General features: G+C 68.3%; 54 protein-coding genes (1 of these 54 only partly in view). 23 read left to right on the top strand and 31 right to left on the bottom strand.

Features of this window, described 5'->3' with window-relative positions; translation table 11 throughout:
- The 6 genes in view from fmdA to urtA are tightly spaced (at most 45 nt apart) and all read right to left on the bottom strand, a layout consistent with a single transcriptional unit that may run on beyond the window.
- Positions 1–491 carry the beginning of a formamidase gene (gene fmdA, locus BN948_RS13935; protein WP_009515076.1) on the bottom strand. The gene continues 736 nt to the left of window position 1, outside the view, so 491 of the gene's 1,227 nt are visible here — the first part of the coding sequence; it begins with the start codon at positions 489–491; the stop codon falls past the left edge of the window.
- A gap of 45 nt (positions 492–536) precedes the next feature.
- Positions 537–1,226: an urea ABC transporter ATP-binding subunit UrtE gene (urtE, locus tag BN948_RS13930; protein ID WP_009515077.1), complete on the bottom strand. Its 690-nt coding sequence runs from the start codon at positions 1,224–1,226 to the stop codon at positions 537–539.
- Positions 1,227–1,239: 13 nt separating this feature from the next.
- Entirely contained in the window at positions 1,240–1,983 is a 744-nt protein-coding gene (urtD, locus tag BN948_RS13925; protein WP_009515079.1) for an urea ABC transporter ATP-binding protein UrtD, read from the bottom strand.
- Positions 1,984–1,996: 13 nt separating this feature from the next.
- Positions 1,997–3,202 carry an urea ABC transporter permease subunit UrtC gene (gene urtC / locus BN948_RS13920; RefSeq protein ID WP_009515080.1) on the bottom strand — a complete coding sequence of 402 codons (1,206 nt, stop codon included), beginning with the start codon at positions 3,200–3,202 and terminating at the stop codon, positions 1,997–1,999.
- 25 nt (positions 3,203–3,227) lie between these two features.
- Positions 3,228–4,142: an urea ABC transporter permease subunit UrtB gene (gene urtB / locus BN948_RS13915; RefSeq protein ID WP_009515081.1), complete on the bottom strand. Its 915-nt coding sequence runs from the start codon at positions 4,140–4,142 to the stop codon at positions 3,228–3,230.
- Between the two features lie 33 nt (positions 4,143–4,175).
- Positions 4,176–5,444: an urea ABC transporter substrate-binding protein gene (gene urtA / locus BN948_RS13910; protein WP_009515082.1), complete on the bottom strand. Its 1,269-nt coding sequence runs from the start codon at positions 5,442–5,444 to the stop codon at positions 4,176–4,178.
- A gap of 157 nt (positions 5,445–5,601) precedes the next feature.
- On the opposite strand from urtA, the gene BN948_RS13905 reads away from it, so the two are divergent.
- The 3 genes from BN948_RS13905 to BN948_RS13895 all read left to right on the top strand — a co-directional run bounded on the left by BN948_RS13905 (position 5,602) and on the right by BN948_RS13895 (position 10,905).
- Complete coding sequence (locus BN948_RS13905) at positions 5,602–9,030, top strand: hybrid sensor histidine kinase/response regulator (RefSeq protein WP_035622165.1); 3,429 nt, start codon at positions 5,602–5,604, stop codon at positions 9,028–9,030.
- Positions 9,014–9,928 carry a response regulator transcription factor gene (locus BN948_RS13900; protein WP_009515084.1) on the top strand — a complete coding sequence of 305 codons (915 nt, stop codon included), beginning with the start codon at positions 9,014–9,016 and terminating at the stop codon, positions 9,926–9,928. The genes BN948_RS13905 and BN948_RS13900 overlap by 17 nt, the downstream gene beginning before the upstream one ends.
- A gap of 107 nt (positions 9,929–10,035) precedes the next feature.
- Positions 10,036–10,905, top strand: a complete 870-nt coding sequence (locus BN948_RS13895; RefSeq protein WP_009515085.1) for a pirin family protein — start codon at positions 10,036–10,038, stop codon at positions 10,903–10,905.
- A 13-nt stretch (positions 10,906–10,918) separates the two neighbouring features.
- On the opposite strand, the gene BN948_RS13890 is transcribed toward BN948_RS13895, so the two are convergent.
- The 9 genes from BN948_RS13890 to BN948_RS13850 all read right to left on the bottom strand — a co-directional run bounded on the left by BN948_RS13890 (position 10,919) and on the right by BN948_RS13850 (position 19,156).
- Entirely contained in the window at positions 10,919–11,158 is a 240-nt protein-coding gene (locus BN948_RS13890) for a hypothetical protein (protein WP_009515086.1), read from the bottom strand.
- 56 nt (positions 11,159–11,214) lie between these two features.
- Positions 11,215–11,658: a cyanase gene (gene cynS, locus BN948_RS13885; RefSeq protein ID WP_009515091.1), complete on the bottom strand. Its 444-nt coding sequence runs from the start codon at positions 11,656–11,658 to the stop codon at positions 11,215–11,217.
- Between the two features lie 42 nt (positions 11,659–11,700).
- Complete coding sequence (locus BN948_RS13880; protein ID WP_009515092.1) at positions 11,701–12,570, bottom strand: ABC transporter ATP-binding protein; 870 nt, start codon at positions 12,568–12,570, stop codon at positions 11,701–11,703.
- A complete protein-coding gene (gene ntrB, locus BN948_RS13875) occupies positions 12,560–13,429 on the bottom strand; it encodes a nitrate ABC transporter permease (RefSeq protein WP_009515093.1) in 870 nt (289 codons plus the stop codon). Before ntrB ends, BN948_RS13880 begins: the two co-directional genes overlap by 11 nt.
- Position 13,430: 1 nt before the next feature.
- On the bottom strand, positions 13,431–14,852 hold the full coding sequence (locus BN948_RS13870; protein WP_009515094.1) for a CmpA/NrtA family ABC transporter substrate-binding protein: 1,422 nt from the start codon (positions 14,850–14,852) through the stop codon (positions 13,431–13,433).
- A gap of 144 nt (positions 14,853–14,996) precedes the next feature.
- Complete coding sequence (locus BN948_RS13865) at positions 14,997–15,689, bottom strand: response regulator (RefSeq protein WP_009515095.1); 693 nt, start codon at positions 15,687–15,689, stop codon at positions 14,997–14,999.
- Positions 15,686–16,897, bottom strand: coding sequence for a sensor histidine kinase (locus BN948_RS13860; protein WP_009515096.1), 1,212 nt, complete (start codon positions 16,895–16,897; stop codon positions 15,686–15,688). Before BN948_RS13860 ends, BN948_RS13865 begins: the two co-directional genes overlap by 4 nt.
- Positions 16,898–16,946: 49 nt before the next feature.
- Positions 16,947–17,897: a TerC family protein gene (locus BN948_RS13855; protein WP_009515097.1), complete on the bottom strand. Its 951-nt coding sequence runs from the start codon at positions 17,895–17,897 to the stop codon at positions 16,947–16,949.
- A 215-nt stretch (positions 17,898–18,112) separates the two neighbouring features.
- Positions 18,113–19,156: a homocysteine S-methyltransferase family protein gene (locus BN948_RS13850; RefSeq protein ID WP_009515098.1), complete on the bottom strand. Its 1,044-nt coding sequence runs from the start codon at positions 19,154–19,156 to the stop codon at positions 18,113–18,115.
- 70 nt (positions 19,157–19,226) lie between these two features.
- Between BN948_RS13850 and BN948_RS13845 the strand changes: the two genes are divergently transcribed.
- From BN948_RS13845 to BN948_RS13835, 3 genes are all read left to right on the top strand, one after another.
- Entirely contained in the window at positions 19,227–19,646 is a 420-nt protein-coding gene (locus BN948_RS13845) for a rhodanese-like domain-containing protein (protein WP_009515099.1), read from the top strand.
- A complete protein-coding gene (gene recQ / locus BN948_RS13840) occupies positions 19,631–21,535 on the top strand; it encodes a DNA helicase RecQ (protein WP_236953887.1) in 1,905 nt (634 codons plus the stop codon). The genes BN948_RS13845 and recQ overlap by 16 nt, the downstream gene beginning before the upstream one ends.
- A gap of 179 nt (positions 21,536–21,714) precedes the next feature.
- Positions 21,715–22,059 (top strand): hypothetical protein, encoded by a 345-nt coding sequence (locus BN948_RS13835; RefSeq protein WP_009515101.1) that lies wholly within the window; start codon positions 21,715–21,717, stop codon positions 22,057–22,059.
- 151 nt (positions 22,060–22,210) lie between these two features.
- Here the strand turns inward: BN948_RS13835 and BN948_RS13830 are convergent, their stop codons facing one another.
- Complete coding sequence (locus BN948_RS13830; protein ID WP_009515102.1) at positions 22,211–24,592, bottom strand: ATP-binding protein; 2,382 nt, start codon at positions 24,590–24,592, stop codon at positions 22,211–22,213.
- Between the two features lie 153 nt (positions 24,593–24,745).
- On the opposite strand from BN948_RS13830, the gene BN948_RS13825 reads away from it, so the two are divergent.
- The 4 genes from BN948_RS13825 (at position 24,746) to BN948_RS13815 (ending at position 28,813) form a co-directional block, all read left to right on the top strand.
- The gene (locus BN948_RS13825) at positions 24,746–25,945 is read left to right on the top strand and encodes a threonine ammonia-lyase (RefSeq protein WP_009515103.1); all 1,200 of its coding nucleotides are present in this window, start codon (positions 24,746–24,748) and stop codon (positions 25,943–25,945) included.
- Positions 25,946–25,992: 47 nt separating this feature from the next.
- Positions 25,993–26,397, top strand: coding sequence for a PaaI family thioesterase (locus BN948_RS13820; protein ID WP_009515104.1), 405 nt, complete (start codon positions 25,993–25,995; stop codon positions 26,395–26,397).
- A 72-nt stretch (positions 26,398–26,469) separates the two neighbouring features.
- Positions 26,470–26,610, top strand: a complete 141-nt coding sequence (locus BN948_RS27050) for a hypothetical protein (protein ID WP_009515105.1) — start codon at positions 26,470–26,472, stop codon at positions 26,608–26,610.
- A 346-nt stretch (positions 26,611–26,956) separates the two neighbouring features.
- Positions 26,957–28,813, top strand: a complete 1,857-nt coding sequence (locus BN948_RS13815) for a phosphoenolpyruvate carboxykinase (GTP) (RefSeq protein ID WP_009515106.1) — start codon at positions 26,957–26,959, stop codon at positions 28,811–28,813.
- A 76-nt stretch (positions 28,814–28,889) separates the two neighbouring features.
- Here the strand turns inward: BN948_RS13815 and BN948_RS25710 are convergent, their stop codons facing one another.
- Entirely contained in the window at positions 28,890–29,426 is a 537-nt protein-coding gene (locus BN948_RS25710; RefSeq protein WP_051756131.1) for a hypothetical protein, read from the bottom strand.
- A gap of 122 nt (positions 29,427–29,548) precedes the next feature.
- Here BN948_RS25710 and BN948_RS13805 point away from each other — a divergent pair, with 122 nt between their 5' ends.
- The 3 genes from BN948_RS13805 (at position 29,549) to BN948_RS13795 (ending at position 31,855) form a co-directional block, all read left to right on the top strand.
- Positions 29,549–30,538, top strand: coding sequence for a LysR family transcriptional regulator (locus BN948_RS13805; protein WP_009515108.1), 990 nt, complete (start codon positions 29,549–29,551; stop codon positions 30,536–30,538).
- Positions 30,538–31,353 carry a metallophosphoesterase gene (locus tag BN948_RS13800; RefSeq protein WP_035622189.1) on the top strand — a complete coding sequence of 272 codons (816 nt, stop codon included), beginning with the start codon at positions 30,538–30,540 and terminating at the stop codon, positions 31,351–31,353. The genes BN948_RS13805 and BN948_RS13800 overlap by 1 nt, the downstream gene beginning before the upstream one ends.
- 79 nt (positions 31,354–31,432) lie before the next feature.
- Positions 31,433–31,855, top strand: a complete 423-nt coding sequence (locus BN948_RS13795) for a universal stress protein (protein ID WP_009515110.1) — start codon at positions 31,433–31,435, stop codon at positions 31,853–31,855.
- Positions 31,856–31,911: 56 nt separating this feature from the next.
- On the opposite strand, the gene BN948_RS13790 is transcribed toward BN948_RS13795, so the two are convergent.
- A complete protein-coding gene (locus BN948_RS13790) occupies positions 31,912–32,829 on the bottom strand; it encodes a LysR family transcriptional regulator ArgP (protein WP_009515112.1) in 918 nt (305 codons plus the stop codon).
- A gap of 114 nt (positions 32,830–32,943) precedes the next feature.
- Here BN948_RS13790 and BN948_RS13785 point away from each other — a divergent pair, with 114 nt between their 5' ends.
- Positions 32,944–34,290: a D-amino acid dehydrogenase gene (locus BN948_RS13785; protein ID WP_009515113.1), complete on the top strand. Its 1,347-nt coding sequence runs from the start codon at positions 32,944–32,946 to the stop codon at positions 34,288–34,290.
- Here the strand turns inward: BN948_RS13785 and BN948_RS13780 are convergent.
- The 3 genes from BN948_RS13780 to BN948_RS13770 are packed head-to-tail and all read right to left on the bottom strand — an operon-like array spanning position 34,263 to position 37,416.
- The gene (locus tag BN948_RS13780) at positions 34,263–35,528 is read right to left on the bottom strand and encodes an acyl-CoA dehydrogenase family protein (protein ID WP_009515114.1); all 1,266 of its coding nucleotides are present in this window, start codon (positions 35,526–35,528) and stop codon (positions 34,263–34,265) included. The genes BN948_RS13785 and BN948_RS13780 overlap by 28 nt on opposite strands.
- A 23-nt stretch (positions 35,529–35,551) precedes the next feature.
- Entirely contained in the window at positions 35,552–36,367 is an 816-nt protein-coding gene (locus tag BN948_RS13775; RefSeq protein WP_009515115.1) for an alpha/beta fold hydrolase, read from the bottom strand.
- Positions 36,364–37,416: a 2,5-dihydroxypyridine 5,6-dioxygenase NicX family protein gene (locus tag BN948_RS13770; RefSeq protein WP_009515116.1), complete on the bottom strand. Its 1,053-nt coding sequence runs from the start codon at positions 37,414–37,416 to the stop codon at positions 36,364–36,366. Before BN948_RS13770 ends, BN948_RS13775 begins: the two co-directional genes overlap by 4 nt.
- A 70-nt stretch (positions 37,417–37,486) precedes the next feature.
- On the opposite strand from BN948_RS13770, the gene BN948_RS13765 reads away from it, so the two are divergent.
- The 3 genes from BN948_RS13765 to BN948_RS13755 are packed head-to-tail and all read left to right on the top strand — an operon-like array spanning position 37,487 to position 39,480.
- A complete protein-coding gene (locus tag BN948_RS13765; protein ID WP_009515117.1) occupies positions 37,487–38,008 on the top strand; it encodes a flavin reductase family protein in 522 nt (173 codons plus the stop codon).
- Entirely contained in the window at positions 38,005–38,517 is a 513-nt protein-coding gene (locus BN948_RS13760) for a MarR family winged helix-turn-helix transcriptional regulator (RefSeq protein ID WP_009515118.1), read from the top strand. Before BN948_RS13765 ends, BN948_RS13760 begins: the two co-directional genes overlap by 4 nt.
- A 54-nt stretch (positions 38,518–38,571) precedes the next feature.
- Complete coding sequence (locus tag BN948_RS13755) at positions 38,572–39,480, top strand: DMT family transporter (protein ID WP_009515119.1); 909 nt, start codon at positions 38,572–38,574, stop codon at positions 39,478–39,480.
- Between the two features lie 25 nt (positions 39,481–39,505).
- Here the strand turns inward: BN948_RS13755 and BN948_RS13750 are convergent, their stop codons facing one another.
- The gene (locus tag BN948_RS13750; RefSeq protein WP_009515120.1) at positions 39,506–40,420 is read right to left on the bottom strand and encodes a LysR family transcriptional regulator; all 915 of its coding nucleotides are present in this window, start codon (positions 40,418–40,420) and stop codon (positions 39,506–39,508) included.
- A 97-nt stretch (positions 40,421–40,517) separates the two neighbouring features.
- On the opposite strand from BN948_RS13750, the gene BN948_RS13745 reads away from it, so the two are divergent.
- Positions 40,518–41,162, top strand: coding sequence for an NAD(P)-dependent oxidoreductase (locus tag BN948_RS13745; RefSeq protein WP_009515121.1), 645 nt, complete (start codon positions 40,518–40,520; stop codon positions 41,160–41,162).
- Here BN948_RS13745 and BN948_RS13740 read toward each other — a convergent pair.
- Complete coding sequence (locus BN948_RS13740; protein WP_009515122.1) at positions 41,159–43,246, bottom strand: acetoacetate--CoA ligase; 2,088 nt, start codon at positions 43,244–43,246, stop codon at positions 41,159–41,161. The two genes, BN948_RS13745 and BN948_RS13740, sit on opposite strands and share 4 nt — an antisense overlap.
- Positions 43,247–43,352: 106 nt before the next feature.
- Between BN948_RS13740 and BN948_RS26675 the strand changes: the two genes are divergently transcribed.
- From BN948_RS26675 to BN948_RS13725, 3 genes are all read left to right on the top strand, one after another.
- Positions 43,353–44,057 carry a TetR/AcrR family transcriptional regulator gene (locus BN948_RS26675; RefSeq protein WP_009515123.1) on the top strand — a complete coding sequence of 235 codons (705 nt, stop codon included), beginning with the start codon at positions 43,353–43,355 and terminating at the stop codon, positions 44,055–44,057.
- Positions 44,058–44,149: 92 nt separating this feature from the next.
- Complete coding sequence (locus BN948_RS13730) at positions 44,150–45,508, top strand: solute carrier family 23 protein (protein WP_009515124.1); 1,359 nt, start codon at positions 44,150–44,152, stop codon at positions 45,506–45,508.
- A 2-nt stretch (positions 45,509–45,510) separates the two neighbouring features.
- The gene (locus tag BN948_RS13725) at positions 45,511–45,936 is read left to right on the top strand and encodes a hotdog fold thioesterase (RefSeq protein ID WP_009515125.1); all 426 of its coding nucleotides are present in this window, start codon (positions 45,511–45,513) and stop codon (positions 45,934–45,936) included.
- A 1-nt stretch (position 45,937) separates the two neighbouring features.
- Here BN948_RS13725 and BN948_RS13720 read toward each other — a convergent pair whose 3' ends face one another.
- Together BN948_RS13720 and BN948_RS13715 are read right to left on the bottom strand one after the other, a co-directional pair.
- The gene (locus tag BN948_RS13720; protein WP_009515126.1) at positions 45,938–46,273 is read right to left on the bottom strand and encodes a hypothetical protein; all 336 of its coding nucleotides are present in this window, start codon (positions 46,271–46,273) and stop codon (positions 45,938–45,940) included.
- Positions 46,270–46,836: a cob(I)yrinic acid a,c-diamide adenosyltransferase gene (locus BN948_RS13715; protein WP_009515127.1), complete on the bottom strand. Its 567-nt coding sequence runs from the start codon at positions 46,834–46,836 to the stop codon at positions 46,270–46,272. Before BN948_RS13715 ends, BN948_RS13720 begins: the two co-directional genes overlap by 4 nt.
- 184 nt (positions 46,837–47,020) lie before the next feature.
- On the opposite strand from BN948_RS13715, the gene BN948_RS13710 reads away from it, so the two are divergent.
- Together BN948_RS13710 and BN948_RS13705 are read left to right on the top strand one after the other, a co-directional pair.
- Positions 47,021–47,233, top strand: coding sequence for a hypothetical protein (locus BN948_RS13710; protein ID WP_009515128.1), 213 nt, complete (start codon positions 47,021–47,023; stop codon positions 47,231–47,233).
- Between the two features lie 52 nt (positions 47,234–47,285).
- Entirely contained in the window at positions 47,286–48,737 is a 1,452-nt protein-coding gene (locus BN948_RS13705; protein WP_009515129.1) for an FAD-binding oxidoreductase, read from the top strand.
- Between the two features lie 76 nt (positions 48,738–48,813).
- Here BN948_RS13705 and BN948_RS13700 read toward each other — a convergent pair whose 3' ends face one another.
- The 6 genes from BN948_RS13700 to mnmG all read right to left on the bottom strand — a co-directional run bounded on the left by BN948_RS13700 (position 48,814) and on the right by mnmG (position 54,757).
- A complete protein-coding gene (locus tag BN948_RS13700; RefSeq protein WP_009515130.1) occupies positions 48,814–49,734 on the bottom strand; it encodes a ParB/RepB/Spo0J family partition protein in 921 nt (306 codons plus the stop codon).
- Positions 49,734–50,288, bottom strand: a complete 555-nt coding sequence (locus BN948_RS13695) for an RBBP9/YdeN family alpha/beta hydrolase (protein WP_035622158.1) — start codon at positions 50,286–50,288, stop codon at positions 49,734–49,736. The genes BN948_RS13700 and BN948_RS13695 overlap by 1 nt, the downstream gene beginning before the upstream one ends.
- A gap of 13 nt (positions 50,289–50,301) precedes the next feature.
- Positions 50,302–51,072: a ParA family protein gene (locus BN948_RS13690; RefSeq protein ID WP_009515132.1), complete on the bottom strand. Its 771-nt coding sequence runs from the start codon at positions 51,070–51,072 to the stop codon at positions 50,302–50,304.
- Between the two features lie 9 nt (positions 51,073–51,081).
- The gene (locus BN948_RS13685; protein ID WP_009515133.1) at positions 51,082–51,696 is read right to left on the bottom strand and encodes a LysE family translocator; all 615 of its coding nucleotides are present in this window, start codon (positions 51,694–51,696) and stop codon (positions 51,082–51,084) included.
- 455 nt (positions 51,697–52,151) lie between these two features.
- Positions 52,152–52,814 carry a 16S rRNA (guanine(527)-N(7))-methyltransferase RsmG gene (rsmG, locus tag BN948_RS13680; protein ID WP_009515134.1) on the bottom strand — a complete coding sequence of 221 codons (663 nt, stop codon included), beginning with the start codon at positions 52,812–52,814 and terminating at the stop codon, positions 52,152–52,154.
- Positions 52,811–54,757: a tRNA uridine-5-carboxymethylaminomethyl(34) synthesis enzyme MnmG gene (gene mnmG, locus BN948_RS13675; RefSeq protein ID WP_009515135.1), complete on the bottom strand. Its 1,947-nt coding sequence runs from the start codon at positions 54,755–54,757 to the stop codon at positions 52,811–52,813. The genes rsmG and mnmG overlap by 4 nt, the downstream gene beginning before the upstream one ends.
- Between the last annotated feature and the right edge of the window lie 173 nt (positions 54,758–54,930).

The raw sequence follows: 54,930 nt of genomic DNA, 5'->3' as shown, positions 1-54,930 counted from the left end.
AGCATCTTCGGATCGGGCAGGCAGCCGATGAGGCCGGGGTGGATGAGGCCCGCGTACTTGACGCCGGGCACGTGGCGCGAGGTGGTGAACATGCCGTGGAAGTCCCAGATGGACTTCTGCGCCTGGGGGAAATGCTCGGTGAGGAAGCCGCCGCCGTTCTTCTTGCTGAAGAAGCCGTTGAAGCCCCAGAGGCTGTCGTCCTTGGCGCCGATGTCGAGCAGGTCCACCACCAGCAGGTCGCCGGGCTCGGCACCCTTCACGCCCACCGGGCCGCTGAGGTAGTGCACGGTGGTGAGGTCGATGTCGCGCACGTCGTCGGCGCTGTCGTTGTTCTGGATGAAGCCGCCCGTCCAGTCGTAGGTCTCGAGCACGAAGTCGTCGCCCGGGTTGACCCAGCAGGCCATGGGGATGTCGGGGTGCCAGCGGTTGTGCACCAGTTCGTTGGACGGCGCGGGTTGCGAGAGGTCGACCTTGATGAGGGTGTCGGGCATGGCTTGTGCTCCTGGGTGGAAGGGAATCGGTTGGGGGGAAGGCGCTCAGACCGACAGGTAGGCCTTGATGCGCTGCTGGTCGGTGTTGGCGCGCTCGGTCTCGTGCACCAGGCGCCCGCCTTCGATGACGAACAGGCGGTCGGCAACGTCCATGGCGAACGAGAGCACCTGCTCGGAGACCACGATGGTGATCTTTCGCATCTTGCGGATCTCGTTGAGCGCCTTGGCGATGTCCTTGATGATGGACGGCTGGATGCCTTCGGTGGGCTCGTCGAGCAGCAGCACCTTGGGGTTGGTGACGAGCGCGCGCGCGATCGCCAGCTGTTGCTGCTGACCGCCGGAGAGGTTGCCGCCCTTGCGGCGGCGCATGTCCCACAGCACGGGAAACAGCGCGTAGATCTCCTGCGGGATCGTCTTGTCCTTCGCGTTCTCCAGGCCGGTCTGGATGTTCTCTTCCACCGTCAGCGTGGGAAAGACCATGCGCCCTTGCGGCACGTAGGCCAGGCCCTTGGCCACGCGGCGAAAACTCTCGTCGCGCGTCACGTCCTGGCCCGCGACGCTGACGTGGCCGCTCTTGGTGGGCAGCACACCCATGAGGCTCTTGAACAGCGTGGTCTTGCCCATGCCGTTGCGGCCCATGATGGCCACCGCCTCGTTCTCGCGCGCCTCGAAGCTGATGCCGTGCAGCGCCTGGCTCTGGCCATAGGCGACGACGAGGTCCTTGACTTGCAGCATGTGCGTCGCTCCTTCAATGGCCGAGGTAAACGTCGATGACCTTGGGATCGGCCTGCACCTGCTCCATCGGACCCTCGGCGAGGATTTTTCCCTGGTGCATGACGGTGACCTTGTGCGCGATCTTCTTGACGAAGTCCATGTCGTGCTCGATCACGATCACGGCGCGGTTCTGGCAGATGCGGTGCAGCAGCTCGGCGGTGAGGTCGCGCTCCTTGGCGCTCATGCCGGCGATGGGCTCGTCGAGCATCAGCAGCTCGGGCTCCTGCATCAGCAGCATGCCGATCTCCAGCCACTGCTTCTGTCCGTGAGAAAGCAGGCCGGCCTCGGTGTCGAGCTTGTCGCTCAGGCCGATCTCGGCGGCCACGGCCTGCACGCGCGCGCTGATGTCGGGCGTGGCCTTGAAGGCCAGCGCGCCCCACACCGAACGGCCCGAGGGGTAGGACACCTCCAGGTTCTGCAGCACCGAGAGGTTCTCGTAGATGGAGGGTGTCTGGAACTTGCGGCCGATGCCCAGGCGCACGCGCTTGTGCTCCGGGATCTGCAGGATCTCCTCGTTCTTGAACTTGATGCTGCCGCCGCTGGCCTTGGTCTTGCCGCAGATCAGGTCCAGCAGCGTGGTCTTGCCGGCGCCGTTGGGGCCGATGATCACGCGCAGTTCGTTCTTGTCGACGTAGAGGGTGAGGTCGTCGATGGCCTTGAAGCCGTCGAAGGAGACCGTGAGGTCTTCCACGGCGAGGGCGAAGTCGGTGCTGCTCATGGTGTGCTCCTGATCAGACGCTCTGGCCGCTGGTGCCCTCGGGCAGCGTCACCTCGGCCGTGGAGGCCACGGGCTTGTGCGGCGCCTGCGGCGGTGGTGACGGCGGTTGCGGGCGCGAGGCCGCGGCCTCGCGCAGCGCCGTGCGGCGGCCCTTCCACCAGGGCAGGATGCGGCTCTCCCACAGACCCGCCAGGCCCATGGGGAAGGCCATGGTCACGCCGATGAACAGCGCGGCCATGAGGAACAGCCACAGGTCGGGGAAGCTCTCGGAGAAGAAGGTCTTGCCCGCATTGACCAGCAGCGCGCCGTAGACCGCGCCCACCAGGCTCATGCGCCCGCCCACCGCGGCGTAGATGACCATTTCGATGGAGGGCACGATGCCCACGAAGCTGGGCGACATGAAGCCCACCTGCAGCGTGAACAGCGCGCCGCCGATGCCCGAGAGCGCGGCCGCCAGGCAGTACACGAAGATGCGGAAGTCGGCCACGTCGTAGCCCGAGAAACGCACCCGGTCTTCCTTGTCGCGCATGGCCAGCAGCAGGGTGCCGAGCTTGCTGGTCTGCACCCAGCGGCAGGCCACGATGGCCAGCACCAGCAGGCCCACGCACACGAAGTACAGGATGTACTTGGCGCTGTCGGTGCGCGTGTCCCAGCCCATCAGGGTCTTCAGGTCGGTCATGCCGTTGACGCCGCCCGTGTAGCCCTGCTGGCCGATGATGAGCACGGTGAGGATGAGCGCCACGGCCTGCGTGATGATGGCGAAGTACACGCCGCCCACGCGCCGCTTGAACATGGCGAAGCCGATCAGCCAGGCCAGCAGCGTGGGCACCACGATGACGGCCGCCAGCGCGAAGGGAAAGCTCTTGAACGGCAACCAGAACGAGGGCAGCTCGGTGATCTGGTTCCAGTCCATGAAGTCGGGGATGCCCGGCGTGGACTGGATCTTGGTGCTCTCGGGGTCGGACGCCTCGAGCTTGAGGAACATGGCCATGGCGTAGCCGCCCAGGCCGAAGAACACGCCCTGCCCCAGGCTGAGCACGCCGCCGTAGCCCCACAGCATTACCAGACCGATGGCCACGAAGGCGTAGGTGAGGTATTTGCCCACCAGATTGAGGCGGAAGATGTCCAGCGACAGCGGCAGCACCACCGCCAGCAGCACGGTGAGCAGCACCAGGCTGGCGAGCTGGTAGCGGGTGATCCAGGCTTTCAAGGTGTTCATGAGCGGGCTCCGGAAGGCGAAGAAATCAGCGGCGGACCTTGGAGGCGAAGAGGCCTTGCGGACGCAGCATCAGGATCACGACGATGAGCGAGAGCGTGAGCACCTTGGCCATGGAGCCGGCCAGGAAGAACTCGGTGATGGACTGGGTCTGCGCGATGCCGAAGGCCGAGACCACGGTGCCCAGCAGACTGGCCGCGCCACCGAAGGTGACGACCAGGAAGGCGTCGACGATGTAGAGCGAGCCCGAGGTGGGGCCGGTGGAGCCGATGGTGGTGAAGGCCGCGCCAGCCACGCCCGCGATGCCGCAGCCGATGGCGAAGGTGAGGCGGTCGGTCTTCTTCGTGTCAATGCCGATGGCGTTGGCCATGACGCGGTTGCTGACGGTGGCGCGCACCCGCAGGCCCCAGCGGCTTCGGTGCAGGGCCAGCAGCACGCCGCCCGTGACCACCGCCGTGAGCGCGAGCACGAACAGGCCGTTGATGGGAATGTCCAGGCCTTCGGTGGGCGCCCAGGAACCCATCAGCCACTCGGGCAGCGTGGGGCTCACTTCCTTGGGGCCGATGAAGGTGCGAAAGCATTGCTGCAGCGCCAGGCTGATGCCCCAGGTGGCCAGCAGCGTGTCCAGCGGGCGCTTGTAGAGGTGGCGGATCAGCGCCCACTCGACGATCCAGCCGGCGATGAAGGCGAAGACGAAGGCGGCGACGATGGCGAAGGGGAAGTAGGCCGCCACCGCGCCGGGGCTGATCGCCTCGGCCAGGGTGGAGCCGAGGAAGATGGTGTAGGCGCCGATGGTCATGAACTCGCCATGCGCCATGTTGATCACGCCCATCTGCCCGAAGATGATGGCCAGGCCCAGCCCCATGAGCAGCAGCACCGCGAACAGGCTCAGGCCCGCGAAGCCCTGCATGACGCCGATGTTGAGCAGGTCGTTGAAACTCATGAGGGATCTCCAGACAGATGGGTGCCGCAGGACTTACTGGTAGCCTTTGGGGAAGGGGTCAGGCTTGATCAGCTCGGGCGACTCCGACACCACCTTGAACGTGCCGTCCGGCATGCCCATCGCGATGCGCGACTTGCTCCAGAGGTGGTGGTTGGGGTCGAGCTTCACGTAGCCCTCGGGCGCGTCCTTGAGCTCGATGCCGGTCTCCGAGGCGGCGACCACCTTGTCGACGTCGAAGCTCTTGGCCTTCTCGACCGCGGCCTTCCACAGCCAGGGGCCCAGGTAGCCGGCCTGCGTCACGTCGCCGATGACGGCGTCCTTGCCGTACTTGGCCTTGAAGGCGGCCACGAACTTCTTGTTGTTCTCGTTCTCCAGCGACTGGAAATACTTCATGGACGAGTAGAAGCCCTTGAAGTTTTCGCCGCCCACGCCGGTCATCTCGTCCTCGGTCACCGACAGGGTCACCAGGGTCTGCTTGTCACCGGTGATGCCGGCCGCCTTGAGCGCCTTGTAGAAGGCCACGTTGGAGCCACCCACCACGGCGGCAAAGATCACGTCGGGCTTCTGCAGCTTGATCTTGTTCATCAGCGAACCGAAGTTCGTGCTGCCCAGCGGGTAGTACTCCTCGCCGACGACCTTGCCCTTCTGGAAGGCCTCGATGTGCTTGCGCGCGATCTTCATGGAGGTGCGCGGCCAGATGTAGTCGGAGCCGATGAGGAAGAAGGTCTTGGCCTTCTTCTCCTTCTGCGCCCAGTCCAGGCTGTAGAGGATCTGCTGCGTGGCTTCCTGGCCGGTGTAGATCACGTTCTTCGACTGCTCCAGGCCTTCGTAGAAGGTGGGGTAGTACAGCAGGCCGTTCTCTTTCTCGAACACCGGCAGCACGGCCTTGCGCGAGGCGCTGGTCCAGCAGCCGAAGACGGCGGCGCAGCGGTCGTTGATGAGCAGCTTCTTGGACTTCTCGGCGAAGGTGGGCCAGTCGGAGGCGCCGTCTTCCTTGATGACCTTGATCTTGCGGCCCAGGATGCCGCCCATGGCGTTGATCTGGTCGATGGCGAGCTGCTCGGCCTGGATGGAGCCCGTCTCCGAGATGGCCATGGTGCCGGTGGACGAGTGCAACTGACCGACGGTGACCTCGGTGTCGGTGACGGCCAGCTTGGTGGTGTTCACCTGCGCGGTGGGCTGGCCGAAGCTCCACGTGGGCAGGCCGGCCAGGCCGGCGGCGCCCAGCATCTGCAGCACGCGGCGGCGGCTGGCTTCGGGGGTTTCCGGGGAAACGTCGTTCGGATCGGGTTGGTGCTTCATCAAGGGCTCCTGGCGGTTTGGGGCGGTGAAAACCGGCGATGTGCCGACTGGAGCGAAGCCTAGGGAGAACCCCCCATCGGGCCCATAAGTCAAATAACGTAGGTGGGGTACGCACACGCGCCGAGGGGGTGGGTACGGATCTTGTTAGGGCCTGGACATGCAGCCGCCCGAGCCCGCCGCGCCCCCCATCACCGCGCAGAAGATCTTTCGCTTCCGTCGCGAATACAACTCGTGGGTGGCCGACGAGACCATGGAGGACTACGCGCTGCGCTATGCGCCGCGCAGCTTTCGCAAGTGGAGCGAGTGGCGCGTGGGCCACACCGCCTTCGGCTCGCTGTCGTTCCTGGCGCTGGAGGCGATCGGCGGCGCCATCGCGGTGAACTACGGCTTCGCCAACGCCATGTGGGCGATCCTGGTGGTGGGCCTGATCATCTTCTTCACCGGCCTGCCCATCGCCTACTACGCGGCGCGCCACGGGCTGGACATGGACCTGCTGACGCGCGGCGCGGGCTTCGGCTACCTGGGCTCGACGATCACCTCGCTGATCTACGCGGTGTTCACCTTCATCTTCTTCGCCATCGAGGCGGTGATCATGGCGCTGGCGCTGCAACTGGCCACCGACTGGCCGCTGCCGGTGTGCTACCTGATCTCGGCGGTGGTGGCGATCCCGCTGGCCATGAAGGGCATCACGCTGATCTCGCGCCTGCAGGCCTGGACGCAGCCGCTCTACCTGTTCCTGCTGCTGCTGCCCTTCGTCTGGATCGCGCTGTCGCAGCCACAGATGTACCGCGACTTCGGCAGCCTCAGCGGCCTGCGCTCGGGCAGCAGCGGCTTCGAGCCGCTGATGTTCGGCGCGGCGGCCGCGGTGATCTTCTCGCTGGTGGTGCAGATCGGCGAGCAGGTGGACTTCCTGCGCTTCATGCCCGAGCGCACGGCGAAGAACCGTTTGCGCTGGTGGCTGGCGGTGCTGATTCCCGGGCCGGGCTGGATCGTGATGGGCATGCTCAAGATGGTGGGCGGCGCGTTTCTGGCCTTCGCCGCCATGCAGTTCGAGGTGGACCCCGAGCGCACGGCCGAGCCCACGCAGATGTTCCTGGCCGGCTTCACCGAAGCGGTGGGCCACCCGGGGCTGGCGGTGATCATGACGGTGGTGTTCGTGATCCTGGCGCAGATCAAGATCAACGTGACCAACGCCTACGCGGGCTCGCTGGCCTGGAGCAACTTCTTCGCGCGGGTCACGCACAGCCACCCCGGGCGCGTGGTGTGGCTGGTGTTCAACGTATCCATCGCCACGCTGCTGATGCTGCTGGGCGTGTTCGCCGGCATCGAGAAGGTGCTGGGCGTGTACAGCAATGTGGCCATCGCCTGGGTGGGCGCGCTGGTGGCCGATCTGATCATCAACAAGCCCCTGGGCCTGAGCCCCAAGGGCATCGAGTTCCGCCGCGCCTACCTGTACGACTTCAACCCGGTCGGCATGGGCTCGATGAGCATCGCGGCGCTGGTGGCCAGTCTGGCCTACGGTGGCCTCATGGGCGAAGTCGCCGCGGCCTTCTCGCCCTTCATCGCGCTGGGCCTGTCGCTGCTGCTGTCGCCGCTGCTGGCCTGGGCCACGGGCGGGCGCTACTACCTCGCGCGCGAGCCGTCCACCGAGTGGTGGCCGGGGCAGATCGTGCGCTGCGCGGTGTGCGAGAACCCGTTCGAATCGGAAGACATGGCCAGTTGCCCGGCCTACCGCGCGCCGATCTGCTCGCTGTGCTGCTCGCTCGAATCGCGCTGCCACGACCGCTGCAAGACCAACTCGCGCGCCATCGACCAGGTGCGCGGCTGGCTGTCGCAGGTGCTGCCGCAGGGCGTGATGGCGCGGGTGAACTTTCGCGCCGGCCAGTTCCTGGTGGTGTGGCTGTCCATCAGCGCGATCATGGGCCTGCTGATCGGCATGGTGTACGCGCAGGAAAGCCTGCATGGCCTGAGCGCCGCGCTGGAGTTGCCCTTCCTCAAGATCTACGCCTTCCTGGTGCTGTTCGCGGCGGTGTGTTCGTGGTGGGTGGTGCTGACCACCGACAGCCGCCGCATGGCGCAAGACGAGTCGGAGCGCCAGACGCAGTTGCTGATGCGCGAGATCGAGGCGCACCAGCGAACGGACGCCGAGCTGCAGTCCGCGCGCGACCGCGCCGAGGCCGCCAGCCAGGCCAAGACGCGCTACGTGGCGGGCATGACGCACGAGCTGCGCACGCCACTCACCAGCATCCTGGGCTACGCGCAGATCCTGCAGAAGAACAGCGACATCTCGGTGTGGGTGCGCGAGACCATCGCCACCATGCAGCGCAGCGGCCAGCACATGCACGCGCTGATCGACGGTTCGCTGGACCTCGCGCGCATCGAGGCCGGGCGCCTCAAGCTCGACTCCGTGCCCCTGCCCCTGCCGCAGTTGCTGGAAGACGTGGAGCGCATGGTGCGCCCGCAGGCCGAGGCCAAGGGCCTGCGCTTCACGGTGCAGCGCCAGGGCGAGCTGCCCGCCTGGGTGCGCGCCGACGCCAAGCGCCTGCGCCAGATCCTCATCAACCTGCTGAGCAATGCGGTGCGCTTCACCGACGAGGGCGAGGTGACGTTGCGGCTGGACTTTCGCCAGCAGGTGGCGCGCATCGACGTGGTGGACACCGGCATCGGCATTGCCGAGCAGGACCAGAAGCGCATCTTTCTGCCCTACGAGCGCGGCGCGGCCGGGCGGCGCGCGCGCGATTCGGGCACCGGCCTGGGCCTGACCATCACCCACCTGCTGACCGACATGATGGGCGGCGACCTCACGCTCAGGAGCGCGCCGGGCCAGGGCAGCACCTTCAGCCTGCGCCTGTACCTGCCGCCCATCGCGTCCGACCCGCAGCACCCGCTGCCGATCCCCTCCACCCTGCGCGCGGTGACCGGCTACCTGGGCCCGCGCCGCACGGTGCTGGTGGTGGACGACCAGCCGCTGCACCGGCAACTGCTCGCCAGCATTCTGGTGCCGCTGGGTTTTCTGGTGCGCGAGGCCGCCAGCGGGCAGGAGTGCCTGGAGATCATCGAGCACAGCCCCCCCGACCTGCTGCTGCTGGACCTGACCATGGACGGCCTGGACGGCTGGGAGACCGCGCACGCCGTGCGCGAACGCTTGCCGTCTGCGCGCTTGCCCATCGTGTTCGTGTCGGCCAACCTGATCGACAACCGGCCCGAGGCCTTCAAGGACCTGGACTACCAGGGCTTCGTCGCCAAACCCATGAGCGAAGCCGAGTTGCTGGACGCGCTCAGCCACGCCTTGTCGCTGGAATGGCTGACCGAACAGGTGCCCGCCAGTGGCGCGAGCGTGCAGGCGGTGCGCCCGCGCCCCGGCCTGCCGCTGCCCGACGCGCTGCGCGAGGAGCTGCAGCGCCTGGCGCGGCAAGGCCAGGCGGCGGCGCTGCGCCAGCGCCTGTGGCAGGCCCAGGGCACCGAGCCCGCGCACGCGGCCACGCTGGCGCTGTTGCTGGCCTGCGCCGACCGATTCGATTTCCAGACCCTGATCGAATACCTGAGAGACACCGAGGAGCATTCCGACGATGACAGCCTGGTCTGACACGCCGCCGCCCGCGGCCACCCAGCCTGTGGTGCTGGTGGTGGACGATTCGCTGGAGACCCTGCGCATGCTGGGCGACGCGCTGGTGGCCGAGGGCTACGTGGTGCTGGCCGCGCGCGACGCGCAGGAGGCGCTGGATCGCTTCGAAGTGGCCATCCCCGACGGCGTGCTGCTCGATGCCGTGATGCCCGGCATGGACGGCTTTGACCTGTGTCAGCGCATCAAATCAACGCCGGCCTGGTCGCACGTGCCGGTGCTCTTCATGACCGGTCTGTCCGACAGCGAGCCGCTGCTGCGCGGCTTCGCCAGCGGTGGGGTGGACTACGTGGTGAAGCCGCTGCGCATTCCCGAGGTGATGGCGCGCCTGGCCACGCACGTGCGCAACGCCCGCGTGGCGCGCCTGGCGCAGGAGGCGGTGGACGTGGCAGGCCTGGGCACGGTGGTGCTGGACTCGCTGGGCCGCCTGGCCTGGCGCTCGCCGCAGGCCATGGTGTGGTTGGGCCAGGCCTTCGGTGCCGACGCCGCGGGTCAGGCCCAGGCCACGCACTGGCTGGCTGCGGCGCGGCGCGAGGGCACGGCCCAGGCCGACGGCGCGCAGGGCCGCCTGCTCGCGCGCCACCTGGGCCAGGGCAGCCTGGGCGAGTCCATGCTGCTGCTTAGCCTGACGCCGCTGAACACCGCCGCGGCGCAGCGCCTGCGCGAGGTGGCGCTGACGCCGCGCGAGACCGAGGTGCTGTCGTGGCTGGCCAAGGGCAAGACCAACCGCGACATCGCCGACATCCTGGGCATGAGCCACCGCACGGTGAACAAGCACCTGGAGCACGTGTTCGAGAAGCTGGGCGTGGAGACGCGCGCGGCGGCCGCGGCCATCGCGGGGCGCTTGCTGCCGCAGGAGTGACCAGCGGCCCATGAGTGCGGCGCGGGGGCTTGTGCGCCGGTGTCACCGGCAGCGGACACAATGGCCGCACCCAAGTCCGACAAGGACACACGACAGGAGACCCCGCGATGCTGGAAATGGTGATCGACGCGCGCGCCGCCGACCTGGGCCACGGCCTGACGGTGCGGCGCGTACTGCCCTACGCAAAACGCCGCATGGTCGGCCCCTTCATCTTCGTGGACCACGCCGGCCCCGTGACGATGGCGCCCGAGGACACGAGCGCGGCCGACGTGCGCCCGCACCCGCACATCGGCCTGTCCACGGTGAGCTACCTGCTCAGCGGGCAGGTGATGCACCGCGACAGCCTGGGCGTGGTGCAGTCCATCGTGCCTGGTGACGTGAACTGGATGACCGCCGGGCGCGGCATCTCGCACAGCGAGCGCTTCACACACCCGGACTCCTTCGCCGGCGGCGGGCTGGAGCTGATGCAGCTCTGGGTGGCGCTGCCGACCGAGGACGAGGAGACCGAGCCCGCCTTCACCCACTACCCGGCGAAAGACCTGCCCGTGCGCGAGCAGGACGGCGTGTGGATGCGCCTGATCGCGGGCGAGGCCTATGGCATGACGAGCCCCGTGCGCACGCACTCGCCGCTGTTCTACCTGCACACCGAATGGCAGGCCGGCGCCAGCCTGGCCCTGCCCGGCGGCCACCGCGAGCAGGCGGTGTACGTGGCACACGGCGAGATCGAGCACGCGGGCGAGGTCTACCGCCCGGGGCAACTGCTGGTGTTCGGCGACGACCGCGACGCGCTCATCACCGCGCAGGTGCCGAGCACGCTGATGGTCTTCGGCGGCGAGCCGCTGGGCGAGCGGCACGTGTGGTGGAACTTCGTGTCCTCGCGCAAGGAGCGCATTGAACAGGCCAAGGCGGACTGGACGGCGGGGCGGATCCCCTTGCCGCCGGGGGATGACAAGGAGTGGATTCCGCTGCCGGCTTAGTGGTTCGAGCGGGTCAGGACCAGAGCGGATCGTCCGCCTTGCGGCGCTGCACGCGCGCCGAGCCCCACACCACGCGCAGTTGCCGGCCCTCGCGGGCCAGGCTGTCGGTCACCTTGTCGATGACGTAGCGGCGACGGGCCGGTTCACCCGGCACGTCGAACTCCCAGAGCTTGAGCGAGCCATCGGGCTGCTCCTCCACCAGGATGGAGAAGCGGCCGTAGGGATCGCGGTATTTGAGGGTGCGGCAGTACATGTCGGCTCGTTGGAAACGAGCCGGTGAGTAACCGCCGAAGCAGGAAAGTTCAGGGGTCAGTACTGCTTGTAAGGCAGGAACTTGCCCGACATCACGATGTTCACGCGATCGCCGTTGGGGTCTTTCTCGCGCTTCATGTCCATCTTGAAGTCGATGGCGCTCATGATGCCGTCGCCAAATTCTTCGTGGATGAGTTCCTTGAAGGTGGTGCCGTACACGCTGACCAGTTCGTAGAAGCGGTAGATCAGCGGATCGGTGGGTACGCTGGTGGGCAATGAGCCCTTGTAGGGCACGACCTGCAGCCACTTCTGCTCTTCGGCCGTCAGGCCGAAGATCTTGCCGAGCGCCTTGGCCTGTTCGGGCGTGGCGGTCATTTGGCCCATGCACAGGGCCGTGGTCCATTCCTTGGACTTGCCGACTTTCTTGGCGACGTCCTCCCACTTCAGGCCCTTGCTGACCTTGGTGGAGACGATCTTCTCGGTGACTTCGATGCGGCTCATGTTTGCCTCTGCTGTTGTGTGTGAGGGGTTGGGGAAGGGAGATCAATGCGCCTTCGCTCGAGAGACGAGGAAGTCGACGATGTGGTTGCGCAGCTCGTAGTAGCCGTCCAGGTGGTGCAACTGGGCGCGTGTGCGTTCGCGCGGCAGGGTGTTGCTCACCACCTCGGCCAGGCCGCCGGGCTTGTAGGCGCCGTTGACGTCGGCACCGTTGCTCATCAGGAGGATGCGGTCGGCCAGCAGGATGGCCTCGTCCACGTCATGGGTGATCATGAACACCGTCTGGTGCGTCTCGCGCACGATGCTCATGAGCTCGTCCTGGATGGTGCCGCGCGTGAGCGCGTCCAGCGCGCCAAAGGGCTCGTCGAGCAGCAGCATCTTGGGCTGGATGGCGAAGGCACGCGCGATGCCCACGCGCTGCTTCATGCCGCCCGACAGTTGCGAAGGCTTCTTGTCGATGGCCTGGCTCAGGCCCACCATGGCCACGTACTTCTCGACCTGCGCGTCGACCTCGGCTTTCTTCCACTCGGGCCAGCGCGATTTCACCGCGAAGGCGATGTTCTGGCGCACGCTGAGCCAGGGCATGAGCGCGTGGCCCTGGAAGACCACGCCGCGTTCCAGGCTGGGGCCGGCGATCTCGCGGCCGTCCATGAAGGCGTGGCCGTCGCTGGCCGTGTCCAGGCCCGCGAGCACGTTGAGGATGGTCGTCTTGCCGCAGCCGCTGTGGCCGATGATGCAGACGAACTCGCCCTTGTGAATGCCGAAGTCGACGCCGGCGAAGACGGGCTTGTCGGCCTGGTAGGCCTTGGCGAGGTTCTCCACCTGCAGGAAGGCGCGGGGCTGGGCACTCATGGAACTGTCTTTCGTTGCGGGTGCGGCGAAGCCCGCGCCCTGTTGCCGGCTGTCACTCCACATAGGTCACCACCTTTTGCAGCTGCGCGAACATCAGGTCCAGCAACATGCCGACGACACCGATGACCAGCACCGCGAAGATCACGTTGGTGAGCGAGAGGTTGTTCCACTCGTTCCAGACGAAGTAGCCGATGCCGGTGCCACCCACGAGCATCTCGGCCGCGACGATGACCAGCCAGGCGATGCCCATGCTGATGCGCATGCCGGTGAGGATGGTGGGCGCGGCCGCGGGCAGCACCACCAGGAAGGCCTTGCGCAGGGGGTTCACCTCCAGCGTGGCGGCCACGTTGAGCCAGTCGCGTTTGACCGAGGCCACGCCGAAGGCGGTGTTGATCAGCATCGGCCAGATGGAGCAGATGAAGATGACGAAGATGCCGCTGACGTTGCTGTCTTTCAGCGTGTAGAGCGCCAGCGGCATCCAGGCCAGCGGGCTGATGGGCTTCAAGACCTGCACGAAGGGATCGAACGCCTTCTGCATGAGCGGCGACATGCCGATGAGAAAGCCCAGCGGGATGGCCACCAGCATGGCGAGCACGAAGCCCAGGCCCACGCGCGCGAGCGAATGGGCGATCTGGATGCCGATGCCCTTGTCGTTGGGGCCGTTGTCGTAGAAGGGGTTGGACAGGTGGCCCCAACTGGCCTTGGCCACATCGACCGGCGGCGGAAAGCCGCCGGTCTTGGCAGCGCCGCCCTCGGGATCCTTGCCCATCATCTTGGCGTACTCGATCTCCTCGGGTGTGAGGTTGGATGCGGCAGCACCCGCGCCTCCTCCACCCGTGGCGAGCTGCCAGGCACCGATGAAAACAACGAACAGCAGCAGCGAGACCAGCGCGGCGCGCAGGTTGAGGCTCACGCTTTTCATGTCAGGCGGCCTTGCTGATGCTGAAGCTCTTCAGGTACTCGGCCGGCTTCGCCGGATCGAACACCTTGCCCATGATGGTGTGCTTCTCGTAGCCCGGACCGGCCTTGAAGTCCTGGCCCAACTCCTTCATGTGCTTACGCGCGTCGGTGATGAGGAAGACGCGCTCGGCGATCTGGTTGTAGTTCACCTCGCCCTTGATGTAGCCCCAGCGCTGCATCTGCGTGAGCATCCACACGGCCATGCTCTGCCAGGGCATGGGATCGAAGTCGGCGCGCTCAGGCACGTTCTGCACCTTGCCCAGACCGTCGGCGAAACGGCCGGTGAGCACCTGCGTGACCACGGCCTCGGGCTGGTTGAGGTACTGACTGGGCGCGATCACCTTGGCGATGAGTTCGCGGTTCTTGGGCTGGCGCGCCATGGCCGCGGCGTTGAGCACCGCGCGGTACAGGGCCGCGAAGGTGTTGGGGTTCTGCTTGATGAACTCGGTGCTGGTGCCGAAGGCGCAGCAGGGGTGACCGTTCCACAGGTCCTTGGTGAGCACGTGGATGAAGCCCACCTCCTCGAACACGGCGCGCTGGTTGAAGGGGTCGGGGCCCAGGAAGCCATCGATGTTGCCGGCGCGCAGGTTGGCCACCATCTCGGCCGGCGGGATCACGCGCAATTGCACGTCGGTGTCGGGGTTGAGCCCGTTTTCGGCCAGGTAGTAGCGCAACAGGAAGTTGTGCATCGAGTACTCGAAAGGGATGCCGAACTTGAAGCCCTTCCAGTTCTTCGGGTCGCGGTTGTCCTTGTGCTTGAGGGCCATGGTGATGGCCTGGCCGTTGATGTTCTGCACCGTGGCCACGTTCATGGGCACCGCGTTGCTGCCCAGGCCGAGCGAGATGGCCAGGGGCATGGGCGACAGGAAGTGCGAGGCGTCGTACTCCTTGTTGATCATCTTGTCGCGCACCAGGGCCCAGCCCGCGGTCTTGGTCACCTCGACGTTGAGGCCCTGCTTGCTGTAGAAGCCCAGTGGGTGGGCCATGATCAGCGGCGTGGCGCAGGTGATCGGGATGAAACCGATCTTCAGATTGGTCTTCTCGAGCTTGCCCTTTTCCTGCGCCATGGCCTGCAGGCTGGCGATGGGCAGCACGCTGGCAATCGCCGCCATGGCCGTGCCCTTGCCGACCGCGCGCAGGAAGCGGCGGCGCACCGCGTCCTGCGGGAACAGGGCCTTCACCAGGGTGGCTTCGATGAACTCGCGGCTGTAGGCCTCGAACTCGGGCGTTTCGCTGCGCGCGCGCAAGGTGGCCACGGCCTGTTCGGCGGCGCTGTCCTTCGCCGCTTGCTCGGCCTGGTGTTCGGCCACCGTGTGGTCGCGCCCGCAGCTGCACTTGAGCATCAGGGGCTTGTCGGCGTTGTACGGGTCGAAGAAGTCGGACATGGCGCACCTCGTGAGTTGGAGATGCGCGTTGAATTGCAAGCGCCGGGCCAGTTGCTGCGACGCAGCAGGGCTGCGCGCGAATTCGTGGGCGCTGTCGCCACGGCGTGTAGGGCTGCCCCTACAAGCCAGCGCTGGGGACAGGCCTCAAGCGCCCGAACGGTGCCTTTCGGCGTACAGCGCGAGCTCGACGTCGTTCTTGGCGCCGGTTTTTTCCAGGACGCGCGCGCGGTAGGTGCTCACCGTGTTGGACGCCAGGCCGAGGCGTGCACCAATTTCGCTCACGGTGAGCCCCTGGGTGAGCAGGCGGTACACCTGATGCTCGCGGTGCGACAGCGCCTCGGGACCGGCCTGTGCGGCGCCACTGCCCACGGCGGCGGCCAGGGCCTCGGCGGTGGCGGGCGTGAGGTAACGCCCGCCACCCGCGCACTTGCGCACGGCCAGCAGCATGTCGTCGGGGTCGGCGCCCTTGTTGAGGTAGCCGCAGGCGCCCAGGCGGATGCAGCGCACCGCGTACTGCTTCTCGGGGTAGGTGCTCAGCATGAGCACGGGCAGGTGCGGGTGCTCCTTGCGCAGGCGCTGCAGCACGTCCAGGCCGTCGATGCCGGGCATGGCCACGTCGAGCAGCACGAGGTCGAGGCCCTCGTTGCCACCGAGGGCGCGCACCTGGTGGAGCACCTCTTCCCCGCTCTGCGCCTCGGCCACCACGTTCACGTCGGGCGCGTCGGCCAGGATCTGCTTGAGGCCTTCGCGCACGATGCGGTGGTCGTCCCCGATCAGCACGCGGATGGTGTCGGCCAGCAGATCAAAGCGGCTGGCCTCGCTGTATTGGCTGTTCATGTCACCTCCCCGGGCGTCAGCACCACGGACAGTTCCATGTGTGTGCCGCGGCCCAGGCTGCTTTCGATACGGATCTTGCCCCCGAAGTGCCCCGCGCGTTCGCGCATGCCCATGATGCCGTAGGCGTCGGCCGCCTCGAAGGCCTGGGGGGAAGCGCCGGCGCCATCGTCCTGCACGGACAGGCGCAGCAGGCCGGCGTGGTGACGGATGCGCACGGCGATCCGACGGGCCCGCGCGTGGCGGCCCACGTTGGAGAGCATTTCCTGGAAGATGCGAAAGACCGCGATGGCCAGCGGTTCGGGCGGCTCGGGTGCACCGTCCACCGCCATGTCCCAGTCGAGCGCGAGCTCGGCGCTGGCCACGAACTCCTGCGCTTGCCATTCCAGCGCGGCCCACAGGCCCTGGTGGTCGAGGATGCTGGGCCGCAGGTCGGTGATGATGCGCCCGACGTTGTCGACCGCGCTCTCGATGAGGCGGCTCATGTTCTGGCACTTGCAACGCATGCGCTCGCGCATGCCCTCGGCCTCTTCGGGCTGGCGCCGCGCCTGTTCGGACAAACGCTTGTCCATCCAGTTCACGTCCATCTTCAAGGCCACCAGCAGGCTGCCCAACTCGTCGTGCACCTCGCGCGCGATGCGCGTGCGTTCTTCCTCTCGCACGGCCTCGCTGCGCGCAGCGAGCTCGCGCACCTGGCGGAGCGCGGTTTCCAGCGCGTGCGTGCGCTCGCGCACGCGGCCCTCGAGTTCGTCTTTGGCCGCCTGCAGCGCATCGGCGGCGCGGCGGCGCTCGGTGATGTCGATGAAGGTGACCACCGCGCCGCGCACCTGACCACCGTCCACGATGGGGTGGCTGCTGTACTCGACGGGAAAAGCGCTGCCGTCGCGCCGCCAGAACACCTCGGTGTCGATGCGGCAGGGCTCGGCCGCGCGAAAGGCGTTGAAGATGGGGCAGTCTTCCACCGGGTAGGGCGCGCCATCCGCGTGCGAGTGGTGGGTCAACTCGTGCATGTTGCTGCCCAGCAGCTCGTCGGGCTCGTAGCCGATCATGCGCGCGCCGGCGTGGTTGATGAACACGCACAGGCCGTCCAGGTCCACGCCGAACACGCCTTCACCGGTGCTGGCCAGCAGGAGACCCAATGGGTCGCGCCAGGCCGCCGTGGACGGTGCCACGGCGGCGCTGATCAGATCGGGGAAGCTCTGGCGGTGCATGGCGCAGGCGCTAGCAACGCCTGTGCCATGTTGGTGCGCGGCGCCCTTTTCAGGTGTTCGGCGCCGTTTTTGCACTCCAGATCATGGTGATTGCCAGAATCCCGACCACCACGCCCAGCGACACCGCCACCGGGATCTTGAAGATGTCGATGAGCATCATCTTGGTGCCGATGAAGACCAGGATGACGGCCAGGCCGTAGTTGAGCAGGTGGAACTTGCCGGCCACGGCCTGCAGCAGGAAGAACATGGCGCGCAGGCCCAGGATGGCGAACACGTTGCTGGTGAGCACGATGAAGGGATCGAGCGTGATGGCGAAGATGGCGGGGATGGAGTCCACCGCGAAGATCACGTCGGTGATGCCCACCAGGGCGATGACCATCAGCAGCGGCGTGGCGATGCGCTTGCCGTTTTCGATGGTGAAGAACTTCTCGCCGTCGTAGTCGCGGCTCACGGGCATGAGGCGGCGCAGCAGCTTGAGCGCCGGGTTGTCGTCAAGCGCGGGCTCCTTGCCCGCGGCCCACCACATCTTCACGCCGGTGAGGATGAGGAAGGCGCCGAAAACGTACAGCACCCAGTGGAACTCCGACAGCAGCCAGCCGCCCAGCAGGATCATCACCGTGCGCAGCACGATGGCGCCCAGGATGCCGATCATGAGCACGCGCTTCTGGTACTCGGGCGGCACGGCGAAGTAGCTGAAGATGAGCAGGAAGACGAAGATGTTGTCGACGGCCAGGCTCTTCTCGATGAGGTAGCCGGTGAGGAACTCCAGCGCCTTCTCGTTGGCGATGTCGGCGGAGCCGGTGGTGTCGCGAATGGCCCACCAGAACAGGGCGTTGAAGACCAGGCTCAACGCGACCCAGGCGAGCGACCAGTTGAGCGCTTCCTTGACGCCCACGGCCTGGGCGCCCTGCTTCTTCAGCAGAACGAAATCGACGAACAGGGCCGCCACGACGAACGCGACGAAAACCCCCCACAGCCACAGCGGAGCAATGCTTTCCATGAAAGACCTCGGTTTGGTGTTGACGAACACCCCAAGGTCTGGTCGCGGCCATCCGCTGGATGGCTGGACGTTCCCGGCGGCCTTATCAGCCGCGAATTGACGAGAACGCCGCGCCGCCGATGCCCCGCTGTGCGCGGGGTGGCGGGCCGATTACTCCCCTTGAAGGGAAGCGCGATTGTCGCGGGATCGGGCAATTCCCGGCAAGGCGTCGGGTATTACGCCGCTTCGCGGTAGAAGGCGGCGCGGTGACGCGGGGCCAGCGGCGTGACCGCGCGGCCGATGGCGGCGATGTGGTCGGGCGTGGTGCCGCAACAGCCGCCGACGATATTGACCAGGCCCTCGGCCGCGAACTCGTGCAGCAGGCGGCTGGTGACCTCGGGCGTCTCGTCGAAGCCGGTCTCGCTCATGGGGTTGGGCAGGCCGGCGTTGGGGTAGCAGCTGATGTAGGTGTCGCCCGCGACCTTGGCGAGCTCCTGGATGTAGGGCCGCATGAGGGCCGCGCCCAGCGCGCAGTTCAGGCCCACGGCCAGCGGCTGCAGGTGGCGCACGCTGGCCCAGAAGGCGCTCACGGTCTGGCCGCTGAGGATGCGGCCGGAGGCGTCGGTGACGGTGCCGCTGATGATGAGCGGCAGGCGCTCGCGGGTGGCGGCGAAGACCTCGTCGATGGCGAACAGCGCGGCCTTGGCGTTGAGCGTGTCGAAGATGGTCTCGACCAGCAGCACGTCGGCGCCGCCCTCCATCAGGGCCTCGACCTGCTCGCGGTAGGCCGCGCGCAGCTGCTCGAAGTTGACGTTGCGCGCGCCCGCGTCGTTCACGTCGGGGCTGATGCTGGCCGTCTTGGGCGTGGGGCCCAGGGCGCCAGCGACGAAACGCGGCTTGTCCGGCGTGCTGAACTTGTCGCAGGCCGCACGCGCCAGGCGGGCCGACGCGACGTTCATCTCGCGCGCGAGCGGCGCCATGTCGTAGTCTTCCTGCGCGATGGTGGTGGCGCCGAAGGTGTTGGTCTCGATGAGGTCCGCGCCAGCCGCGAGGTAGCCCTCGTGGATGTCGCGGATGACATCGGGCCGCGTGAGGCTGAGCAGCTCGTTGTTGCCCTTGACGTCCTTGTGGAAGTCCTTGAAGCGTTCGCCTCTGTAGGCTGCCTCGTCGAGCCTGAAGCGCTGGATCATGGTGCCCATGGCGCCATCGAGGATGGCGATGCGCTGCTCGAGGATGCCCGGCAGGGCCTGGGCACGGGTGAAGGCGGGGGACTGGTCCATCCTGTGGATTGTATGAACGGGGCCCACCCCCACCGGGGCAAGGGCGTGGCATGGCCGACAATACGCGCCCATGAAGCACCTGTCCCCCAAGGAAGCCTGGACCTGGCTTCAGGCCGAAACCGCGCGCCGCGCCGCGCTGGGCCAGGAACCCCCGCTGTTCGTGGACGTGCGCATGGAGATCGAGTCACTCTATGTGGGCCGACCGCCCGGCGTGGAGAACATTCCCTGGTACGAATACCCCGACCTCACGCCCGACCCGGCGCACTTCGCCCAGGCCGTGGCCAACGAGGCGGGTGACAAGGGCCGCCCCATCCTGTTGATCTGCCGCAGTGGCAAGCGCACGCTGGACGCCGGCAAGGCGCTGGAGGCCGCCGGCTTCAGCGACGTGGCCCACGTGCTGCACGGCTTCGAGGGCGAACTCAACGAGCACTTCAAACGTTCCACCGTGAACGGCTGGCGCTACGAGGGCCTGCCGTGGGAGCAGATGTGATCGACGTCGCGGCCGGGGCCGAGACGCTGGAGGCCTGCGTCGACGTCCTGCAGTCGGTCTTCGGCTACGAGGCCTTTCGCGGCCCGCAGGCGCAGATCGTCACGCACGTGTGCGAGGGCGGCGACGCGCTGGTGCTGATGCCCACCGGCGGCGGCAAGTCGCTGTGCTACCAGGTGCCGGCCATCGTTCGCGCGCAGGGCGGGCGGGGCGTGGCGGTGGTGGTCTCGCCGCTGATCGCGCTGATGCACGACCAGGTGGGCGCACTCACAGAGGCCGGCGTGAGCGCGGCCTACCTGAACAGCAGCCTCTCGCTGGAAGATGCGCAGCGCATCGAACTGCAACTGCGCCGGGGCGATCTCACCCTGCTCTATGTGGCGCCCGAACGGTTGCTCACGCCGCGTTGCCAGGCCATGCTGGAGAGCCTGCACGAGCAGGGGCGCCTGTCGCTGTTCGCCATCGACGAGGCGCACTGCGTGAGCCAGTGGGGCCACGATTTCCGCCCCGAGTACCGCGAGCTCGCCGTGCTGCCCGAGCGCTTCGTGGGTGTGCCGCGCATTGCGCTCACCGCCACGGCCGACGCGCTCACGCGCGCCGACATCGTCGAGCGCCTGCAATTGCAGGACGCGCGCACCTTCATCAGCAGCTTCGACCGGCCCAACATCCGCTACCAGCTCGTCGAGAAGAAGGACGCCACGGCACAGTTGCAGCGCTTCATCCGCGACGAGCATGCCAACGCCCAGGGCCACGACGCGGGCGTGGTGTATTGCCAGTCGCGCCGCCGCGTGGAAGAAGTTGCGCAGATGCTGCAGCAGGCCGGCTTCAAGGCCCTGCCCTACCACGCCGGCCTGGACGCCGCTGTGCGCCAGAACCACCAGGACCGCTTCCTGCGCGAAGAGGGCCTGATCATGGTGGCCACCATCGCCTTCGGCATGGGCATCGACAAGCCCGACGTGCGCTTCGTGGCCCACCTGGACATGCCCAAGAACATCGAGGGCTACTACCAGGAGACCGGCCGCGCGGGCCGCGACGGCGAGCCCGCCAACGCCTGGATGGCCTACGGCCTGCAGGATGTGGTGAACCAGCGCCGCATGATCGACGACAGCCCCGCGCCCGACGAGTTCAAGCAGGTGCTGCGCGGCAAGCTCGACGCCCTTCTGGCCCTGGCCGAGGCGAGTGACTGCCGCCGCGTGCGCTTACTGCGCTACTTCGGCGAAGAGAGCCAGCCTTGCGGGAATTGCGACAACTGCCTGAACCCGCCCGAGCTGTTCGACGCCACCGAGCCCGCGCGCAAGCTGCTCTCTTGCATCTACCGCGTGCAACAGGCCAGCGGCCACGGGTACGGCGCGGGCCACATCATGGACATCCTGCGCGGCAAGGCCACCGAGAAGGTCGAGGCCAACGGCCACCAGCGGCTCAGCACCTTCGGCATCGGCGCCGACTGGAGCGAGACCCAGTGGCGCGCCCTGCTGCGCCAGCTCATCGCCATCGAGGCGGTCCGCGTGGACGACGCGCCGTACAACACCCTGCACCTGAGCGACGGCGCCCGCGCCATCCTCAAGGGCGAGGGCGAGGTGCGCCTGCGCATCCAGGCCGAGCGCGCGCCGTCCCGTTCGCGCAGCGCGCGCGCCAAGCCGCCAGTGGGGGACGACGGCACACCACTGAGCCTGGCCGAGCGCGACTGCCTGGACGCGCTGAAGACCTGGCGCGCGGGCGTCGCCAAGGAGCACAACCTGCCCGCCTATGTGATTTTTCACGACGCGACCCTGCGCGCCATCGCCCAGCGCCGGCCCACGGACGTGACGGATCTGGACGGCATCAGCGGCATCGGGCAGAAAAAGCGCACGGCCTACGGCGACGACGTCATTCAGGTGGTGAGTGCTTTTCTCTGAAGCCTCAAGTCGCCAGCGACCGGGCCGATAAACCATCGGGTGACACCGTCGACCGCCTGTCGGCCAGCCGCCTGTCGCACAAGGCCTGCCGCTCAAGCCGGCGGCCCTCATGCCGATGTTCCATGCAAGGGGCGGCCTCCGCTCCACGGTCTCAATGAATCGATTGCACGGAGCGCGTCATGTTTTTCCGCCTGCCCTGGCTGTCCAAGCGAAGGGTCCCCAGCTACCAGCACACCCAGGCCCTTGACCTGGACTACGTGGTCGATGAATTCCATTCGGCCATGGCTGACATCCAGGACCCCCTGCGCGTGCGCCTGCACGCCGCCCTGATGAACTGCCGCACGCCCCGCGAACTGTGGTTCCTGCGCGGCAAGCTGTTCAACCTGATCTGCAAGCACCACCACGAGGGTGAAGCCAACAAGCGCGTGGGCCGCCTGGACGCCAAGCTGCGCTACTTCGTGGACAACCACCCCGATTACTCGGCGGACGAGGTCCCCAGCCGCCCGATGGCGTTGCTTCATTGACCACCCCCGCCGCGCTGCGCGCGCCCCCCTCAAGGGGGCGATGCCGACGGACCGGCGAAGCCGGATCCGTGGCACCTCTGGGTTGACCCGGGCACGCGAACGAACAAAAGGCCACCCTCGGGTGGCCTTTTGTTTTGGTGGGCGCAAGCGATCAGTGCACGAAGCCCATGCCCCGCGCCTCGCGCACCTCGGGCTTGATGCGGTGCTCGGCCTCGAGCTGGTCGAGGAATGCGGCCGGCTCCATGGCTTCGCCGAGGATCTCGGCCTGGCGCTTCACGGCGGCGAAGTCGCCGGGGCAGAGCTGCTCCAGGCGCGCCAGCCGCTGGCGCAGGGCGTCATCCAGGCGCTCGGCCTTTCCCTCGAGAGCCTCGACCACGAACATGGTCTCGCGCTGCTCGCGCGTGAGCGGCTTGAAGCGAATCTTGAAGGTGAAGCGGCGCAGCGCGGCCTGGTCGATGCTGTCCATCAGGTTGGTGGTGCACACGAAGACGCCCGCGAAGCGCTCCATGCCCTGCAGCATCTCGTTGACCTCGGTCACCTCGTAGGTGCGCTGGGCGCCGCGGCGGTCCTGCAGGAAGCTGTCGGCTTCGTCGAGCAGCAGCACGGCGCGCTCGGCCTCGGCCTCGCGGAACATGGCGGCCATGTGTTGCTCGGTCTCGCCCACGAACTTGCTCACCAGGTCGCTGGCGCGGCGGATCATGAGCGGACGGCCCAGCTGCTGGGCGATGTGCTCGGCCAGCGCCGTCTTGCCAGTGCCGGGCGCGCCGTGGAAGCACAGGCAGCCGTGACCACGCGCCTTGAGCGCCTCGATGATGCGCGGCACAGGGTGGCGCGACTCGACATTAAGCATGTCCAGGCTGTACTGCGTGACGCTGGGGCGCTGCAGCACGTCGGGCGCGCGACCCAGGGCCTGGTCGGCGTGGCGCAGCTGGCGCTCGATGAGCTCGTCCAGCAGCGGGGGCGGCCCCACGCGCGCGGCCTTGCGGCCGGTGGCGCGCCCCGGCGCGGCGGCCAGTTCGGCGAAGCGCACCGCCGTGCGGATCTGCGCCGGCGTGAGGCCCTTGCGCTCGGTCAGGCGGCCCACCAGAGCCTCGCTGACCGCCGCACCTTCCAGGGTCTTGCGCACGAGCTGCTCGCGCGCGCCGGGCGGCGGGCTCTTGAGTTCCAGGTGGTAGGCGAAGCGGCGGCGGAAGGCCGGGTCGATCTGCTCGATGCGGTTGGTGATCCACACGGTGGGCACGGCGTTCGATTCGAGCACCTGGTTGACCCAGGCCTTGCCGCTGACCGAGTGGCTGTGCGGCGCGGCCACGTGCTCGGCGCGCGCCATGAACTGCGCGGCCTCGCTGGAGATCGGCGGGAAGACGTCTTCCACCTCGTCGAACAGCAGCGCCGACTGGGCCGTGCCCTTGAGAAACACCTGCGCGATCTGCAGCGAGCGGTAGCGGTCGCGCCCCGAGAGCGCGTTGCCGTCGCGGTCGGCGTATTCCACTTCGAACAGCTCCAGGCCGGCGGCCTTCGCCGCCACGCGCGCGAGTTCCGTCTTGCCGGTGCCGGGTGGGCCGTAGAGCAGCACGTTGACGCCCGCTTCCTTGCGCGCCACGGCCTCGCGCAGCAAGCCACTGAGCAGGCGCACGTCCTCGGCCACGTAGTCGAAGTCTCCGGGCACGAGGGTGGAGCGCGCCGCCGGGCGCGTGAACACGGCCATGAGCTCGCTCTGGGAGCGGTACTCGCGCATCAGCACGGGCGGCAGTTTCTCGCTGACCTTCATCAGGTCGGCCAGGTCGGTGATGTTGTGCTCGGAGATGAGGTTCTCCACCATGCCGATGCGCTCGAGCCGCGAACCCGCGCGCAGGGCCTCGCCGACCTCACTGGCTTTCACACCCGCCACGTCGGCGATGGCGGCGTAGGCCTCGGGCGCGTTGTTTACCTTGAACTCGACCAGGATGGAGCGCAGGTCGCGCTGGTAGCGCGCCAGCGTGCCGTAGAGCAGCAGCGCGCGCTCGGCGCGGTTGAGCTGCAGCAGGCCGGCCAAGGCGTCGATGTTTTTCTCCACCAGGGTGCTCTGCTTCTTGAGCGCCTGGCTCAGCCAGTCGCCGGTGACGGCCAGCACCGAGAGCAGGTCCTTGGGCGCTTCCTTGGCGTATTCGTCCAGGTAGAAGAAGAGCGTGCCTTCCTCGTACGGGCCGCGCCAGACGCCGTAACGGTCCATGAAGGCGGCGGTGGAAAGCTTGTCGTGGCCGGCCCACAGGTCGTTGTCGCGGCAACGGCGCTGCAGGAACTCGCGCAGGCGCTGCAGCACGGTGTGCGGCCACACCAGGTGGCGCCCGGCCAGCGACAGCAGGGTGTTCAGGTCGCGCCGCACGTTGAAGCGCGGGCCCTGGCGCGCGGCCAGCGTGAGCACAAAGTGCGAGCACATGAGGTCGAGCACCGGCGCCTGCTTGAGGCCGTGCGGCACATGCAGGCGCCCTTCGCCCAAGGCGCGCGCCTCGGGCGTGCGGATCGCGGGACTGGGGGACAAGGTCCGTTTGCTCATGCGCAGACTCCTGCGACAACCTCCTGAGTGGCGGGGCGCCGCAGAACCAGGGCCCCTGTGCGGCGGACCATAACGCAGCTTGATGCGCGATGGAAGGGCGTGATGACGGGCGCGCGCGGGCTTTTTCCACGGCGGTCGCGCCACAATCGCCGGATGCTGCAAATCGATGACATCCGCGCCGCCGCGGCCCGCCTGGACGGCCAGGTGCTGCGCACCCCCTGCGTGGAATCGCGCACGCTGTCCCAGCTCACGGGCTGCCAGGTGTTCCTGAAGTTCGAGAACCTGCAATACACCGCGTCCTTCAAGGAGCGCGGGGCTTGCAACAAGCTCGCGCAGCTCACGCCAGAGGAGCGCGCGCGCGGCGTGATTGCCATGAGTGCGGGCAACCACGCCCAAGGCGTGGCGTACCACGCGCAGCGCCTGGGCCTGCGCGCCGTTATCGTGATGCCGCGCTTCACGCCCGGTGTGAAGATCGAGCGCACGCGCGGCTTCGGCGCCGAGGTGGTGTTGCACGGCGACACGCTGGACGAAGCGCGCGCCCACGCCCGCGCGCTGGCCGAACAACAGGGGCTGGTGTTCGTGCACCCCTACGACGACGAGGCGATCGCGGCCGGCCAGGGCACGGTGGGCCTGGAGATGCTGGCGGACGTGCCCGACCTGGACACGCTGGTGGTGGCGATCGGCGGCGGTGGCCTCATCGGCGGCGTCGCCACCGCGGCCAAGGCGCTGAAGCCGGACATCGAGGTGATCGGCGTCCAGACCGAGCGCTTCCCCGCCATGGTCAACGCCATCAAGGGCACGCGGCACCCGCAGGGCAGCAGCACCATCGCCGAAGGCATCGCCGTGGGCACGCCGGGCGAGATCAACCTGCCGCTGGTGCGCGAGCGCGTGGACGACCTGCTGCTGGTGGACGAGGGCGACATCGAGCAGGCCATCGTGATGCTGCTGGAGATCGAGAAGACCCTGGTGGAGGGCGCGGGCGCCGCCGGGCTGGCGGCCCTGCTCAAGCACCCCAAGCGCTTCGCGGGGCGACGTGTGGGCCTGGTGCTCAGTGGCGGCAACATCGACCCGATGCTGCTGGCCTCCATCATCGAGCGCGGCATGGTGCGCGCCGGGCGGCTGGCGCGCATTGCCGTGAACGCGCGCGACGTGCCGGGCAACCTGGCCCGCATCACGGCCCTGGTGGCCGAAGCGGGCGCCAACATCAACGAGGTGCACCACCAGCGCGCCTTCACCCTGCTGGCGGCGCAGAACGTGGAGATCGAGCTGGTGCTGCAGACGCGCGGGCGTGCGCACGTGAAACAGGTGATCGACGCGCTGAACGCCGCCGGGTTCGGTGCGCACGAGCAGTAAAGCGCGCGACGTCCGCCCGTCCGGGCGCCTCCGCATAATCGCGCGCCATGGACAACAGCACCCTGCAGGCCGCCCTGGCCGAGTATTTCGCCCCCTGGGTCCAGGCCCTGGGTCTCGTGGTCGACGGCAGTGCGGAAGGCGCCGTCACCCTGCGCCTGCCGCAGAACGACCAGCTCAGCCGCGTGGGCGCCATGCTCTGCGGCCAGGCCATGATGGCCGCGGCCGACACCGCCATGGTGCTGGCGCTGATCCGCCAGTTCGGCGAATTCCGGCCCTGCACCACGGTGCAGATGAACACCAGCTTTCTCAAGCCCCTGTCGGGCCAGGACGCCCTGGTCGAGGCGCGCGTGATCCGCGCCGGCAAGAGCCTGGCCTTCGGCGAGATCGACATCCGCGGCGCCAGCGACGGCAAAAGCGTGTGCCGCGCCACGACGACCTACGCGCTGTTGTAGGGCCTGTGGGCGCCGTAAAGCGCATTTCACCTAAAATCGCTGCTTTTCGAGACCCGACCACCGGAGCACCACATGGCCCACCACGAGCACCCCACCGCCGAACACCCCGAAGACGTGGTCGAGGCCATCACCCCGCTGATGCCCATCGTGCTGCCTATCGCCGGCGGCGTGCTCATGTTCCTGCTGGCCTTCATCGCCGTGTTCATGGCCTGAAACCGCCTTCGGGGCAAGCAGCCGGCCACCCATCGGGCGCCGGCTTTTTTGTGGGTTTCGGCGCCGGGATTCGCCAAAACCCCTGTCAACTGCATCACGTCATGCGGGTTTTGCATGTACCCGCCCTGTAACTCCGAGGGGTAAATCCTAAAATCGACCCAGACGTCGATTAGCGCCCCTCCCCGCGAGACCACCGCCTTGCCGGGTACGCAGCTTGCCCCCATCCACCGATGGCAAGCGGCGCAAACGACCCGAAATTTGCTCGCCCAGACCCACGCCGACAGCCGCTGCCCGCGGCTGTCCCCGTCTTGGGCGACCGCCGGTTATCAATCTCAGGAGTCACTCGATGAACTCTCCCGTGATGCAGGGCCTGACCCTCAACACCCCCGCCTACGTGAAACACGCCCGCCTGATCGCCTGGGTGGCCGACATGGCCGCCCTGTGCAAGCCGGACACCATCGTCTGGTGTGATGGCAGCGACGAGGAATACAACCGCCTCTGCCAGCAACTGGTGGACGCCGGCACCTTCACCCGGCTGAACCCGGCCAAACGCCCCAACAGCTACCTCGCCTGCTCCGACCCGTCGGACGTGGCGCGCGTGGAAGACCGCACCTTCATCTGCAGCGAGCGCCAGGAAGACGCCGGCCCGACCAACAACTGGAAGGCCCCTGCCGAAATGCGCGCCACCCTGCAGCCGCTGTTCGACGGCTGCATGCGCGGGCGCACCATGTATGTGGTGCCCTTCAGCATGGGCCCACTGGGCAGCCCCATCGCCCACATCGGCGTGGAGCTCTCCGACAGCGCCTACGTGGCCGTGAACATGAAGCTCATGACGCGCATGGGCAAGGCCGTGTACGACGTGCTCGGCACCGACGGCGACTTCGTGCCCTGCGTGCACACCGTGGGCGCCCCGCTGCAGGCTGGCGAGAAGGACACCACGTCCTGGCCTTGTAACCCCACCACGAAATACATCGTCCATTACCCGGAAACGCGCGAGATCTGGAGCTACGGCTCGGGCTACGGCGGCAACGCGCTGCTGGGCAAGAAGTGCTTCGCGCTGCGCATCGCCTCCACCATGGGTCGCCAGCAAGGTTGGCTGGCCGAGCACATGCTCATCCTGGGCGTGACCAACCCGCAAGGCAAGAAGTACCACGTGGCCGCCGCCTTCCCCAGCGCCTGTGGCAAGACCAACTTCGCCATGCTGATCCCGCCCAAGGGCTTCGAGGGCTGGAAGGTCACCACGATCGGTGACGACATCGCCTGGATCAAGCCCGGCACCGACGGTCGCCTGTACGCGATCAACCCCGAGGCGGGCTATTTCGGCGTGGCGCCCGGCACCAACACAGCCACCAACCCCAACTGCATGGCCAGCCTCGACAAGGATGTGATCTTCACCAACGTGGCGCTCACCGACGACGGCGACGTGTGGTGGGAAGGCATGGGCGAGGCGCCCGCGCACGCCATCGACTGGCAAGGCAAGGACTGGACACCGCAGATTGGCAAGGAAACCGGTGCCAAGGCCGCGCACCCCAACGCGCGCTTCACCGTGGCTGCCACGAACAACCCCGCCCTGGATCCCGCCTGGGACGACCCCAAGGGCGTGGCCATCGACGCCTTCATCTTCGGCGGCCGCCGAAGCACCACGGTGCCGCTGGTGACCGAGGCCCGCGACTGGACCGAGGGCGTGTACATGGCCGCCACCATGGGTTCGGAGACCACCGCCGCAGCCTTCGGCGCGCAAGGCGTGGTGCGCCGCGACCCCTTCGCCATGCTGCCCTTCACCGGCTACAACATGAGCGACTACTTCCAGCACTGGCTGAACCTGGGCAGCAAGCTGCAGGCGCAGGGCGCCAAGCTGCCAGGCATCTTCTGCGTCAACTGGTTCCGCAAGGACGAGAACGGCAAGTTCGTCTGGCCGGGCTTCGGCGAGAACATGCGCGTGCTCAAGTGGATGATCGACCGCCTGGAAGGGCAGGGTCAGGGCGTGGAACACGCCTTCGGCGTGTCGCCGCGCTATGAGGACATCCACTGGAACGGCCTGGAGTTCAGCGCCGATCAGTACCGCACGGTCACGGCCATCGACAAGGCCGCCTGGTCCCAGGAGTTGGCGCTGCACGCCGAGCTGTTCGAGCAGCTCGCCCACCACTTGCCGCGTGAACTGCAAGACACCAAGGCGCGCATCGAGCAGCGGCTGGCGGCCTGAGGCAGCACCGGTGGCCGGCTCGACCGGCCATGAAAAAGGCCACCCTCGGGTGGCCTTTGTCGTTGGGCGGCAGACTTCAGATGAAGTGCAGCTTCGCGTAGCGGGCGCGGCTGGCGGCCAGGCGCTCCCAGTAGCTGGCTTCGGGCGCAGCTTCGGCCTTGGCGGCCTCGGGCAGACCCAGCGGAGCCAGCGCTTCGGCGAAGTCGGCGGCAGCCGGCTCCTGCTCGGCGCGGTCGCGAGCGGCCATGAGCTCGCCCATCAGGCGCTGGTCGTGACGGGCCATTTCCCACAGGCGCATTTCGGCGCGGGCTTCGGCCAGCGAACGGGACCAGTCGTCGAGCGCAGCCACGGTGCGGCGGGCCAAGCCGCGGGCACTGTCGGCAAACAGGGCCAGACCGGCGAAGACCACGGCCCAGAGCAGCACCCAGGCCAGCATCAGGTTGCCGTCGGCCCAGGTATCGATGAGTTGGTCGGCCACCACGATCAGGGTGGCGATGGCGGCGGCGAGCAGCAGGGCGCTCAGGCCACGGGCGCCTTCGGGCGCGGGGGTGGCGGTTTTGGCACCAGCGCGCAGGGCGGCGGGCAGCGAGGGGGCGGTAAGGGCGGTGCTCATGGTGAACTCCTGAAAAACCACGTCTTGTGGACTGGGTGAGATCTTGTGGACAGGGGTGACTATAGGGATAACCCGTATATGTAGCCACTTTATTCTGATGATGGGTACCATTCCCCGTATAAATGGTTTCCTTGAACTTCCGCACCCTAGATCTGAACCTGCTGCGCGTGTTCGATGAGGTGATGGCCGAGCGCAACCTCACCCGGGCGGCCCACAACCTGTCGATGACGCAGCCGGCGGTGAGCAACGCCCTGCGCCGCCTGCGCGAGCTGGTGAATGACGAACTGGTGAGGCGTTCGGGCTTCGGGGTCGAACCCACGCCAGTTGCTCTGGCCCTGTGGCCCTCGGTGCGCGAAGCGCTCGGCCTGTTGCGAGGCGCCTTGGCGCCCGGGGCCTTCGATCCGGCCACCGCCACCAGCACCTTCCAGGTGGCCATGGCCGACGCCACCTCGGCCAAGCTGATCCCCAGCCTGATCGACATACTGGAGCGCGAGGCCCCGGGCGTGAACCTGCGCGTGTTGCCGTTGACCACGCGCGACCCGCGCCAGCTGCTGGAAAAAGGCGACGCGGACCTCGCCATCGGGCACTTTCCCGCTGTCATCGCCGAGCTGGGCGCGCGCCAACAGCAGGACGAACTGCCGCGCTTCGCCTTCGAGCGCCTCTACGACGGTGACTACGTGGTGGTCATGCGCCGCGGCCACCCGCTGGCCGGGCGGCCACTGTCGCTGGACACCTACTGCGAGGCGCGCCACCTGCTGGTGAGCTTCTCGGGTCGGCCCTTCGGCTTCGTCGACGAGGCACTGGCGGCTCGCTCGCGCCAGCGCCGGGTGGTCATCACCGTCAACCAGTTCTTCACCGCTGGCCGCGTGGTGGCCACCACCGACCTGCTCACCGTGCTGCCGCGCCACTTCCTGTCGGCCACCGGCATGGAAGACGAGCTGGCCATCAGCGAGCTGCCCCTGGCCGTGCCCGAGGTGCACGTGGACACGCTGTGGCACCGCCAGCGCCAGCACGACGCCGCGCACCAGTGGTTGCGCGAGGCGGTGTCGCGCTCCGCCGCCCGCAGCGGCCTGCAGGGCACCGACGCCAGCACGACCACAATCGCCCCATGATGAAGATCCAGTTGTTGAGCGACCTGCACCTCGAGGCCAACCGCGACTTCGAGCCGCAACCCGCGCCCGGCGCCGACCTGCTGGTGCTGGCCGGCGACGTGGGCTCCTACCAGCGCCGGCGCGACGGCAGCGCCATGCCCGAGCCCGACTGGGGCCTGCGCCGCTTCGCCGACTGGCCGGTGCCGGTGCTCTACCTCCCGGGCAACCACGAGTACGACGCGCTCGACGTGGACGAGGCGCACGCCGCCTTGCGCACCACCTGCGAACGGCTCGGTCTGCGCTGGCTGGAGCGCGAAACCTGGGTCTGGCGCGGCGTGCGCTTCGTCGGCACCACCCTGTGGAGCGACTACGACGCCATCCGCCCACCCGGCAGCGATCCGCTGCTGCAGCGCGAGAAGGCCTTTCGCGCGGCCAACCACTACCTGCGCCAGATGGCCGCCACCCGCGACGGCGCGCTGTTCGACGCGGCCGCCATGCGCGAACTCGGCCTCGAATGCCAGGCCTGGCTGCGCGCCGCTCTGGCCGAACCCTTCGATGGCCCGACCGTGGCGATCACGCACTTCGCGCCCACCCTGCACAGCGCCGATCCGCGCTACGGCCTCACGCCCGGCACCGCCGGCTTCTGCAACGCGCTCGACGACCTGCTGCCGCACGCCGACCTCTGGCTGCATGGGCACCTGCACTGCCCCACCGACGTGCGCGTGGGGCGCTGCCGCATCCGCGCCAACCCACTGGGCTACCACGACAAGAAGGAACAACTGGCCTTCGATCCGGTCTGCCTGGTGCCGGTGGAAGCCAAGGCCCAGCCCGTTTGATCCTGCGCAACCCCGTGACGCGCCTCGGCCCGTACACTGGCTCCATTCCTCACTCGATCAACAACCAAGGAGAACCGCGATGAAGATCCTGCTGGCCGTCGATGGCAGCGAGTACACCAAGAAGATGCTCGCCTACCTGACCACCCATGACGAGCTGTTCGGCGCCAACAACGACTTCACCGCAATCACGGTCCAGTCGCCGCTGCCGCCGCGGGCTCGCGCCGCTGTGGGTGCCGACGTGGCCAACCAGTACTACGAGGATGAAGCAGGCAAGATCACCGGCCCGGTCGACAAATTCCTCAAGCGCCATGGCATCAACGCCAAGCTGGTGCACAAAACGGGTGCGGCCGGCGAGGTCATCGCCAAGGCGGCCAATGCGGGCAAGTTCGACATGGTCATCATGGGCTCGCACGGCCACGGCGCGCTGGGCAACCTGGTCCTGGGCTCGGTCGCCACCAAGGTGCTGGCACAGTGCACGGCCCCCGTGCTGCTGGTGCGCTGAAGCGTTCGCCCCGCCAATCGAAAAAGCCGCCTGCGGGCGGCTTTTTCGTGTCCGGCTCAGGCCGGCGAGCGCAGGCTGAGCTTGGCCGCCGCGCGAAGGGCGGCGCTCAGCCCATCCAGCACATCCGAGCTGAGGTTCCAGCAATGCCAGTGCAGCGCCACACCCAAGCGGTGCTTCGGCGCCGCGTTCACCAGCTCGCCGCGCTCGATGAGCTCGCGCACCAGCAACCAGGGCACCACGCTCACGCCCCAGCCCGCCAGCACGGCGCGCACCTGCCCCTCGCTGGAAGGCACGAAACGCTGCTTGAGCAGCACGCGCTGCAGCCCGAAGGCCTCGGAAACGAAGGCGTGCTGCAGGTGGTCCTTGCGGTTGAAGGCGATGAAGGGCAGGCGGTGGAAGTTCTGCGTGTTCAAGCCGCGCGGACAGTGCTCGCGCGCGAAGTCGGGCTGCGCGATCAACACGTAGTCCATCACGCCCAGCGGCTCCATGCGGCAGCCGCGCAGCGCCTGGCCGAGCGAGGTGACGCAGCCCAACACCTGGCCCTCGCGCAGCCACTCGTGCGTGAACTCCTGGTCGTCCGCGATGATTTCGACCGGCAGGCCCGCGCGGGCCAATTCGTTCAGCGCGGGCAGCGCCCAGGTGGCGATGCTGTCGGCGTTGATCGCCACCGAGATGCGCTCCTCGCCACGGCCGGTGGCGGCGCTGCTGGGCGCCAGTTCCTTCAGGTCCTTCTCCAGGTCGGCGCGCAGCAGCCGCATCATCTTGGCGTGCTTGATCATGAGCTGCCCGGCCGGCGTGGCCTTGAGCGGGCGGCTGCGCACGATGAGCACCGTGCCCACCTGCGCCTCCAGCGCGCGCAGGCGCTGCGAGACGGCCGACTGCGTGATCGACAGGCGCTGGGCGGCGCGCTCGAAACCGCCCTCCTCCACGATGGCGGCCAGGCATTCCAGGGCGTCGGGGTCGAAGGTGGACATGGGCTTGCTCCATCAGCAAAACTGATGAACTCGATTTTGCTTGAATCCCGCTTCACTTGAATGCGCGCTTTCCCGACACTGCCGGGATCAGCGATCCGCTGTTCGGAGAAAGCCATGAAAGTCACCGTCCTGGGCGCCGGCATCATCGGCGTGAGCACCGCCTGGCATCTGCTGCAGCGCGGGCACGAGGTCACTCTGGTGGACCGTCAGCCCGACGCCGCGCTGGAGACCAGCTTCGCCAACGCGGCGCAGATCTCGGTGAGCTACTGCGAACCGTGGGCCAACCGCGAGGCGCCGCTGAAGGCGCTGAAGTGGATGTTCTCGCCCACCTCGCCGCTGCTGTTCCGCCCGCAGATGGACCCGGCGCAGTGGCGCTGGGGCCTGCAATTCCTGGCGCAGTGCAACGATGCGGCGTTCGAGCGCAACGTGGCCCAACTGGTGGCGCTGGGCTCGTACAGCCACGCGGCGCTGAAAGACGTGGTGCGCGAGACCGGCATCGACTATCAGCGCCTGGAGCGTGGCATCGCGCACTACTACGTGGACCAGAAGTCCTTCGAGGGCGCGGCCGGCGCGGCCGAGCTGATGGCGCGCTTCGGCGTGAAGCGCCGCGTCGTCTCGCGCGAAGAGCTGTTGCGCATCGAGCCCGCGCTCTCGGCCTTCGCCGATCGCATCGTGGGCGGCACCTTCACCGAGACCGACGAATCGGGCGACGCCCGGGTCTTCACGCAGGCGCTGGCCGCGCTGTGCGCCAATCGCGGCGCACGAATGCTGTTCAACCACGACATCGAACACCTCGGCGTGGCCGGCGGCACGCTGAACACGGTTCGCGTGCGCAGCCGCGCGACCGGCGTGCTCAGCGCGCTCAAGGCCGACGCCACCGTGGTGGCCTGCGGCTCGTACACCACGCCACTGCTGGCGCGCATCGGCGTTCGTGTGCCCATCTACCCCGGCAAGGGTTACAGCGCCACGCTGCCGCTGCTGCGGCCCGAGCGCGCGCCGGTGGTGAGCATGATCGACGACAGCCTGAAGATCGCCATGTCGCGCCTGGGCAATGAGCTGCGCGTGGCAGGCACCATCGAGCTCGGCGGCTTCGATGTGTCGCTGGACACGCCACTCGCGCGCAAGCGTTGCGAAATGCTGGTGCGCCGCATCGAGCAGGTGTTCCCCGGCGTGGCCGACACACGGCTGCCGGCCGAGGGCGGCAACCCGCGCTTCTGGACCGGCCTGCGCCCCGCGACGCCCACCAACATTCCCCTGATCGGCCGCCTGCCGGTGAAGGGCCTGTGGATCAACGCCGGGCACGGCACCCTGGGCTGGACGCACGGCGCGGGATCGGGCAAGGCGATGGCGGAACTCATCAGCGGTGAGCGCCCGGCCATGGCCTTTGGCTTCCAAGGCTTCGACACGGCCGGCGCGCTGCGCCAGCCTCGGGCTCAGGCGTCCTTCTCTCCAGGTTCGTAAAGCGTCTCGCGCCCCATGCGGTCGACGATGAGCTCGGCCGTCCAGGGCAGCATGAGCGAGCCGCAGCGGCTGTCGCGGTACAGGCGCTCCAGCGGCAGGTGCTTCATCATGCTCTGGCCGCCGCAGGTGCGGATGGCCAGCCTCGCGATGTCATTGGCGCCCTCCATCACCGCGTGGTGCGCCGCGTACAGGCGCAGCTTCTCGTCCTTGCCCGGGTTGGGCCGCGCCTCGGCGATGGCGCGCGTGAACAGCGCCTTCATGCCCTCGAGCTGCAAGCGCATCTGCGCCACCGCGATCTGCTTGGTGGGGTACTGGCGGCGCTTCACGGGTGGCTCGCCCGGCACCTCGCCGCGCAGGTATTGCACGGTGAAGTCGTAGGCCGCATTGGCCAGGCCCAGGTAGGTGGGCGCCAGCGTGAAGAACATGGCCGGCCAGGTCTGCGCACCCACGAAGTAGATGCCACGCGGCATGAGCTGCTCGGCGTCGGTGACGAACACGTCCTTGAAGGTGAGGTTGCGGCTCACGGTGCCGCGCATGCCCAGCGGGTCCCACTCACCGCTGATGGTGAGGCCTTCGCTGGTGGCGGGCACGCTGATGTACATCGTGTCGCGCGGGTCCGGATCCTTGCCCTCCACGTCTTCGGTGCAGAGGATGCCGTAGTAGTCGGCCGCGCCCGAGAGGCTGGCGAAGATTTTGCGGCCATTGATGAGCCAGCCACCGTCGACCTTCTTCGCTGTCGTGCCGAAGGGCGCACGCCCGGCAGCGGCGGCCGAGCCTTCGCTGAATGGCTGGGCGTAGAGCGCGCCATCGTTGACGATGCGCTGGAAGTGCAGCTCGCGCCGCGCCGCGTGTTCGGCGCGCTGGGTCTCGGTCATGGCAATGCCGTCGGCCAGCACGCCGGTCCACATGGTGCTGCAGATGTGCATGTTCCAGGTGAGCGCGGTGGCGCCGCAGAAGCGCCCGATCTCGGCGGCGACCATCATGTAGGTGGGGTAGTCGGCGCCCAGGCCACCGTGGTCCTTGGGCACGCACAGGCGCAGGAAGCCGGCCTCGCGCAGGTCCTCGTAGTTGGCGAAGGGAAAGCTCGCCTCGCGGTCCCACTGGGCGGCGCGCGGCGCGAACTTCTCGCGGCCAAGGCGGTTCGCCACGGTGAGCAACTCACGCTGCAGGGGTGTGAAGGCCATGTCGCCCACGGCGGGGGTGAAGTCCAGGCCGGTGTTGAGGGGCTCGCGTTGCATGCTGTCGTCTCCTTGCGTCTCGTTCAGTGCAGGTCGCTCGCGGGCGATGGCGCGGGCTCGGCCAGGAAGTCGAGCAGCAGGCCATCGAAGTCCTCGGGCGCTTCCAGGTTCATCAGATGGCCGATGCCCTTGAGTTCGGCGTAGCGCGCGTTCGGTATGGCCTCGGCCATCTGCTTCATCACCGAGGGCGCGGCCACGCGGTCGAACTCGCCGCCGATGAGCAGCGTGGGCACGCGGATGTCGCGCAGCGCGGCCTGGCGGTCGAAGGTGACAAGGCAGTCGAGCGCGCGGCGGTAGGTGGCGGCCGGCACGCCGCCCATGCAGTGCTCGGCCAGGCGCAGCCCCTCGGGCAGCGCGCCGGGGCCGGCCATTTGCGGCACCAGCACCTGCGCCACCTCGGCCATGCTTTTGCCGGCGTCCAGCGGCGCGGTGCGCTGAGCGACGAACTGGCGCGCCCAGGCGTCGGCGTCGCGCCCGTCGGTGCGCTTGCCGAAGGCGGCCGAGGTACCCGCGAGCACGAGCCGGCTGACCTTGTCGGGCCGGCGCGCGATCACCTCCTGCGCGACCATCCCGCCCATGCTGTGGCCCACCAGCGTCACGCAGTCGCACTGCAGGGCGTCGATGAGGTCGACACAGCTCTGTGCCAGGCCCTTGAAGGTGTAGGGCTCGATGGGCGCGCTGTGTCCGTAGCCGGGCATGTCCCAGGCGATGGCGCGGTAGCCTGCGCCCGCGAGCGACTCGACCTGCGGCGCGAAGGCCAGGTGGCCACCGCCGATGCCATGCAGCATGAGCACGGTGGCGCCGCTGCCCAGAGCTGTGAAGGTGGGCAGCGCATTCATTCCGGCACCACCTTGCCGGCGTCGATGACGACGGTGTCGTCGAGCATCACGGTGCAGCCGCGCAGCGGGAAATCGAAGTGCCCGCGCGTGTGGCGGCCCGCCACTTCGTTGGCGCCGGTGCTGTAGAGGAAGTTGCCGGCGAAGGCGCGCAGCTCGGTGCCGTTGAAGTCGCGCTTGTCGTAGAGCGCCATGCTGTCCCAGCGCGCGCGTTCGTTCAGGCCGTAGCCCACGTGGCTCACGGCGTAGGCCTCGGGTTCGCCCCAGGCGGCGTAGTGGCCGCGCAGCAACTCGGCGTCGACGCCGCTGCCTTCGATGCGCGTGACGGTGTCGGATTCGATGCGCAAGGTGATGGGCCGCTCGATGTAGCGCTTGAAGGTGAGGTTCACGTCGCCCTCGGCCAGCACCAGGCTGCCATTGACCGCGCCCGCCGCGGGAAAGCCCAAGACCATGCCGCCGGGCCAGTGCGTGAGCGTGCCGGGGCGCGTGGTGCTGCCCCAGTTGCCGCCGAGCACGGCGCCGGTGAGGTCGACCGTGAGGTCGGTGCCGGCAGCCGAGGTGACGCGCAGGCGTCTGGCTCCGCGCAGGCGTTTGACGTGCGCCTTCACGCGGGCCTCGGTGGCGTCGTCGGGCAGCAGGCGCATCAACGCCTCGGGGTGCTCGTCGCTCACGTAGACGACGCGCGGCTGCGTATGGCCATTGCCCTTGAGGATGGCGGGCAGCTCGGGCGCGTGCATCAGGCCTTCGGCGGTGCAGTCGATCACGAGCTGGCTGCCGGCGAGCGCGGCGATCACGGGTTGCAGTTGCTGGATCGCCGGGCTCGCGCCGGTGGAGCGCTGCACCGGCGCGTCGCCGCTGAACACCGAGGGCAGCGTGAGCCGGAAGCAACGCGCGCCCAGGCGCGCCGCGGCCAAGTGGGCCAGTTCGACCAGCACCGGCCGGCTCTGGGTCTCGCCGAGAATGGCGACCACTTCGCCCGGTTGCAGCGCGCAGCGCCTCAGCATGGCCTCGAAGGCCTCGATCCAGGCGGGTTCGATCCGCTCTTGCAGCATCCGTGCTCCTGTCGGGGTTGTGAATGGGTCGAGGCCCATTATTCATGAAAATTCATGTAAATTGCAGTCCATGTCTCCCGCCCGTCCAGCCGGCCACGCGGCCCGCCCCCCCGATTTCTCGGCGCACGAGTTCCGCGCCTCGCTGGGCATGTTCGCCACGGGCGTGACCATCGTCACCGCGCGCACGCCCGATGGCTCGCTCATCGGACTCACCGCGAACTCTTTCAACTCGGTGTCGCTGTCGCCGCCGCTGGTGCTGTGGAGCCTGGCGCACCACGCGGGCTCCATGGCCTTCTTTCGCAACGGTTCGCACTACGCCATCAATGTGCTCGCGGCCGACCAGCAGGCACTGGCCGAACGCTTCGCCGCGCGCGGCATCGATCGCTGGGCCGACGTGGCCTTCACCGAGGGGGGCAATGGCGCGCCATTGCTCGACGGCGCGGCCGCCAGCTTCGAGTGCTTCAACCGCAGCCAGTACACCGAGGGTGACCACGTCATCTTCGTGGGCGAAGTGGAGCGCTGCACGCATCGCCCGGGGGCATCGCCCTTGCTGTTCCACGGTGGGCGCTTCTATGCGGAGCATCCGTTGTGAAAGAACGGCGCGATCCGCCGCCGGGCCGCCCCAAGGCGGATCAGCCCCCTCGGGGGGCAGCGACCCGCGAAGCGGCGGAGCGTGGGGGCACACGCTTCACCAACGATTACCTCGGCTACCTGTTGGGGCAAGCCAATCACGCCCTCTTCAAGGAGTTCGACGCCCAGGTGCGCGAGGCCGGCGTGGGCTCGCTCGAGTGGCGCGTGCTGGCCGTGCTCAGCGGCGAATCGCCCATGGCCGTGGGCCGGCTGGCGCACGAGGTGCTGAGCCAGCAGCCCACCGTCACCAAGCTGCTGCAGCGCATGCTGGCGCAGGACTGGGTGGCCCTGCACGACGACCCCGCGGACCAGCGGCGCACCTTGGTGTCGATCACGCCCTTCGGGCAGAAGACGGTGGCGCCGCTGCTGCGCCGCGCCCGCGCGCACGAGGAAGCCATGCTCGCCGACCTGTCGGCCGCCGAGGTCCAGCGCCTGAAATCCCAGCTCCGGCGTCTGGCGCAAGGGCGCTGAGCGAAGAACCCCCGTGACACGCGGGGCGCACGCCGCCGCGCACAATCGCCGGCCATGTCCCCTGCCCTGCCCGTTGCCCGCAAGACCCACCTCGACTCTCTGGCCGTCACGCTGCTCGTGGTGTGCTGCGCCTTCTGGGGTTTCCAGCAGATCCTGATCAAGTTCGCGGTGGCCGAAGTGCCGCCGCTGTGGCAGGCCAGCCTGCGCTTCTGGGGCGCCACGCTGTTGCTGTGGCTGTGGTGCCGCGCCCGTGGCGTGCCGCTGTTCGAACGCGACGGCACGCTCAAGGCCGGCCTGCTTGCAGGCGTGCTGTTCGCGGGCGAGTTCGCCTTCATTTACCTGGGCCTGCAGCTCACCTCGGCCTCGCGTCTTACGGTCTTCCTCTATACCAGCCCCTTCGTGGTCGCCCTGCTGCTGCCGCGCGTGGTGCCGAGCGAAACCCTGCGCCGCGTGCAGTGGGTCGGTCTGACGATCGCCTTCGCGGCCGTGGCCACCGCCTTCAGCGAAGGCTTCACCAGCGCTTCGCCCGTGGCCGGCCAATGGCGCGGCGACGCCATGGCCCTGGGCGCCGGCATCCTGTGGGGGCTGACGACGCTGACCATCCGCGCCAGCCGCCTCGCCACGGCCAGTGCGGAAAAAACCCTGTTCTACCAAGTGGCCGTCACCGCCCTGGTGGCGCCACTGCTCTCGCTTGCACTGGGCGAACCCTGGGGCTGGTCGTACTCGGGCCTGGCCTGGGGCTCCATCGCGCTGCAAACGGCGGTGGGCGCCTTCGCGAGCTACCTGGCCTGGATGTGGATGCTGCGCCACTACCCTGCCACGCAGATCAGCACCTTCACCTTCCTCACGCCGGTGTTCGCATTGGTGTTCGGCGTGCTGCTGCTGAGCGAGCCGCTCACGCTCAAGCTGGTGCTGGCTCTGGTGGGCGTGGCGCTGGGCATCGTGCTGGTCAGCCGGCGCTGAGCGCGGCGGCCAGTGTCCGCACGCTTCAGCCCTCACGCAGGCCGAAGTGCGCCTGCAGCGCCCGCAGGGCGTGGCGCACCTTGGCGGGCTGCTCGTCGCGCCGCGGCGTGACGGCGAACACCGCGGCGGGCTCCAACCGCCACTCGGGCAGCACGGGCACCAGGCGTCCATCGTCGAGCGCGGCGCGCACGTCGTCGCGCATGCCCACGTAAAGCCCCCAGCCCTCCAGCGCCAAGGCCTCCAGCACGGTCACCTGCGAGGCCAGCACGCGAGGCTCCACACGCACCTCGGCACGCACCCCGTCCGCCCCCTGGAACACCAGCGTCGTCACCGCGCCGCTGCGCGGCGGCAGGCCCAGCCAATCGTGGCCCTCCAGTTCACCGGGATGGCGCGGCCAGCCGCGCTCGGCCAGGTAGCGCGGCGCGGCGCAGAGCACGCGTTGCAGCTCGCCCAGGCGGCGCGCCACCAGGGCCGAGTCGGTGAAACGTCCCACGCGCAGGGCCAGGTCCACGCGCTCGGCGATCAGGTCGATGGGTGTGTCGTCGAGCAGCAGGTGCAGGTGCAGCCGCGGGTGGCGGCGCAGGGGCTCCAGCGCGCTGGCCAGCAGGTCACCAAAGCCGATGGGCGCGGCCAGGCGCAGCTCGCCCTCGGGCTCGTCGCGCAGGCGCTCCAGGGCCAGGTCGGCGCTGCGGGCCTGGGCCACCATGGCCGCGCAGGCGGGGTAGTAGCGCTCGCCGGCCTCGGTCAGGGTGAGCCGGCGCGTGGAGCGGTGCAGCAGCACCAGGCCAAGGGAACGTTCCAGCAGGCGCAGCTGCTGGCTCACGGCCGAGGGCGTGCTGCCCAGGCGGCGCGCGGCGGCGCTGATGGATCCGCTGTCCACGATCTCGGCGAACAGGGCCATGCGGCGCAGCTTGTCGGCCAGGGTTTGGGCTTCACTCATTAGATTGGCTACAAGATGAATGCCAATTCTGCCGTCTGGTGGCTTGATCGTGTAGCGGGGACACTCAATCTCATTCCCAACCCTTCAGGAGCACCCCATGAAGATCGCCCTCATCGGCGCCACCGGATTCGTCGGCAACGCCGTGTTGAATGAACTGCTCTCGCGCGGCCACGCCGTGACCGCGCTGGCCCGCCACCCCGAGAAGATCGCCGCGCGCGCCGGCTTGCAAGTGGTGCGCGCCGACGTGCTGGACCCGGCCCAGGTGGCCACCGCCCTGAAAGGCCAGGACGCCCTCGTCAGCGCCTACAACCCGGGCTGGAGCGAGCCGCGCATTTACGAGGTGTTCGGGCAGGGCTACGACGCCATCCTGGCCGGCGCGAAGCAGGCCGGCGTGAAACGCGTGCTGGCCGTGGGCGGCGCGGGCAGCCTGGAGGTGGCGCCCGGCCTGCAACTGGTGGACACGCCCGAGTTCCCGGCCGAGTGGAAACAGGGCGCGCTCGCGGCACGCGACCTGCTGACGCGCCTGCGTGGCGAGAGCGCGCTGGACTGGAGCCTCGTCTCGCCCCCGATCGCGCTGGCGCCGGGCGAACGCACGGGCCGCTACCGCGTGGGCGGTGACCAGTTGTTGCCTGGCCAGGGCGATCAGCCCTCAGGCATTTCGGTCGCCGACCTGGCGGTGGCGATCGTCGACGAGATCGAGAAGCCGCAACACGTGCGGCAGCGCTTCACCGTCGCGAGCTAAGCCCCCGCGCGCTCGCGCGCCAGCTTCACATACCAGTCCAGGCAGCCCGGGTTGGCCATCGCCTCGCGGTTGATGACCTTCTCGATCGGCTGGCCCAGGAGCAGCTTCTTGATCGGCAGCTCCTGCTTCTTGCCGGACAGCGTGCGAGGGATCTCGCTCACCTGGTAGATCGTGTCGGGCACGAAGCGCGGCGACAGCGTCTGGCGGATGGCGCCGCGCAGGCGCTCGCTCAAGGCTTCGTCCAGCGTGTGACCCTCGCGCAGCACCACGAACAGCGGCATCCAGCTCTCGCGGCCCAGGTACTCCAGGTCGACCACCATGGAATCGAGCACCTCGGGCAAGGCCTCCACGGCGCTGTAGATCTCGCTGGTGCCCATGCGCAGGCCGTGGCGGTTGATGGTGGCGTCCGAGCGGCCGTAGATGATGCAGGAGCCGTCGGGCAGCACGCGCAGCCAGTCACCATGGCGCCAGACGGCGCCGGCCTCGGGGCCGAGGTCGCCGCCACCGGGTCGGCGCCCGTGGCCGGGCGGGTAGGCGTCAAAGTAGCTGCCGATCAGGCGCTGGTTGTCCTTGTCGCCCACGAAGTGCAGCGGCATGGACGGGATGGGCTGCGTGCACACCAGCTCACCCACCTCGTCGATCACAGGCTCGCCACGCTCGTTCCAGGACTCCACAGCGCAGCCCAACAAACGGCACTGCATGCGCCCCGGCGCCTGCGGCAACTCGCGATTGCCGCCGATGAAGGCGCCCGCGAAGTCCGTGCCGCCGCTGATGTTGCACCACCAGATGTCCTGCTGCGCTTCGCTCGCCGCGATGGCGGCGAACTGCGCCGTGCCCCAGCGCTGCGCGTCTTCCGACAGCGGCGAGCCCGTGGTACCCAAGGCCCGCACACGCGACAGATCGCCGCACTGCGACAGGTTCACCCCCGCTTTCAAGCAGTTGGCGAAGAACGCCGCGCCCGCCCCAAAGAAGGTGACGCCGGTCTCGGCCGCGAAGCGCCACAGCGTGGTCCAGTCGGGCGCGTCCTTCGAGCCGCCGGGGTTGCCGTCGTAGATGACGCAAGTGGTGCCGTTGAGCAAGCCGCTGATCTGCGCGTTCCACATCACCCAGCCGGTGGAGCTGTACCAGTGATAGCGCTCGCCCCAACTGTTGGGCTCATAGCTGCAGCCGATATCGTTGTGCAGGCTCTTGAGCGCCAAGCCGACCAGCACCGTGCCGCCGTGGCCATGCACGATGGGCTTGGGCAGGCCGGTGGTGCCGCTGGAATAGACGATCCACAGCGGGTGGTCGAAGGGCAGCTCCACAGGTTCGAAGGCGGCAGTCTCGGCGTCGTCGCGCGCCGCCACCGCCTCGAAGTGCACGCACGGCGCCGCGCGCGACAACACGCCGGCCTTGGCGTCGGCGGTCTCGGCCAGATTGGTGTGCATCACCACGTGGCGCACCGTGGGCAGGGCGGCGCGCAGCTCGGCCACCACGCCCAGGCGGTCGATGTCGCGCCGGCCATAGGTCACGCCATCGCAGGCGATGAGGGCCACGGGCTCGATCTGGCGGAAACGGTCCAGCACGGCGTTGGTGCCCATGTCGGGCGCGCACACGCTCCACACCCCGCCGATGCTCACCACCGCGAGGAAGGCGATCGCCGTCTCCGGGATGTTGGGCAGGTAGGCCGCCACGCGGTCACCCGGACGCACGCCCTGGGCCTTCAGGTGCAAGGCCAGCGCGGCCACCCGGCTGCGCAGCTCGGGCCAGCTCAGCTCGGTGTGGCGGCCCTTCTCGTTGCGCGCGATCAGCGCGGGCATGCCGGCCGCGTGCGCGGGCGCCACATGACGGAACACCTGGCTCACGTAGTTGGCGTGACCGCCCACGAACCACTGGGTACCGGGCATGGTGTTGTGCAACAGAACGTTCTCGTTCTTGCTCTCAAAATGCAATCCAAAGTATTCTTCAACGGACTTCCAGAACCCCGAGAGATCGGTGACGGACCACTGCCACAGGTCGTGGTATCCGTCGAAGCGCAGGCCATGGTGCTGCGCGAGCCAATCGGTGTAGCGGCGGATCTGGGGCACGTAGGGAGGCGTTGGCATGGGGTTCCTGCTTGGGTTGCGGGCCGCAGCGTAGCGTCGTCCTGCGGGAATGTCAGTCCCCGCGGCGCACGTGCGCGACGCACTCCCCCTTCGATCTCCGGTCCCCATGCCATCGCCCCGCCCTCCCCAGCTGCCCCCGCGCAGCGACCGCCAGCAGGCCATCCTGCGGGCCGCCGAGCAACTCTTCGCCCAACGCGGCTTCAGCGTGGTGACGATCCGCCAGATCGCCGAAGCGGCCGATGTGCCGCTGGCCCTGGTGGGCTACTACTTCCACAACAAGGAAGGCCTGTTCCGCGCCATCTTCGCGCACCACGGCCACCGTCACCACGAGGCCATGCGCGCGCTGGAAGAGGCCCGTCGCCATGCCGGCGAACCCGATGGCCTGCACCGCGTGGTCGAGGCCTTCGTGCAGCCACTGCTGCGCTGGCGCAGCGACAACGCCAGCGCGCACTACGCCCGGTTGCTGGCCCGTGAGCTCGCCCAAGCCACGCCCGAAGCCGAACCCGCGCTGCAGCAACACGTCGACCCCCTGCTGCAGCGCTTCCTCGATGCCCTGCAGGCGGCGCTGCCCAAGGCCTCGCGCGCCGAGCTGGCCGACGCGCTGCGCTTCGCGCTGGGCGCGGTGCAGGCGCACCTGGGCGAGCACCGGCTCGACAGGGTGCTGCCGGGCCAATGCGTCGAACCGGTCACTGCGCAGCGCCTGAGCGGCTTCATCGCCGGCGGCATCCGCGCGGTGCTGGCGCCCACCGTGTCATCGGCCCTGGCCCCTGCCCTGACGCCGCCCCGCGCGCGGCTGCACGAGAGGACCTGAGCCCGCGCCGCCGACGCGCCGACGCGACGCGTCCCGCGTGGCACTTGCTTGCACAATCGCCTGCCACTTCGGCAGAACAAGGAGCGAGCGAGATGGGCCTCTTCAACTGGACAGAAAAACCGGCGGGCACCCTCACCCAGGGCGGTGTCATCGCCCCCGACGAACGCCTGCCCTGGCCACAGACCACGGTCATGGGCGTGCAACACGTCATCGCCATGTTCGGCGCCACCGTGCTGGCGCCGCTGCTCATGGGCTTCGACCCGAACGTGGCCATCCTCATGAGCGGCATCGGCACGCTCATCTTCTTCTTCATCACCGGCGGCAAGGTGCCCAGCTACCTCGGCTCCAGCTTCGCCTTCATCGGCGTGGTGATCGCAGCCAGCGGCTACGCCGGCAGCGGGCCCAACGCCAACCTGGGTGTGGCACTCGGCGGCATCATCGCCTGCGGCGTGGTCTACACCCTCATCGGCTTCATCGTGCACGCGACCAACGTGCGCCACATCAAGAGCGCGCCCATGAAGGGCATGGAGGTGGAAGAGGTCGAGGAAGGCGTGGCCGTGCACTGGATCGAGCGGCTGATGCCGCCCGTGGTGACCGGCACCGTGGTGGCCGTGATCGGCCTGAACCTGGCGGCCATACCGATCAAGAACATGGCGCCCACGGGCTTTGACGCCTGGATGCAGGCCATCACCTTCGTGAGCGTGGGCCTGGTGGCCGTGTACTCGCGCGGCATGGTGCAGCGCCTGCTGATCCTGGTGGGCCTGATCCTGGCGAGCGTGGTGTACGCCGTGCTCACCAACGGCCTGGGCCTGGGCAAACCGATCGACTTCAGCGGCGTGGCCAACGCCGCCTGGTTCGGCCTGCCGACCTTCGCCGCGCCGGTGTTCAGTGCGCAGGCCATGCTGTTGATCGCGCCGGTGGCGTTGATCCTGGTGGCCGAGAACCTCGGCCACGTGAAGGCCGTGAGCGCCATGACCGGGCGCGACCTCAACCCCTACCTGGGCAAGGCCTTCATCGGCGACGGCGTGGCCACCATCGTGAGCGGCGCCTCGGGTGGCACGGGGGTCACCACCTACGCCGAAAACATCGGCGTGATGGCCGCGACCAAGATCTACTCCACCGCCATGTTCGTGGTGGCCGCGGTCATTGCCATCGTGCTGGGCTTCAGCCCCAAGTTCGGCGCGCTGATCCAGACCATCCCGCTGGCCGTGATGGGTGGCGTGTCCATCGTGGTGTTCGGCCTGATCGCCATCGCCGGCGCCAAGATCTGGGTCGACAACAAGGTGGACTTCTCCGACAACCGCAACCTGCTGGTGGCGGCCATTCCCCTCATCCTGGGCACGGGCGACTACACGCTCAAGTTCGGCCAGTTCGCGCTGGGCGGCATCGGCACCGCCACCTTCGGGGCGATCGTGCTGTACTGGCTGCTGAGCCGCGGCAAGAGGGCTTGAGCATGGCCGCCATCTGGACCCGCCCCATCTCCTGCGAGATCCTGCACCAGCTGCACGAGGGCACCGCTGTGCGGCAACTGGGCATCGAATTCACCGAGGTGGGGGACGACTTCATCGCCGCGCGCGTGCCGGTGGACGCGCGCACGAAGCAGCCCTATGGCCTGCTGCACGGCGGCGTGAGTGTGGTGTTGGCGGAAACGCTGGGCTCCTGCGGCGCGGCCTTCACCTGCCCCGACGGCCACCGCGCGGTGGGCCTGGACATCAACGCCAACCACCTCAAAGGCGCCACGCAGGGCTGGGTCACGGGCGTCACGCGGCCGGTGCACATCGGCCGCAGCACGCAGGTGTGGCACATCGACCTGCGCAACGAGGCGGGCGAGCTCACCTGCGTGTCGCGCATCACGATGTCGGTATTGGCCCCGCGCTGACCTATTGCCGGGTGCAGCGGCCCTCGGAGGTGGCTTGGCCTCTGAAGTCGCTGCGCCAGGTCAGTGTTGCGGTGTCCAGCTGGATGCGCTCGTTGTCCAGCGCGGTGAGCAGTACGGTGTCGAACACCGAGAAGCTGTAGACCGGCACGCCGTCGACCTCCACGCCGCGGATGCGGCGCTCGTCGAGCGTGAAGCGCACCTCGCGCACCCAGGTGCTGCGCGCGGGCAGGTAAACGGCCTCGCAGCTCAGCACGACCTGCTCGCCTTTCACCGGCTCGTCGGCCTGCGCGAACACTGCGCTGAAGGCGAGCAGCGCCGCGGCCGTCAGGGCCTTCACTCGGCGGCTCCGCGCTGCAGCCGCTCGCTCTTCCAGTACACGTCGTCGCCGCCGTGCATGCGGTTGAGCACGCGCGCCAGCACGAACATCAGGTCGCTCAGGCGGTTGAGGTACTGGCGCGGCGCCTCGCGTACGCTGTCCGCTTCGCCAAGTGCCACCACCGCGCGCTCGGCGCGGCGCGCCACGGTGCGGCACACGTGCGCCTGGCTGGCCGCGCGGTTGCCGGCGGGCAGGATGAATTCCTGCAGGCGCGGCAGGGCTGCGTTGTGGTGGGCCAGGGCCTCATCGAGGGCGGCCACGGCCTCGGGCTTGAGCAGCTCGTAGCCGGGAATGGACAGCTCGCCGCCCAGGTTGAAAAGCTGGTGCTGCACCTCCACGAGCAGATCGCGCACCTCGGCGGGTAGCTCCTCGCACAGCAGCACGCCGATGTGGGAGTTGAGTTCGTCCACGTCGCCCATGGCGTGCACGCGCAGGTGACTCTTGGACACGCGGGTGTTGTCGCCAAGGCCGGTGGTGCCGGCGTCGCCGGTGCGGGTGGCGATCTGGGTGAGTCGGTTGCCCATGGGCGGTCTGCTTCCTCTTGTTCGATCGGCGCATTGTGCGCCAGCGGTCCCCACGTAAGCATTTGTCAACGGCGTCAAGCGCCCGTCAAGCGCGCAACGGCGCGCAAAAACACTTTGTCCTGTCATATGCAGGCGTTGCAATCGCCCTCGTCGCCCACATCTAGGGGCGAACAACGGAGACCGAATGAAACTACCGCGAAAGACCCTCGCCTTGTCCCAGCGCTTCGAAGCGCGCAGCGTGCAATTGTTTGCCGCCTGGACCCTCGTCATTGCCGGCGCCGCCGCCACCGGCCCCTTCTTGCAGAAGCCCCGCCAGGGTGCCACGCCCAGCAGCCTGTCCATGCCTTCCAGCCAGGGCGCCCTGCCGGGCCCCGCGGCCCGCGGCCCTCGCCGCTGAACACCCCCGGGCGTAAACTGCGCGGTTCAAAACACCGCGCCGGAGACCGCCCATGAACGCCCCCACCGACCTCGCCCACCTGCTGCCCAACGTGGAGCAGCGTGAGGTGCCCGAGGCCTTTCTGGCCGCGCTGCAAGCACGCTTCGGCCAGCAGTGCTCCACCGCGCTGGCGGTGCGCGAACAGCACGGGCGCGACGAATCCGCCTTTGTCTCTGTGCCGCCCCCGGCCGCCGTGGTGTTCGCCCAGAGCACGCGCGACGTGGCCGACGCCGTGGCCCTGTGCGCGCAGCACAAGGTGCCGGTCATCCCCTTCGGCGTGGGTTCCTCGCTCGAAGGCCACCTGCTCGCGGTACAGGGCGGCATCAGCATCGACGTGAGCCGCATGAGCCAGGTGCTGTCCATCAACGCCGAAGACCTGACCGTGACCGTGCAGCCCGGCGTGACGCGCAAGGCCGTGAACGAGGCGGTGAAAAGCGAGGGCCTGTTCTTCCCCATCGACCCCGGTGCCGACGCCTCCATCGGCGGCATGACGGCCACGCGCGCCAGCGGCACCAACGCCGTGCGCTACGGCACCATGCGCGAGAACGTGCTGGCGCTCGAGGTCGTCAACGCCAGGGGCGAGGTGATCCGCACCGGCACGCGCGCCAAGAAATCGTCGGCGGGCTACGACCTCACGCGCCTGATGGTGGGCAGCGAAGGCACGCTGGGCGTGATCACCGAGGTCACGCTCAAGCTCTACCCGCTGCCCGAGGCGATCTCGGCCGCCGTGTGCTCCTTCCCCACCATCGAAGCGGCGGTGCGCACCGTCATCCAGGTCATCCAGCTCGGCGTGCCGATCGCGCGCTGCGAACTCATCGACGCCAACACCGTGCGCATGGTCAACGCGCACAGCAAGCTGGGCCTGCGCGAGGAGCACATGCTGCTGATGGAGTTCCACGGCTCGCCCGCGAGCGTGAAGGAGCAGGCCGAAACGGTGCAGGAGATCGCCAGCGAGTTCGGCGGCAATGCGTTCGAGTGGGCCGTGACGCCCGAGGAGCGCACCCGCCTGTGGACCGCGCGGCACAACGCCTACTTCGCGGCCATCCAGACCAAGCCCGGCTGCCGCGCCGTGAGCACCGACACCTGCGTGCCCATCAGCCGCCTCGCCGACTGCCTGCTCGACTCCGTGGCCGAGGCCGATGCCAGTGGCCTGCCCTACTTCCTCGTCGGCCACGTGGGCGACGGCAACTTCCACTTCGGCTACCTGATCGACCCCGACAACGCCGAGGAGCGCCGCGTGGCCGAGGAGCTCAACGTCAAGCTCGTGACGCGCGCGCTCAAGCTGGAAGGGACCTGCACCGGCGAACACGGCGTGGGCCTGCACAAGATGGGCTTCCTGCTCGACGAGGCGGGCGCTGGCGCGGTGGACATGATGCGCACGCTCAAGCGCGCGCTGGACCCGGACAACATCCTCAACCCCGGCAAGATATTCGACACCCCCGCCGCGCTGCGCGCGACCCCCTGAAACGGGGCGGCGCCTGCGGCCCGGCGAAGCCGGTTCCGCGGCGCCCTGGGTGGGGCGTCCTCTGGCGCAATGCTCTTCAGTGGCCAGCGCGTAGTCGATCGATCAAACCGTTGAGGGCGTCCAGCGAGCCGAACTGGATCGCCAGCTCGCCCATCTCCTCCAGCCGGCCGTGGCGCTTGACGCGCTTCTTCACGCGCACCTCGACCTCGGCGGTCAGCAGATCGGCCAGTTCTTCCTCCACGCGGCGGATGTCGCGCGATTTTTCCTTGCGTGGCTTTTGCGGCGCCAGGGTGAACTCGGCGGCGAGCTTCTTCACCAGGTTCTCGGCCTCGCGCACCGACAGTTTTTTCGTCGCGACCTGGTTGGCAGCGGTGATCTGCGTGGCCCTGTCCAGCGGCAACAGCGCGCGGGCGTGACCCATGTCGATGTCGCCGGCCATGAGCATGGTCTGCACCGGCTCGGCCAGTTGCAGCAGGCGCAGCAGGTTGCTGGCGGCGCTGCGCGAACGCCCCACTGCCTGCGCTGCTTGCTCGTGAGTGAGTCCAAACTCTTTCACCAGGCGTTGCAGGCCGTGGGCCTCTTCCAGCGGGTTCAGGTCTTCGCGCTGAATGTTCTCGATCAGCGCCATGGCAGCGGCCGACTCGTCGGGCACCTCGCGCACCAGCACGGGCACCTCGTTCAGGCCCGCCAGCTTCGAGGCACGAAAGCGCCGCTCGCCCGCGATGATCTCGTGCTTGCCGGCGTCCGGTCCGCTGGTGAGCAGCCGCACGAGGATCGGCTGCATGATGCCCTGGACCTTGATGCTCTCGGCCAGCTCGTAGAGCGCGCCCTCGTCCATGCGGGTGCGCGGCTGGTACTGGCCGGGAACGAGCTGGTCCAGTGGCAGCGTGGAGGGTGCGCCGGCGGGCGCAGCCTCGACGGCGGGCCTGTCCTCGACCTTGGGACCGAGCAATGCTTCGAGGCCGCGGCCGAGGCCCTTGGGTTTCTTCGTGACCATCAGTGTTTGTCTTTCTTGAGTTCGTCCAGCCAGACCTGGCCTTGCGGCCAGTCGCCCAGGCCCGAGTCGGCGTTGATGTGGCCGGCCTGGCCGAGGTCGGTGAACGCTGCACCCCAGTCGTCGGCGAAGCTCCGGGCGCGCTCGAAGCGGCAATACGGGTCGTCGCGGCTGCCGATCAGGTGGGCCGGGAACGGCAGACGCTGGCGCGCGATGGGTGACCAGCTTGGCAGCAATTCGCGCAGGTCCTCGCGCTCCGAATCGCCCGGCGCAACCAGCAGCGCACCGCGCACGCGAGCGGTGTTCTTCGAATGCGAGGCCCAGGCCGCCGTCAGGATGCAGCCCAAGCTGTGCGCCACCAGCACCACGGGGCCGTCGGCGCCCAGCACCACGTCTTGCAGTCGGGCCATCCAGTCGCCGCGCTGCGGATGCATCCAGTCGTGCTGCTCCACCCGGCGATAGCCGAAGCGCGCCTCCCAGCGGCTCTGCCAGTGCTCGGGCCCGCTGCTCTGCCAACCGGGCAGGATCAGGACGTTCTGCGGTTTCACGTGGAACATCGGTCGCCCGCCCTCACATCGCCTTGATGCGCTGGACCATTTCCTCGGCGAAGGCAATGAAGGCCTGGCTGCCACGCGCAGCCGGATCGAACACCACGCCGGGCAGGCCATAGCTGGGCGCCTCGGCCAGGCGCACGTTGCGCGGAATCACCGTGTCGAACACCTTGTCGCCGAAGTGGGCCTTGAGCTGGTCGCTCACCTGTTGCTGCAGGGTGATGCGCGGGTCGAACATGACGCGCAGCAGGCCGATGATCTGCAAGTCCTTGTTGAGGTTGGCGTGCACCTGCTTGATGGTGTTAACCAGGTCGGTCAGTCCTTCGAGTGCGAAGTACTCGCACTGCATGGGCACGATGACGCCGTGCGCCGAGCACAGGCCGTTGAGGGTGAGCATGCTCAGGGACGGTGGGCAGTCGATCAGCACGAAGTCATACTGATCGGCCACCGCGGCCAATGCCTGCTTGAGCCGACGCTCGCGGCGTTCCACCTCCACCAGCTCCACCTCGGCGCCCGCGAGTTCGCGGTTGGCGCCGAGCACGTGGTAGCCGCACTTCTCCGAAAAGATGGCGGCCTCATTCACGGAGGCGGACTCCAGCAGCACGTCGTAGACGGAGAGCTGCATGGCCCGCTTGTCCACGCCCGAGCCCATGGTGGCGTTGCCCTGGGGGTCCAGGTCGACCATCAATACGCGCTGGCCGACCTTGGCCAGGCCCGCCGCCAGGTTCACGGTGGTGGTGGTTTTCCCAACGCCGCCCTTCTGGTTGGCCACACAAAAGATCTTCGCCATGGGGTCTTCTTATTTGGACAGCGCCAGCTTCACGCCGAAGCCGATAAGGAACACGCCCGCCACCTTCTCCAGGGTGCGGCCGATGCGGGGGTTGGCGCGCAGGCGTTCGGCCAGGAAGTGCACGATAAGCGTCATGCCCAGGCCGTAGGCGAAGGTGAGCGCGGCAATGGTGGCGGCCATGGCGCCGAAGGTGGCCAGGCCCTGGTGGCGGGCGGGGTCGACGAAGAGCGGGAAGAAGGCCATGTAGAACACGATGGCCTTGGGATTGAGCAGGGTGATGGCCGCGGCCTGCTGGAAGTACTGGCGGGGGCGGATGTTGAGGACGGGGGCGTCACCGGGCTTGGCGGTGAGCATCTTCCAGCCGAGCCAGGCGAGGTAGGCGGCGCCGATCCATTGGACGGCACTGAACAAGGTGGGCGTGGCGGCGAGCAGTGCGGCCACGCCGGCCACGGCGGCCCACATCAGGACCTGATCCCCGGCAATGACGCCCATGGTGGCGGCCAAGCCGCCGCGCACGCCGCCCTTGCCTGTGGAGGTGATCAGGGCCAGGTTGCCGGGGCCGGGAATGGCCAGGAAAACAACGATGGCGACGACAAAAGCGCCGTAGTCCGCGATGCCGAACATGGTGGAGGCCCCCCGAAAAAGCAGGGGTCGAGTGTACGTGACGGGGTCTTGTCGGCTTTTGGATTTGGGGGTGATTTGGTGGGTCTGTGGTCGTGGCGCTGCTTGCTGTTGAGCCAGATCCGGGCTTCCCGGCCAATGCGGTTGGTGGCCTGAGGCCACTGGGTGCCCTGCTCCGCGAATGTCCTCCGGACGGCTGCGCCGTCCTCCCCCTTTATTTCGCTGCGCAGGGCACCCAGCGTCCTCGGGCAGCGGAGAGACAGGCACACCAATACCTCCTGCGGTGCACCCACCTTGTTGGGGGATCGGGTGGCAAGGCGCTCTGTGTAGCGAAATAAAGGAGGAGGATCGGCGCAGCCGGTCCGGGGGACATTCGCGGAACAGAGCGCCTTGTCGCCCGATCCACGCGAAGCAGTGGCCCGAAACCCCACCCCTGCAAACACGAGGTGAGCGTCAAGTCAGCCCATCCGCTCCCGCATCCACACGATGCATCGGTCCGCGTTCAAGCCCGGCACCGCCACCGGTTCCACGTGAAACACCTCCACCGAGGGCGGCAGGGCCAGCAGCTCTTCCAGGGGGTGCTTGCCCTTCAGGGCCATCCACATGCCCCCGATCTGCAGCGCCGACCGCGACCACTGGACAAAGTCCGACAAGGAAGAAAACGCGCGGGACGTCACCACGTCGTAGCCCTCCTCCCCTCGCCCCCGGCTCAAGGACTCCACCCGTGCGTGCAGCCCGTGCAGGTTGACCAGCCCCAGCTCCGCCGACACCTGCCGCAGAAACGCCGCCTTCTTGGCCACCGTGTCCACGCAAGTCACTTCGATCTGAGGGCAGGCGATGGCGATCACCACCCCCGGCAGGCCGGCGCCCGAGCCCACGTCGAGCAGCCGCACCGGACGGCCATCCGTCTCGCGCAGCAAAGGGCCAACCACCGCCAGGCTGTCCAGCAGGTGGTGGGTCAACATCTCCGTCGGCTCGCGCACGGCCGTGAGGTTGTAGACCTTGTTCCACTTCTCGATGAGCGTCAGATAGGCCAGCAACATATCGACCTGCTCATCGTCGAGCGACAACTCCAGTGCCTGCAGGCCAATCTGCAGTTCCTGCCGCAGCGCTTCCGTCATGGCGTCTCAGCCGTGGCGCGGGCCGAGGCCAAGCCGCCGTAGCCACCCTTCTTCAAGTAAATCAGCAGCAGCGAAATGCTCGCCGGCGTAATGCCCGAGATGCGCGAGGCTTGGCCCAGCGTCTCCGGGCGGTGCTTGGCCAGCTTCTGCCGCGCCTCGAAAGACAGGGACGTCACCTTGAGGTAGTCGATGTCCGCCGGCAGCTTCAGGTGCTCGTAGTGGGCGGCGCGCTCCACCTCGGCCTTCTGCCGGTCGATGTAGCCGCTGTACTTGGCCGCGATCTCCACCTGCTCGATCACCGGCTCGGCCAACTCGCCCAGGGTTTCACGTGAAACCGTGTCGCTGATGAAGGCACCGCCGTTCATGCCAACCAGGGATGTGTAGCCCACACCCGGGCGGCGCAGCAGATCAAAGAGGTTGTGCTCGTGCTCGATGGCCTTGCCGAGCACGCGCTCACCCTCCTCCGCCGACAACAGTTTGGGGTTCACCCAAGTTGATTTGAGGCGCTCGGTTTCACGTGAAACTGCGTCCCGTTTGCGGCTGAAGGCGTCCCACCGCGCATCATCGACGAGGCCAAGCCGGCGGCCATCGTCGGTGAGGCGCATGTCGGCGTTGTCCTCGCGCAGTTGCAGGCGGAACTCGGCGCGGCTGGTGAACATGCGGTAGGGCTCGGTCACGCCCTGGGTGACGAGGTCGTCGACCAGTACGCCGAGGTAGGCTTGGTCGCGCGACGGCAGCCAGGCCGCCTCGCCCCGGCACTGCAGGGCGGCGTTGAGGCCGGCGAACAGCCCCTGGGCCGCGGCCTCTTCGTAGCCAGTGGTGCCGTTGATCTGCCCAGCGAAGAACAGGCCGCCGATCTGCTGGGTTTCGAAGCTGTTCTTGAGTGAGCGCGGATCGAAGTAGTCGTATTCGATGGCGTAGCCAGGTCGCAAGATGTGGGCGTTCTCCAGCCCGGGCATGCTGCGCACCAGGGCGTACTGGATGTCGAAGGGCAGGCTGGTAGAGATGCCGTTGGGGTACACCTCGTGGGTCGTCAGGCCTTCGGGCTCCAGGAAGATCTGGTGGCTGTCCTTGTCGGCAAAGCGGTTGATCTTGTCTTCAACGCTGGGGCAGTAGCGCGGGCCAACGCCCTCGATCTTGCCGGTGAACATCGGGCTGCGGTCGAAGCCGCTGCGAATGATCTCGTGCGTGCGCTCGTTCGTGTGCGTGATCCAGCAGGAGATCTGGCGCGGGTGCATGGCCGTGCTGCCCATGAAGCTGAACACCGGCACCGGGTCCAGGTCGCCCGGCTGCTCGGTGCACTTGGACCAGTCGATGGTGCGGCCGTCCAGGCGCGGTGGGGTGCCGGTTTTCAGGCGGCCCTGCGGCAGCTTCAGTTCTTTCAGCCGCGCCGACAGCGACACCGCCGGCGGATCGCCCGCGCGACCGGCGCTGTAGTTGTTCAGGCCCACGTGGATCTTGCCGTCGAGAAAGGTGCCGGCCGTCAGCACCACCGTGCGCGAGCGGAAGCGAATCCCCACTTGCGTCACGGCTCCCACCACCCGGTCGCCCTCCACCATCAGGTCGTCCACGGCCTGCTGGAACAGCCAGAGGTTCGGCTGGTTCTCCAACCGGCGACGGATGGCGGCCTTGTAGAGCACCCGGTCCGCCTGGGCGCGCGTGGCGCGCACGGCCGGGCCCTTGCTGCTGTTGAGGGTGCGGAACTGGATACCGCCCTCGTCCGTGGCGATGGCCATGGCCCCGCCGAGCGCGTCCACCTCTTTCACCAGGTGGCCTTTGCCAATGCCGCCGATGCTGGGGTTGCAGCTCATCTGGCCCAGCGTCTCGATGTTGTGGGTGAGCAGCAGCGTGGCGCAGCCCATGCGGGCGGCGGCCAGCGCGGCCTCCGTCCCGGCGTGGCCGCCGCCGACGACGATGACGTCGAATTCCTGGGGGTACAGCATCTTGAAGAACTCCAAAGCCCGCGGCGGCACAGGGCCGGCGCGGGCGGAGCAGCGATTGTCCCATCAAGGGACCGCCCCTGGAGCACGCCAGGGCGCCCGCCCACGGCCCCAGGGGCGGATCACGCAGGAATCCGGCGCGGCGGCGGTGCCAGAATCCGCCCCCATGACCGCCC

It is taken from the genome of Hydrogenophaga intermedia, assembly GCF_000723405.1.
GTDB classification, from domain to species: Bacteria; Pseudomonadota; Gammaproteobacteria; order Burkholderiales; family Burkholderiaceae_C; genus Hydrogenophaga; species Hydrogenophaga intermedia.
Note: the sequence above shows the minus strand (reverse complement) of the source record. Positions and strands in the feature narration are given on the sequence as shown.

Bases quoted from the DNA above. Each gene is read 5' to 3' on its own strand.
- BN948_RS13820 (WP_009515104.1), top strand. From the start codon at position 25,993: ATGGACAACAGCACCCTGCAGGCCGCCCTGGCCGAGTATTTCGCCCCC.
- BN948_RS13815 (WP_009515106.1), top strand. From the start codon at position 26,957: ATGAACTCTCCCGTGATGCAGGGCCTGACCCTCAACACCCCCGCCTAC.
- BN948_RS13710 (WP_009515128.1), top strand. From the start codon at position 47,021: ATGAAACTACCGCGAAAGACCCTCGCCTTGTCCCAGCGCTTCGAAGCG.
- BN948_RS13835 (WP_009515101.1), top strand. From the start codon at position 21,715: ATGTTTTTCCGCCTGCCCTGGCTGTCCAAGCGAAGGGTCCCCAGCTAC.
- BN948_RS13905 (WP_035622165.1), top strand. From the start codon at position 5,602: ATGCAGCCGCCCGAGCCCGCCGCGCCCCCCATCACCGCGCAGAAGATC.
- BN948_RS13850 (WP_009515098.1), bottom strand. From the start codon at position 19,156: ATGGACCAGTCCCCCGCCTTCACCCGTGCCCAGGCCCTGCCGGGCATC.
- BN948_RS13705 (WP_009515129.1), top strand. From the start codon at position 47,286: ATGAACGCCCCCACCGACCTCGCCCACCTGCTGCCCAACGTGGAGCAG.
- urtB (WP_009515081.1), bottom strand. From the start codon at position 4,142: ATGAGTTTCAACGACCTGCTCAACATCGGCGTCATGCAGGGCTTCGCG.
- BN948_RS13800 (WP_035622189.1), top strand. From the start codon at position 30,538: ATGAAGATCCAGTTGTTGAGCGACCTGCACCTCGAGGCCAACCGCGAC.
- mnmG (WP_009515135.1), bottom strand. From the start codon at position 54,757: ATGCTGTACCCCCAGGAATTCGACGTCATCGTCGTCGGCGGCGGCCAC.
- BN948_RS13870 (WP_009515094.1), bottom strand. From the start codon at position 14,852: ATGTCCGACTTCTTCGACCCGTACAACGCCGACAAGCCCCTGATGCTC.
- urtC (WP_009515080.1), bottom strand. From the start codon at position 3,202: ATGAACACCTTGAAAGCCTGGATCACCCGCTACCAGCTCGCCAGCCTG.
- BN948_RS13780 (WP_009515114.1), bottom strand. From the start codon at position 35,528: ATGCAACGCGAGCCCCTCAACACCGGCCTGGACTTCACCCCCGCCGTG.
- BN948_RS13805 (WP_009515108.1), top strand. From the start codon at position 29,549: ATGGTTTCCTTGAACTTCCGCACCCTAGATCTGAACCTGCTGCGCGTG.
- BN948_RS26675 (WP_009515123.1), top strand. From the start codon at position 43,353: ATGCCATCGCCCCGCCCTCCCCAGCTGCCCCCGCGCAGCGACCGCCAG.
- BN948_RS13795 (WP_009515110.1), top strand. From the start codon at position 31,433: ATGAAGATCCTGCTGGCCGTCGATGGCAGCGAGTACACCAAGAAGATG.
- urtA (WP_009515082.1), bottom strand. From the start codon at position 5,444: ATGAAGCACCAACCCGATCCGAACGACGTTTCCCCGGAAACCCCCGAA.
- BN948_RS13755 (WP_009515119.1), top strand. From the start codon at position 38,572: ATGTCCCCTGCCCTGCCCGTTGCCCGCAAGACCCACCTCGACTCTCTG.
- BN948_RS13725 (WP_009515125.1), top strand. From the start codon at position 45,511: ATGGCCGCCATCTGGACCCGCCCCATCTCCTGCGAGATCCTGCACCAG.
- BN948_RS13830 (WP_009515102.1), bottom strand. From the start codon at position 24,592: ATGAGCAAACGGACCTTGTCCCCCAGTCCCGCGATCCGCACGCCCGAG.
- BN948_RS13775 (WP_009515115.1), bottom strand. From the start codon at position 36,367: ATGAATGCGCTGCCCACCTTCACAGCTCTGGGCAGCGGCGCCACCGTG.
- BN948_RS13715 (WP_009515127.1), bottom strand. From the start codon at position 46,836: ATGGGCAACCGACTCACCCAGATCGCCACCCGCACCGGCGACGCCGGC.
- BN948_RS13790 (WP_009515112.1), bottom strand. From the start codon at position 32,829: ATGTCCACCTTCGACCCCGACGCCCTGGAATGCCTGGCCGCCATCGTG.
- cynS (WP_009515091.1), bottom strand. From the start codon at position 11,658: ATGAGCCGCATCGAAGTCACCGAGAAGATCGTCTCCACCAAGGTCAGC.
- urtD (WP_009515079.1), bottom strand. From the start codon at position 1,983: ATGAGCAGCACCGACTTCGCCCTCGCCGTGGAAGACCTCACGGTCTCC.
- BN948_RS13750 (WP_009515120.1), bottom strand. From the start codon at position 40,420: ATGAGTGAAGCCCAAACCCTGGCCGACAAGCTGCGCCGCATGGCCCTG.
- BN948_RS13740 (WP_009515122.1), bottom strand. From the start codon at position 43,246: ATGCCAACGCCTCCCTACGTGCCCCAGATCCGCCGCTACACCGATTGG.
- rsmG (WP_009515134.1), bottom strand. From the start codon at position 52,814: ATGACGGAAGCGCTGCGGCAGGAACTGCAGATTGGCCTGCAGGCACTG.
- BN948_RS13765 (WP_009515117.1), top strand. From the start codon at position 37,487: ATGTCTCCCGCCCGTCCAGCCGGCCACGCGGCCCGCCCCCCCGATTTC.
- BN948_RS13730 (WP_009515124.1), top strand. From the start codon at position 44,150: ATGGGCCTCTTCAACTGGACAGAAAAACCGGCGGGCACCCTCACCCAG.
- BN948_RS13855 (WP_009515097.1), bottom strand. From the start codon at position 17,897: ATGGAAAGCATTGCTCCGCTGTGGCTGTGGGGGGTTTTCGTCGCGTTC.
- BN948_RS13860 (WP_009515096.1), bottom strand. From the start codon at position 16,897: ATGCACCGCCAGAGCTTCCCCGATCTGATCAGCGCCGCCGTGGCACCG.
- BN948_RS13900 (WP_009515084.1), top strand. From the start codon at position 9,014: ATGACAGCCTGGTCTGACACGCCGCCGCCCGCGGCCACCCAGCCTGTG.
- ntrB (WP_009515093.1), bottom strand. From the start codon at position 13,429: ATGAAAAGCGTGAGCCTCAACCTGCGCGCCGCGCTGGTCTCGCTGCTG.
- BN948_RS27050 (WP_009515105.1), top strand. From the start codon at position 26,470: ATGGCCCACCACGAGCACCCCACCGCCGAACACCCCGAAGACGTGGTC.
- BN948_RS13770 (WP_009515116.1), bottom strand. From the start codon at position 37,416: ATGCTGCAAGAGCGGATCGAACCCGCCTGGATCGAGGCCTTCGAGGCC.
- BN948_RS13685 (WP_009515133.1), bottom strand. From the start codon at position 51,696: ATGTTCGGCATCGCGGACTACGGCGCTTTTGTCGTCGCCATCGTTGTT.
- BN948_RS25710 (WP_051756131.1), bottom strand. From the start codon at position 29,426: ATGAGCACCGCCCTTACCGCCCCCTCGCTGCCCGCCGCCCTGCGCGCT.
- BN948_RS13690 (WP_009515132.1), bottom strand. From the start codon at position 51,072: ATGGCGAAGATCTTTTGTGTGGCCAACCAGAAGGGCGGCGTTGGGAAA.
- BN948_RS13890 (WP_009515086.1), bottom strand. From the start codon at position 11,158: ATGTACTGCCGCACCCTCAAATACCGCGATCCCTACGGCCGCTTCTCC.
- BN948_RS13845 (WP_009515099.1), top strand. From the start codon at position 19,227: ATGAAGCACCTGTCCCCCAAGGAAGCCTGGACCTGGCTTCAGGCCGAA.
- BN948_RS13895 (WP_009515085.1), top strand. From the start codon at position 10,036: ATGCTGGAAATGGTGATCGACGCGCGCGCCGCCGACCTGGGCCACGGC.
- BN948_RS13700 (WP_009515130.1), bottom strand. From the start codon at position 49,734: ATGGTCACGAAGAAACCCAAGGGCCTCGGCCGCGGCCTCGAAGCATTG.
- BN948_RS13880 (WP_009515092.1), bottom strand. From the start codon at position 12,570: ATGTGGAGTGACAGCCGGCAACAGGGCGCGGGCTTCGCCGCACCCGCA.
- BN948_RS13745 (WP_009515121.1), top strand. From the start codon at position 40,518: ATGAAGATCGCCCTCATCGGCGCCACCGGATTCGTCGGCAACGCCGTG.
- BN948_RS13825 (WP_009515103.1), top strand. From the start codon at position 24,746: ATGCTGCAAATCGATGACATCCGCGCCGCCGCGGCCCGCCTGGACGGC.
- BN948_RS13695 (WP_035622158.1), bottom strand. From the start codon at position 50,288: ATGTTCCACGTGAAACCGCAGAACGTCCTGATCCTGCCCGGTTGGCAG.
- BN948_RS13865 (WP_009515095.1), bottom strand. From the start codon at position 15,689: ATGAACAGCCAATACAGCGAGGCCAGCCGCTTTGATCTGCTGGCCGAC.
- urtE (WP_009515077.1), bottom strand. From the start codon at position 1,226: ATGCTGCAAGTCAAGGACCTCGTCGTCGCCTATGGCCAGAGCCAGGCG.
- BN948_RS13785 (WP_009515113.1), top strand. From the start codon at position 32,944: ATGAAAGTCACCGTCCTGGGCGCCGGCATCATCGGCGTGAGCACCGCC.